The following is a 57,671-nucleotide window of genomic DNA, read 5'->3' as shown; positions in this document are numbered from 1 at the left end:
CCTCCGGCTCAGTGCGGCAGGCCGGCCGGGCACACGCCGCCGGGCCCTGGCGTCACCCCTCAACGCCAGGGCCCGGTCGAGTGTCCCGCCCCGGCCGGACGGCCGGACCTGTCGGCGCCGGTGTGCGGCGCCGGGCTGCGGCGCCGGGCTGCCGCGCCGGGGCCCTCAGGCGGGGTGCGGGCGTAGGGGCCAGGGAATGTGCTCCCGCACATCGGTGAGGTTCATACTGACTTCCAGGAACAGGTCGTCGAGCATGTATTCGTCCACCCCGAGGATGGTCAACGCGTGACCGCCGCCCTGCTGAGGCCCGTCCATTGCTACCGCGGAGACACAAACCCCGGTCCGCCAGTCGACCCGCACCTCGGTGCGGCCCGCGGGAAGCAGCGGATGGCCGGCGTCGTACGGTGCGTACGTTTGGTTGGGCGAAACGACCGCCTCCAGCGCCTGGCGGCCCTGGTGCTCGACCTCGCGCAGTTCATGGATCTCCACGGGGTTGGCGAAGGGCGCCTCATAGGCCACTGGCGCGCTGCCGGCCAGCTCAACCGGATCCAGCATTGCGGACCAGCGCCCGTTGCCGAAGACCGGCTCACCGTAGGCGGCCTCGGGCCGGCGGCGCACCAGGTGGATGTCGTTGAACACCGGCGTGACCAGATGCGGCGGCAACAGCCACGACTTGCGTGTCGCGCTGACGTAGAAACCATCCCGGGAGTCGTTGATGCCGGTGGTGCTGTACAGCAGCCGGCCGTCGGCCGTCTCGACCCGAAGCGCGCCGGGGCGCCGGGTCCACGCACGCAGCATGCCGCCGGAAGCGTCCGGCTCCGGTGCCTCGGCCTGGACGGCGCGGAGCTCGAACCGCAGCGATTCCCACTTCCAGGGAGAAGAGCGGCAGAGGCACCTGAAGATCTCCGCATTGCCGGCGGCGTCGCCGGTTTTGAGCACGCTCCCGCCGTTCATATCCACAGTGTAGCCGCCGGCTCCCGGGGATCAGGGGGGTGCAGTAGGTTGGGTCCATGGTCGAGCAACTGGCGCTGCTGTGGCCCGGCCGCGCATTCGCGTTCTGGATGCTTTTGGCCGCCGGCGGCTATCTGCTCGTGATCGGAGCCCGGCTGAGCTGGATCGACCTGCGCACGCACCGGCTGCCGAACCGCATCATTTTTCCGGCCTACGCGGTGTCCGGGGTGCTGCTGATTGCCGCCTCTCTGGGAGGCTACGACGCCGGCATGTTCTGGCATGTGCCGGCCGGCGGCGCACTGCTCTGGGTCTTCTATTTCGCCGTCCGGTTCATTTATCCAGCCGGCATGGGGTTCGGCGACGTGAAACTGGCCGGAGTGCTGGGGATGTACCTGGGGTATCTGGGGTTTGAGCAGGTGCTGTTCGGGACGTTCGCGGCATTCCTGCTGGGCGGGGCGTACGGTGTGCTGCTGGTGGTGCTGCGGCGCGAATCGCTGCGCAGCGACATTCCGTTCGGGCCGTTCATGATTGCCGGCACGTGGGTGGCGCTGCTGCTGCCGACGTAGCCTAGGGTCATGCCTACTCCCGATTTCATCCTCCGGTTGCGCGACAAAATCGGCCACGACCTGCTCTGGCTCCCCGGCGTCACTGCCGTAGTGCTGGATGAGCGGAACCGCGTCTTGCTGGGCCGCCGCGCCGACAACGGGCGGTGGACGCTGATCACCGGCATCCTGGACCCGGGGGAGCAGCCCGCCGAAGGCGTGGTGCGCGAGGTGTTGGAAGAAACAGGCGTCGTTGCCGAGGTCGAGCACCTGGCCGAGGTTTACGCGGGCGGTCCGACGGAGTTCGTCAATGGAGACCGGGCCCAGTTCCTGACGCTGAACTTCCGTTGTCGGCAGGTGGGCGGCGAAGCCCGGGTCAACGACGACGAGTCGTCCGAGGTCGGCTGGTTCGGACTGGACGAGCTGCCGGAACTGACCGACCATCATCGCGACCGCTGAAGGCGGCCCTGCGGGCCGGGGGAGTCCCGGAGTTTGTCCGCTGAGCCTATTGGATGTCCGAGTCGGGAGGCGGCAGGACGTACTGCCGGTCTTCGTCCACGGACTCGACGCCCTCGATTCCGGCAACTGCCGCACGCTGTCCCTCCGGCAGTGAACCGGTAATCATGCCCAAGGTGGACAGCACGTTCTCCACCTGCATGCCGCCGGCCGCCAACTGTTCGGCGATCCGCCCGGTATCGGAGAGGTAGTCGTGGCGCACCGTCACGGTGATCTGCATACCCCCATGATAGGTCCGCGGCACCCTCCCGGGGGAAGGCAGGTCACTGCGGGGAAAGCACCAGCCCTGCCCCGACATCGACGGAGGGCACGGGCAACCGCTCCGCCTCCTGGACCAGGGTGGCCCACAGCTCCAGGCCACGCCGGCCGGTGGCCTCTGCCCACAGGGCCGCCACGCCGGCGGCGTGGGGCGTCGCCATGCTGGTTCCGCTGATGGTGTTGTACCGCTTCGGCATCGGCCAGGACGAGTACACCTGGAATCCGGGGCCGGCGCAGTCCACCTGCCCGCCGCGCAGAGGAAGGCTCCGGGCGGAAAAGAACGCGACCTCCAGGGCCTGGTCCAGCGCGGCTACCCCCATGATGAACGGGCTGTTCGCCGGGGCGCCGACGAACCCGAACTCGCCCTTCCGGCGGTCGGCGTTGTTTCCCGCGGCGGCGATGATCAGGGAACCCTGTTCCAGCGCCCGGCTCCCGGCCGCCGTGTAGGGCGGGTGGATTTGTGCCACGTCGGCTCCCAACGACATGGAGATGACGGCACAACCGTTGCCCACGGCCCAGTCGATCCCGGCGAGGATGCCGGCGTCGGTCCCGGAACCGGCGTTGCTGAGCACCTTCCCGGCGAAGATTTCCGCTTCGTGGGCCACGCCGTAGCGCGGACCGGTGCCGGGGGCCTTGGGGCCGCACGCGGTCCCGATGCAGTGCGTGCCGTGGCCGTGTCCGTCGTGGGGCGGCTCGCCGGCAATGAAGGAGGCGCTGGTGATGCTGCGTCCGGCGAAATCGGGATGCGCTTCATCGAAGCCCGTGTCCAGCACGGCGACGCGCACCCCTTGCCCGGAATAGGGCGACGAGACGGCCCTGGTGGCCTGCTGCCCCCACGTGAAATTGGTGTTGTCGGCGAAACCCGCCGGCGCGGGACCCGCTTCGCGGCGTTCGTGCCGGCCCGCGGCGAGCCGGCCGGACAGGTCGGTCACGCCGTCGCGGTAGCCGGCAGCATAGTCCTCGACGCCCAGCACATCGTGGATGAGTTCCGGCGAGACCGAGAGGACACGGTGCCGGGCAGCGGAACTGACCTGGAGCGAACTGATCTGGTCCGGGCCGGCAGCGACGACGGCGATCCCCAGGTTTGCGAAGACCGTTGCGTCCGCGCCGGAGGCCGAGTCCGGATCCACTCCCCGGGTGCCGAAATCGCGGCTATCCGCGACATCCGACAGACCAGCGGCGTCGGCCAGGATCCCGGCACATTCATCGGCCGGGCCGTAGAAGACGACGATATAGCGTCCGGTGGTCTTCGGATGCCCGGGCAGGGAATAGTCGGCCGTCGCCAGGGACGGGGGCTGCGAATCGCCAATCACGGAGACCTCCTGGACGCTCTTCCGCTTAGGTCCCCGATGGGCCGGGCGGCGGCCCGGGAGGGGCCGTTCACCCGCAGTCCGCGGGGACGTGTGCGCATCATCCTAGCCCCGGCGGCCGACGGTTCAAGCTGTAGGCAATCGTTTCAGCCAGTCGGGGGCAAAAATAGCGGGCGGGCTCGGTCCTGCCGCACATCCGGCGCCGGTGCGACGGGCCGGCGGCGGGCCCGCCGCACACCGAAGGGCGCCCCCGCCGAAGCAGAAGCGCCCTACATGGTCCGCAGGGGGACGTGTCTGCTACTTGGCCTGCGGCGGCACGGTCATCGAGAGCACGTCGAGCGCAGAATCCAGCTGCTCTTCGGTCAGTTCGCCGCGCTCCAGGAAGCCAAGGGCGATGACGGACTCGCGCACGGTCAGGCCTTCCTGGACCGAATGCTTGGCGATCTTGGCGGCGTTTTCGTAGCCGATGTACTTGTTCAGCGGGGTCACGATCGAGGGGGAGGCCTCGGCCAGGAAGCGGGCGCGCTCCACGTTGGCGGTCAGCCCGTCGATCATCTTGTCCGCCATCACGCGCGAGGTGTTGGCCAGCAGGCGGATGGACTCGAGCAGGTTGGCGGCCATCACCGGAATGCCGACGTTCAGCTCAAAGGCACCGTTGGTGGAGGACAAGGCGATCGTGGTGTCGTTGCCGACGACCTGGGCTGCAACCATGATCGCTGCCTCGCAGATCACCGGGTTGACCTTGCCGGGCATGATCGAGGATCCCGGCTGCAGGTCGGGGATGGCGATTTCGCCCAGGCCCGTGTTCGGGCCCGAGCCCATCCAGCGTAGGTCGTTGTTGATCTTCATGAACGCGTACGCAATGTTGCGCAGCTGCCCGGAGGCCTCGATCAGGCCGTCGCGGTTGGCCTGGGCCTCGAAGTGGTTGCGGGCCTCCGTCAGCGGCAAGCCGGTGTCGGCGGCCAGCAGTTCGATGACGCGCTGCGGGAAGCCGGCCGGGGTGTTGATGCCGGTGCCGACGGCGGTGCCGCCCAGCGGAACCTCGGCCACGCGCGGCAGCGATGCTTCGATGCGTTCGATGCCGTAGCGCACCTGTGCGGCGTAGCCGCCGAACTCCTGTCCGAGGGTGACCGGCGTCGCGTCCATCAGGTGGGTGCGGCCGGACTTCACCACATCCTTGAACTCCTCGGCCTTGCGCTCCAGCGAAGCGGCCAGGTAGTCCAGCGCAGGGATCAGCTCGTTGATCAGGGCCGAGGTGGCGGCCACGTGCACCGACGTCGGGAAGACATCATTCGAGGACTGCGAGGCGTTGACATGGTCGTTCGGGTGGACCGTCTTGTCGCTGCCGGCGGCCTTCAGCGCGCGGCTGGCCAGCTCCGCCAGGACCTCATTGGTGTTCATGTTCGACGAGGTGCCGGAACCGGTCTGGAAGACGTCGATCGGGAAATCGCCGTCGTACTTGCCCGTGGCTACTTCGTCGGCTGCCGCGGCGATGGCCTTGGCCAGCTCGCCGTCCAGCACGCCCAGTTCGGCGTTGGCGGTGGCGGCAGCCTTCTTGATCCGGGCCAGGGCCTCAATGTGGGCGCGCTCCAGCGTCTTGCCGGAGATCGGGAAGTTCTCGACGGCGCGCTGGGTCTGGGCACGGTAGAGGGCGTTGACCGGAACGCGGACCTCGCCCATGGTGTCGTGTTCGATGCGGTATTCAGCAGAATCAGCAGAAGTCATGGCTCCAAGCTTATGCCTGCCGCGCACCGGTTCCGAATTGTGTTGCGGCCCGGCGGCGGCCTACCCGACGGTGCGGCGACGGCGCCTGCAGCCCCGGGCAGGACCTGTCCTGCCCGGGGCGCGGCTAGAGCGCTCCGTGCCCTGCAACGAGCTCGGCGCGGCCGTCCGCCAGCCGGTAGGCGACGCCGACGACGGCCGTGCGGCCGGCCTCGACCGCCTCCGAGATGGCCCGCGAACTGTCCAGCAGGCGTTCGGAGGATTGCCGCACGTTTTCGATCACCATGTCGTTGAGGTCGTCGAGGCCGGCACGCCGGGCAGCCAACACCGACGGCGTGATCCGCTCCACGAGGTCGCGCAGGCCGCCGCGCGGCATTTCGCCGGTGTCTATCGTGTTCTTTGCCGCGATCACGGCGCCGCAGCTGTCGTGGCCCAAGATGACAATCAGCGGAACGTTGAGCACGTCCACGCCGTACTCGAGCGAACCGATCACCGCGTCTCCGAGGACATGGCCGGCGGTGCGGACCACGAAGGCATCGCCCAGTCCCAGGTCGAAAATGATTTCGGCAGCCAGCCGCGAGTCGGAACAGCCGAAGATGATGGCGAACGGATGCTGTTCGTTGACCAGTGAACTGCGCCGCGCGGCGTCCTGGTTCGGGTGGACGGACTCGCCTGCCACGAAGCGGGCGTTGCCGTCGATGAGTTTTTGCCAGGCCTGGGCGGGAGTCAGTGAGGTGGGCACGAAGCAACCTTACTGCTTCGCGGGGCCTGTCCCGCGCACCCGTTGCCGTGTCGGGGCGGGGTTAGTTGCTGTCCAGTTCTTCGACGACGGCGGTGGCCAGGACATCGAATTCGTCCAGCTCCGCCGTGCCGGTGAGGATGACGGTGAAGCCGCCGTGCTCCAGCACGAGGCTGCGCTCGCCCGCGCCGGCATCGCGCAGTTCCCAGGTGGCACCCGCCTCGCGGTCCCCGGTGACCGGCGCGTTGTCGGTCGCCTGGCCAATCCAGGTGGGGTTGGCCTTGTCGGTCTGAATGAGTCCGATGTACTCCTCGCCGGGGGTGATGTAGCCGACTTCCCACGCTGCCACCTGGGCGGTGCCCCCGGTATTCCACCGGGCGTAGTTGGCCGTCCAGCCCTCCGGGAGGTCAACGGCGAGCGGCCGGTAACCCGCCGTGGATTCGGCCTGCAGGGCCACCCCAGGCACGTCAATATTACGTTCGTAGACTCCGGGCTTGCTGCCCGGGTTCAGGAACATCACCGGAAGCAGCACGGCCAGGGAGAGCCCCACGGCCATCAGCATGCCGACCACCGGCGCCTTCGCACGATTGGCCTGCTTCGCCGTCAACACCGGCTTGACAGGCAACTCGGACGATTCTTCGGGACGCGCTTCACTCACCGTCCCATGATCTCAGATCCCCGCCGTTGTGCGCACACGCCCTCGCGCGAGCGGGCGGGCGGAGCGGCCCGCACGCTGGCTCCCGGCGTGCTGACGACTATGATCGAAAGCAATGGAAGATGTTCGCACCGCGGATGCATCCGTCACGGCACCGCAGCCGGTGCTGTCTGAAGAGCTACTCGAAGATGAGGTCGAAGTGTCCCAAGAAGCCCAGGCTGACCCCTTTTCCAACTTCCCGCCGTCGATGCGCGTCGGCGACAACGAGCCGGACCGAAACCTGGCGCTGGAACTGGTGCGCGTCACCGAAGCCGCGGCCATCGCCGGCGGCCACTGGGTCGGCTACGGGGACAAGAACGCCGCCGACGGCGCGGCTGTGGACGCCATGCGCGCGTTCCTGTCCACCGTCAGCTTCAACGGGGTGGTCGTGATCGGCGAGGGCGAAAAGGACGAGGCCCCGATGCTGTTCAACGGCGAAAAGGTGGGCGACGGCACCGGCGCCGAGTGCGACGTCGCCGTGGACCCGATCGACGGCACCCGGCTGACGGCGCTGGGCATCAACAACGCGCTCTCCGTGCTGGCCGTCTCCGAGCGCGGCACCATGTTCGACCCCTCGGCCGTGTTCTACATGGAGAAGCTGGTCACCGGGCCCGAAGCCGCGGACCTGGTGGACCTGCGGCTGCCCATCAAGCAGAACCTGCACCTGATCGCGAAGGCCAAGAACAAGAAGATCAACCAGATCAACGTGATGATCCTGGACCGCGACCGGCACAAGCCGTACGTCGAGGAGATCCGCGCCGCCGGCGCGCGCACCAAGTTCATCATGGACGGCGACGTTGCCGGCGGTATCGCGGCCGCCCGCGAAGGCACCGACGTCGACGTCCTGATGGGCATCGGCGGCACCCCGGAGGGCATCGTGACGGCCTGCGCCATCAAGTCCCTGGGCGGCGTGATCCAGGGCCGGCTCTGGCCGACCACCGACGAGGAAAAGCAGAAGGCCATCGACGCCGGCCACGACCTGGACCGGGTGCTGACCACCGATGACCTGGTCACCAGCGACAACTGCTTCTTCGTGGCCACCGGCATCACTGACGGCGACCTGCTGCGCGGAGTCCGCTACAAAAACCACAAGGTGCTGACGCAGTCGATCGTGATGCGCTCCAAGTCCGGCACGATCCGCTTCGTCGAGGGCGAGCACCAGGAATACAAGTGGGACCGCTTCGAGCGGAAGCTCTAGCCACCCGCAAGGACAGGAAGACCCCGCACCGGCCTGCGCCGGTGCGGGGTTTTCGTTTCTTCGTTTTCGGCCGATCCGTGGGCGGTCAGCGGGGGAGCTTGCCGCGCAGTTTCCGCAAGGCCGGCCCGACGGCGTTGCGCGCCTTGCCGGCGGCGGGCAGCACCGAGGTGCGGACCTTGTGCACGGCGGGGGTGACCGCCTCGCGGGCCGAGCGCGAGAGCAGGTAAGCCCGGTACATGAGCTGGTTGACGGGCAGGTCCCAGCTGCCCGGATAGCTGACCTCGTAGCCGCCGAAGGAACGCTTGAACCGGGAGAAACCGGCCCACGGGTGGTCGGGCTCGTCCTCGGGACTGACGCCCCACATGTCGAAGTGGCGGATGCCGGCGGCGCGGGCGTCCATCATCATGGTCACCACGAGCGGAATCCCGGCGTTGAGCTTGCGGTGGGCGTCGTCCGCGGCGGCGTGCGCATACACCCGTGTGGTCTCCGTGTCGTAGGACAGCGCGGCCGCAATGGGCTGCCCGTCCAACCGGGCGATGAAGAGTTTGGCCGCGCCGGCCGGCACCAGGGTCCGGGCGGCGTGCCGCAGGTAGTCGTCGGACTGGGCCTTGAAATCCGCGCGCCCGGAGACGTCGTGCAGGAAACCCAGCAGGATGCCGATGTCGTCCGGGTCGGCGGAGACATCGAACGTGACGCCCTTCTTGTGGATATTGCGGTACAGGTTACGGCTGGTGCTGCGCATGCCGGCCAGCAGGTCCTCTTCCGGCTGGCTCAGGTCCAGCATCCAGGTCAGTTTCGGCTGGACGTCCACCGGTGCCTTGACCAGGCCCAGCGACTGCAGCGCCGCCTGCGGCCGCTGGCCGAGGTCAGTGCCGACGGGTTCGATCCGCACGTAGTGGGCGCGCTCTTCCGCGGCCAGGGAGCGCAGGGCGGCCAGCGCGCGGATCAGAGCGGCGTTGTCGTCCGCCGCCGGGCCGTACGGAACGTACAGGAACCGGCCCAACGGCGTCTTTTCCGCGATGGCCAGGAAGGCCCAGCCGTCACCGCTGCGTTCGAAAACCTGTTTGCCCAGGCTGCGTTGAAAGTCCGCCCACGGCGCGGACTGCAGGATCGAAGCGGTCAAAGTGTGGCTCCCGTTCGTTGTTGGTCGAATTCATGTGTGCTGCCCGAGGTGGTGACCGCGAACAACACGGCACCCGTTCCTGTGTCGCCGGCCGGATGAACGTTCACCGGTTGTTCGGTGTCCGGGATGAACGCCGCCTCGCCGCGGCCGAGGGTCAGGTCGGACTTCGGTGAGTCCAGCAGCACGCTCCCGGACACCGCCAGCACGATCGCGGGACCGTGCTGGGCCAGCGGTACCGGGCTGCCGCCGTCGGCCAGTTCGATGCGCTGGAGTTGGAACTCGGCAAAGGGCGGGCAGTAGAGTTCCTGGCCGGCATCCGTCATGGTCCGTTGCACCATGGGCGGGGCAATCGGCCGGAAGTCGGTAATCTTCACCAGTTCCGGCACGTTGATGTACTTCGGGGTGAGGCCGCCGCGCAGCACGTTGTCCGAGGTCGCCATGACCTCCACCCCGACGCCCTGCAGGTAAGCGTGGATGTTTCCGGCTGGCAGGCACAGTGCCTGGCCGGGGGAGAGGACCACCAGGTTCAGCAGCAGCGAGATCAATGCGCCGGGATCGCCCGGATAGAGTTCACCCAGGCGGGCGACTGCTGCGTATTCGCTGCCCAGGCTGCCGGCCGGCGCCGCCGCCAGCATGCGGGCCGTGTCCGCGGCTAGCCGGGTGGAGCGCTCTCCGCCGTCGAGCAGCGCCACGAAAGCACCGCGCAGGGCCGTTTCCTCGTCGCCGCCGTCCAGCAGTTCCAGCACCTCGTCCAAAAGGTCCACGGCCGCGCCGGCGTCTGCCAGCCGTGGTTTCAACCCGCCCAGCAGCCGCGCCGCATCGCGCGGGGGACGGAAGCCGCACAGCGCCTGGAAGTCGCTGAGCGCGAAGATCATCTCCGGCTTGTGGTTGTCATCCCGGTAGCTGCGCTGCGGGTCGTTGAAGGAGATGCCGGCGGCGTTCTCCGCGGCGAACCCCAAGCGCGCCTGCTCAAGCGTGGGATGGACCTGAAGCGACAACGCGGAATCGGCGGCCAGGACCTTGGTCAGGAACGGCAGCGTGGCACCGAACATGCCCAGGACCGTCTCGCCCAGGGCGGCGCCGGGATTCTCCCTGATGAACTCGTCGAGCGGCCGTTCACCGCTGGCCAGCTGCACCTTTGACGGGGAGTCGGGGTGCGCGCCGATCCAGAGTTCGGCTTCCGGCCCGCCGGACGGTTCCCGCCCGAACAGCTCGGCAATCGCCGTCGTCGAACCCCAGGCATAGGGACGCAGTACATTCGTCAACCGATACATGTGAAGCCTCTTCCTCGTCCTTGTTCCAAACGATCCTCTCAGACCCCGCGCCGAAGCAGCATGCCGCCCGTCCGCACCGGACCGGGCGGACGCCGCCGGACGAGCACAACATCAGGTCGGAGCGAAGTATCCGGGCGCAGGCGGAGCGGACCCGGCACCGGCACGACACCCGGGCGCTTGAGCCGCGGGACCGGGTCCGGCGGCACCCGTGAAACCCGGGTCCTCCCGCAGCGGGATCAGGGGACCGAGCACTTGCCGTTGTTGGCCACCAGGGCACCGAGCGTAGCCGTATCGCCAATCTCGGCCAGCTGCTGGAGGTACTCCGCGGTGATCTGTGGCTCCGCCGGCGCCTCCGGGGCGTCGGCCGGTTCCGGTGCCGGCTCGTCCGCCGGGCCGGCCCCGCCCTCGCCGGCGGTGGTTTCTCCGCCGCCGGCACCCGGGCCGCCGCCGTCGCCGTCGTCCTTGGGATCTTTCTGCCCAGTCTGCTCTTCCTGGGTGAACATCTCCTGAACACGGGGATGGATCACGGAGAAGTCCGGGTAGGTGACGAAGTTCTCCGCCGCGGTGCCGAAGTCCGGCGGTCCGATGGTCAGGCGCTTCACCTTTTGGTCTTTGGCCTTCAGCGCCAGCGAGACGAAGCTGCCCAGCTGGGAACTGGGAATGTCCGTTTCGACGACCTGTTCGCCGGCTTCGGCCAACTGCTGGAAGCGGGTCAGCACCGTTGCCGGGTCCAGCTGCTTGACCATCGCGGACATCACGCACTGCTGGCGCTGGACGCGGTCATAGTCGGTGGCGAATTCGCGGGAGCGGGCGTACCAGAGGGCGTGGTATCCGTCGAGCTCCTGGACGCCCGGGGCGATCCAGCCCTTCGGCGGGTAGTGCTGATTGGTGCCGGGGATGGTCCTGTTGGAAATGGGCACCCAGCCGCCGGCGTTCACCGTGATGCCGCCCATCGCGTCCACCAGGGCTTCGAAGCCGTCCATGTCCACGAGGGCATACGCCTGGATCTCGATGCCCAGGATCCCGCTCACGGCGTCCTTCATGGCTTCCGCGCCCGGGTTCTTGGCATCCGGGTAACGGTCGGCGTGGTTTTGCTCCACGTCGACGTACAGGGCGTTGATGATGCACTCGTCACCGCAGCTGAAGCCTTCCGGATAGACCTCGCGCATCGGAGAGTCTGCCGGGAACGGGGCGTTTTGGAAGTTGCGCGGGATGCCGAACATGACGGTCTGGCCGGTCTTCGCGTCGACGCTGACCACCTGGATGCTGTCCGGCCGCAGCCCGACCCGTCCGGCACCGGCGTCGCCGCCCATCAGCAGGAAATTGTAGCGGCCGTCCACCGGGTCGAACGCGGGCCGGGTTTCGAAGATGCTGCTGAAGACGTTGCGGCTCACGTTGAGCAGGTAGGCGGCGTAGCCCAGGCTGCCGCTGGTGAGCACCATCAGGGCAACCAGCGTCACCGCCACCGCCGGCTTGGCTCCCGGGGCCAGCAGGTTTGGCCTGATAATGCGCAGGGTGTTCAAAAACAGGAACGCCCAGAACAGCGCCAGCGCCGCCAGCACCACAATCAGCGCCAGCGAACCCCATCGGTCGGTCGCCAGGTTCACCAGCAGCGGCCAGTTCACCACGGCCATGACGGCCGCGGCCAGGATGGCGGCCCAGGCCAGCAGCGTCACCCCCAGGGCGCGCCGGCCCAGCCTGCGGTCCCCGGCCACGATTTGGGCGCTGCCCGGGACGAGCAGGGTCAGCAGCAGCAGGACGAAGGCGCGCTTGGTGCGCACCGGTGCCGGAGCGTGCTGGGGGTAGCGGACCGGATCGGTCACCCCGCGCGCCGAAGACCCCGACGCCCGCCTGGGCGGCTGGGGACCCACCTTCCTAGGCCTCGCCGGAGCCGGCTACGCGTTCACGCAGCGCGGCTCCTTTGTCGTAGGCGGCCTGGCGCAGGCCGGAAGCGAACTCCAGCAGGGCCGGCTGCAGCCGTGCGGCCAAGTCGTCGCCGCCGGCTGCCAGCATCCGCACGGCCAGCAGGCCGGCATTGCGGGCTCCGCCGATGGACACGGTGGCCACCGGTACGCCGGCGGGCATCTGCACGATGGAGAGCAGGGAGTCCATGCCGTCCAGGTACTTCAGGGGCACCGGCACCCCGATCACCGGCAGCGGGGTCACGGAGGCGAGCATGCCGGGCAGGTGCGCGGCACCGCCGGCGCCGGCGATGATGATCCGGAGCCCCCGGGAGTGCGCGTCACGGCCGTAACCGATCATGTCTTCCGGCATGCGGTGCGCGGAGACGACGTCGGCCTCGTAGGGGACGCCGAATTCCTCCAGCGCCTGTGCGGCGGCCTCCATGACGGGCCAGTCGGAATCCGACCCCATCACGACCCCGACTACCGGCTTGTTGTTCATGGTTTGCCTTCCTGGGGGTCCACGCCGTCACGGACAATCGCCGCCACACGGTTTGCGCGCCGCCGCAGTTCCTCGACCTGGGACGCATCGCGGCCCACCACATTGACATGGCCGATCTTCCGGCCGGGACGGACCGACTTGCCGTAGCCGTGCAGCTTGACGGACGGTTCGGCCGCCAGCGCGCGCGGGTAGGCCGAGAACAGATCCGTATTTGCGCCGCCCAGATAGTTCTTCATGACGACGACGCCACCGAGCAGGGACGTATCGCCCAGCGGCAGATCCAGGACCGCCCGCAGGTGCTGCTCGAACTGGCTGGTGACCGACCCGTCCTGGGTCCAATGGCCGGTGTTGTGCGGACGCATGGCCAGTTCGTTGATCACGAAGCCTGCTCCGCGTCCCGGGGTGGCGAACAACTCGGCGGCCATCACGCCGGTCACGCCCAGCTCGTCGGCCAGCCGAAGCGCCGCCTGCTTGGCAGCCTCGGCGACGTCCTCCGGCAGCTCCTGCGCCGGCGCGATCACTTCGTCACAGACGCCGTTGACCTGGATGGTGTGCACCACCGGCCAGGCCCGCGCTTCGCCGGAGGGAGTCCTGGCTACCAGCGCCGAGAGCTCCCGGCTGAACTCGACTTTTTCTTCCACCAGCAGCGCGCCGCCGGTGAACCAGTCGGCCGCTTCGACGGCTGCGGCCGCGTCGCGGATGATCCGCACTCCCTTGCCGTCGTAGCCTCCCCGCGGCGTTTTCAGCACCACCGGCCAGCCGATCTTGCCGCCGAAGGCAACCAGCTCGTCGACTCCGGAGACAGACGCCCATGCCGGGTTTGGCAGCCCCAGCTTGTCCACCACCGCCCGCATGACCAGCTTGTCCTGCGCATGGATCAGCGCATCCGGCTGCGGCTGCACGTTGACGCCTTCCGCAATCAAGGCCTGCAGATGTTCGGTGGGGACGTGCTCATGGTCGAAGGTCATCACGTCCAGGCCCTGCGCGAATTCGCGCAGCGCCTGCAGGTCGCGGTAGTCGCCCACCGGTGCCGTGGCCACCGCCGGGACCGCCGAAACATCGGCGGCCTCGGCCAGAACACGCAGTTCAAAGCCGAGCTCTACCGCACACGGTGCCATCATTCGGGCAAGCTGGCCGCCGCCCACTACGCCGATCACTGGAAAACTCACCTAGTCAGGGTACCGAACAGGCCCCGGACGAGCGGCATTGCGCTTCCCGCGGCGGGGACGTCCTAGGTAACGCCCAGACTGGAGCAATACAATAGTGCGTCGGCCGGCACTGCTCCGGCATCCGAGCGAAAGGGATCCACCTTCGATCATGAATCGAACTATTTCCGAGCGCCTGCGCGCCATCGTTTCCCTTTTTTGGCGGGAAGTGGCGAAGTTCGGCACGGTCGGCGGGATCGCCTTCATCGTGGACAACGGCGTGTACTGGTGGCTGATCAACGGGCCCATGGACGACAGCGTGGTGAAGGCGCGGTTCGTTTCCGCCTCCGTGGCGACACTGTTTTCCTGGGTAGCCAACCGCTATTGGACGTTCCGTCATCGCCGCCAGGCGAACGTGCTGCGCGAACTGGTGCTGTTCATCGTCATCAATGTGATCGGGATGGTGGTCTCCGCCGGCTGCGTGTGGATAGCCCGCTACCCGCTGGAGGTGACGGACCGGACCATGCTGCTGTTCGCGGGGATCGTCGGGACGGTCCTGGCCACTGTCATGCGCTTCTTCGCCTACCGGTTCCTGGTGTTCAACGTTGAGCTGGACGCCGAGCCGGAGTTCGCTGCCGACCGCAAGATCTTCGAACGCCACCACGAGGAGCAGGCCGCCCCCCAGCCTCCCGCGGACGCTGCACCGGAGGTCGACGGCCCCCAGTCGTCGGGCACTGCGCGCGGCTAGGCAGGGTCCGGGCCGGATCGTCGGGTCACAGTTGAACGGTGACCCGCTCGCTGTCCAACAACCGTTGGGTTACCCCTACCTCCGGGTGCACCAGCACGACCGTGCCGCCGCCCTGCCACGTTGCCAAGGCTTCGCGGAGCACATCCGGCCAGGGGGTTTGCGCCGGCACCAGCAGGGTCCTGCCGGCTGTCGGCCGGCCCAGAAGCTCGGCGAAGGTGAGGGACCCGCCGTCGTACTCCAGGGCCAAGCCGTTTGCCGCCAAGGAATCCATCCCCAGATAGTCGTCCGCGTAGGTCCGAACCTCCGCAGCGTAATCCAAGACGTCGTCGGGCAATTCCCCGGGCCAGCGCAGCTGGAGCGCCCCGAGGGCGACCACGACCTGATGCGGGCCGCTGTCCTGCCCCAGGAGGGTGGGATCCGCCGCCACCACCACATCGGCGGTCCGGGCGCCCTCGTCCAGCCGGACCGTGGCGCCCGCCTGCCACGCGGCCAGCGCCCAGACCAACGACCGCCAGTGCGGCTCCATCCGAAGACCCACGCTCGTTCCCTCTCCGGCGTCCAGCTCCTCGGCCAGCAGGTTCGCCGTCTTGGCCACCCAGTTGTCCAGCACCCGGCCGGACAGCTCGACGCGTTCTCCCTGCGGCCCGTACCAGACCAGGCAGGGGGAGGAGTCCGGGCGCAGCCGGGCAAGCAGATCGGTGATCGTGGCGGTAGTGCTCACGGTGCTCCTTAGGGTCGGGTTCCTGGCGCGGCCGGACGCGGGCTGACGCCGGCACGGGTTCGATTGTGACGCACATCACGGAGGCAAGTCCTCGCGTGGCGTACGCGGATTTGGCTGCCGGGTCTCTAAGATTCCCGCCGGCGCTTGACTTGAACGTATTACACCCATGTAATTAGTTATTAAACGTGTAACAGCATGCTTGTGTCCGGCGCTGAGATCCAGCGCTGGACATGAATCTAGCATCACGCTGGTACAGGAACTCCGGGAGGGCTGATGGGGCAGGCAGAACGTAGTGCGCACCGGCGGGAGCTTGAAGCGCAGGCTTCGGCACCGCACGGATCGCGCGGCGTACCGGCAGACTGGTATGTGGATCCGGCCGATCCGACGGCGGCAGAGCGCTTCCGCGAATCCAGCCAAGAGACGCTCGAGGACGCGGCCACCGCCTTCCTCGCGGCGCACGAAGCGTTGGCGGAGGGACCCGGTGCCGAGGTGCTGGAGCTGACTGCTCCCCGCCTGCTCCGGGAACCGGCCGAGGCCGATCCTGCACCGAAACCGCTGTGGATCGGGCTGCCGGGCTTCGGCGCCGGCTATGAGGACGAGGGTGAACTCGGCTGGCAGGCCGATGCCCTGTGCGCCCAAACGGACCCGGAAGCGTTCTTCCCGGAGAAGGGCGGCTCCACCCGCGACGCGAAAAAGGTCTGCGGTGCGTGCACGGTGCGCTCGCAGTGCCTGGAGTATGCGCTGGCCAATGACGAGCGTTTCGGCATTTGGGGAGGGCTGTCGGAGCGCGAGCGCCGCCGGCTACGGAAAAGAGCACTCTAATTCAGCAGCAAGTTCGCGTCACCGCCGTTGTGGTAGCCCATAACGGCGCTTCCTACCTGCCCCAAACCCTGGCCGCCCTGGCCCGGCAGACGAGACCCGCCGATGTCCACATCGGGGTGGATACCGGGTCGTCCGATGAGTCCGCTGACCTGCTGCGCGCGCAGCTGCCCGCCGGAAGCCCGGTGGCCGCGGCCTCCACCCGCGCCGGCTTCGGCGCCGCGGTGCGGGTGGGACTGGCCGAGCTGCCCAAGCAGGCCGTTGACGACGGTCCGGCACAGGAATGGCTGTGGCTGCTGCACGACGATGCCGCGCCGGACCCCGACGCGCTCGAGGAACTGCTGCTCGCCGTGGAAACGGCGCCGTCGGTGACCATCGCCGGCTGCAAACAGGTGGACTGGGACAACCCGCGCCGACTGGTCGACGTGGGCCTGACCGTGAGCCGCTGGGCCGAGCGGCTGACCATGATCGACGTAGATGAGATGGACCAGGGCCAGTACAACGGCCGGAGCGACTTCTTCGCGGTCAATTCCGCCGGCATGCTGGTGCGCCGCGACGTCTTCGACGAGCTGGGTGGGTTTGATCCTGCCCTGCCCGGTACCGGTGATGACGTGGACCTGTGCTGGCGGAACCGCCTGGCCGGCCACCGCGTGGTGGTTGTTCCTACCGCGAGGGTCCGCCATGCCACCCGCACCGGCGGCCAAGGCACCGCAAGGGAAGCCCGCAAGGCGCAGATCCACCTGCGGCTAAAGCATGCGGCGTGGTGGCAGGTACCGTTCCTGTGGATCGGAGCCCTGCTCGGCGGGGTGTACACCTTCCTGGCCTCGGTGGTGGCCAAAGACCCGATGCACGGCCTGCGGCAACTCGGTGCCACCCTGGCCGCCTTGTTCCGTCCCGCAGGCTTCTTCGCTTCCCGGCGGCAGGCGGCCAAGACCCGCAAGGCCTCGCGGGGGATAGTGCGCCCGCTGATGGTCCCGCGGCGCGAGGTCTGGGCCTACCGGCGCTCACTCGCCGAGTCGCTGCGGCCCGAGCTCGCCGTCGGCGTAGTGGGCGACGGCTCCGGCTCGGACGCCGGCAGCAGCGACCAGCCCACCGGCGGATCCGACGACTTCGCCGCCCTCGCCGCGCCCGCCCGGACCTGGGTCGGTACGGGACTGGTGGCCGCCGCCGTCGTGCTGGCCCTCGTGTCCACGGTGGGCATGTTTGACTTCTTCGGGGCACCGGCGCTGGTGGGCGGCGGACTGCTGCCGGTCTCGGCCACCGTGGCGGAAATCTGGCACAACGCGTCAAGCTGGTGGATCTCGCTTGGTTCCGGCGTCCCCGGGCACGGGGACCCCTTCGGCTACGTCCTGGCTGTCCTGGCCGTGCTGGGTCTGGGGAACGGCTCTGCCGCCGTCCTGACGCTGGTGCTGCTGGCCATGCCGTTGGCCGCCGCCGGCGCCTGGTTCGCCGCCGGGGCGCTCACGCAGCGGCGCGGCCTGCGCTTCTGGGCCGCCATGTTCTGGGCGAGCGTTCCGGCGTTCCAGGTCGCGTTGGGCACCGGCCGGCTGGGCGCGCTGATTGCCCACCTGCTGATCCCGTGGGCCGTTCTCGGCCTGCTGCGCGCCACCGGCTCCGCCGTGCAGCGCGCCGACGCCAACCGGCCGCTGCTGCCGCACGAAGCCGTGCACAAGCCCGGCATCAACGGCAATCCCTCATGGACCGCCGCGGCGGCGGCCGGACTCTGCCTGGCCGGCATCACGGCGTCGGCGCCGGCGCTGCTGCCGGTGGTTGTCGTCTTTATTGCCGTCCTGATGCTGGCCTTGCGCCGCCGGGCCAAAACCGTCTGGTGGGCGCTCATCCCGCCGCTGGCACTCGCCCTGCCGATGTTCGCGGCCGGGCTGGACGAGCCGCGCGCGCTCTTGGGTGATCCCGGCCTGCCGCTGGCCTTCCACGCCGCCCCGCTGTGGCAGCAGCTGATGGGCTTCCCGCTCGCCTTCGGCCCCGCCGACGGGCTGGCCGGAGCCGGGATGCTGGAGGAACTGGCCGAGGGGCCGTGGGCGCTCCTCTACGCGCTCGTCGTCGCCGTGCCGATGCTCGCGGTGGCCGTGGCCGGGGCGGTCATGGGCAAGGGGGCCGGCCGCGCTCGGCTGCTCTGGCTCGGCGCGTTCCTGACCCTCGCGGCCTCCCTCGGTTCGTCGATGGTGGCCACCGCCGTCGCACCGGGAGCCGTGGTCACCCCGTTCACCGGTCCCTTTGTGTCGCTGGCCCTGTTCCTGCTCCTGGGCGCGGCCCTCATCGCCGGAGACCGAATGCGGCACGACCTGGCCGCCTCGGGGCGCCCGGCGTCCGGCCTGCGGCGCAGCGTGGCGGTGGCCGCCGCCGTCCTCATGGCCTTGGGGCCGGTGGTGAGCCTGGCGCACTGGCTGGTGCCCCAGTTCACCGGCTACACATCGTCCAGCGAGACGCGGACGCTGACGGATTTCGGCACGCACCTGACGGTGGCGCCCGGGGCCGACCGGACGCTGCCGGCCACCTCCGCTGACAGCGGGACCGGGCCGGAGCAGGCGCGTGCGCTCGTGTTGACGGCGGGAACCGGCGGTGCGGTGACGGCGGCCGTGATGCACGGCAGCGGCACCACCCTGGACCAGCTGTCGGCGATCTATTCGGCGCGGGCCCTGGCCGGTCCGCTGACCGAAGCCCAGGTGCGCACCGACGACGACGCCGACTCCGAACTGCGGAACACGGTAGCTGTCATCGTGGCGGGCACCGGCGTGGATCCGCGGCCCTCCCTGGTGCGGCTCGGCGTGGACTTCGTGGTGCTGCAGGAATCCGACACGGCAGCCGAACTGCTGGCCGGCCGCATCGACGCCGTGCCGGGACTGACCTCGGTGGGACGCACCGACTCCGGTTGGCTGTGGCGGGTCGTCGGAACGACGGGCAAGGACGGCACCGCGGCGGGCCAACTGACCGCCAGGGTGCGCCTGGTCGACGCCAACGGCGACCTGCTGCAAACTGTGCCGTCCGGCTGGACAGCGGCGGGCGGCGAGATTCCCGCCGGCGAGCCCGGACGACGACTGATCCTGGCCGAGCGGACCGACCCGGGCTGGACGGCTACCTTGAACGGCCAGCGGCTGGAACCGTCGCAGGACGGCTGGGCCCAGGCGTTTGAAGTGCCGGCAGCAGCGGGTACCGTGAAGATCGGCTATTCGAGCCCCTGGTCGCCGTGGATCGGAATCCTCCAGGTGCTCGCCATCGGACTGACCGTCCTGCTCGCCATACCGATCCCGGCGCGCCGTCGGTTCGTGCCGCGCCGGGTCGACCACATCAAGACCACGGGGGCGGATGCCGGCACCGCTGAACTGCGCAGGGCAGCATTCGAGGACCCGGGCGACGGCGCGGCAGTTGCCTTGGCCGGAAAAGGACAGCAAGGATGACCGAGACGGGTGGCCGCGGCGAGGAGCCGCGGGCGACAGACGCAGGGACCGGTGCAACCGCCGCCGCCCAATCCGCACAGGACGGCGGCCAGCCGCAGCGCGAAAGCGTGGCCGAGCCTGCGCAGCCGGTCGACCGCAAGGCCGAGCCGGATCAGCCGGCCGACCGCAAGGCCGCCAAGCGGGCTGCGCGGCGGGACCGCACACGCGATGCCGCTGCCGGCAAGGCGGCCGCACGCTCCGGCAGTTCCACCGCAAGCGGCACGCCCAAGGGCGGCGGCGGGCGGCGGACGCTGGGCGCCGTCTCCGGAGCGGGCCTTCTGCTGCTGACCGGAGCGGCGGTAGCCGCCGGCAGCCTGGTGGACGTGCCGGGCGCGGCCGCCGAGCGCCCGCCCGTGTCCGCCGCCGTCCCGGCCGGGGACTACACCGCCGTCTGCCCGGAGCCTCTCCGGCTGCTCGACACTGCCGCCGAAGACACCGATCCCCAGTTCAGCCCGGTCTCTACCACGGCGCAGACCCGGGCCAGGGCCCTGGTGCTCAGCGACCTCGGCGGCAACGTCCCCGGCAGCGAGTTGACGGAACTGGGGGCGGGCACCCCGCTTGCGCGCATCGCCGAACCGACGGAAAAGTCATCCGGCGAGACCAAGATGGTGGCGTCCGTGGTGTCCGGACAGGATCTGTCCGCCCCCACCGTGCTGCGGGCGGCCCCGATGGGGGAGTCCACGGCGCTGGCCGGTGCGGCAATGACCTACCGTGCCTCCGACGGCGACCTGCGCGGACTGGCCGCGGCCAACTGCATGGCACCTGCCAATGATTTCTGGCTGCTCGGCGCCTCCACCACCGTGGGGACCACCTCCGTGTTGAAACTGCACAACGGTTCCCAGACCCCGTCCTCGGTTGACCTCGAACTGATCTCCTCCGAGGGGCAGATCCAGGCTCCGGGCACCCGCGGGCTGCTGGTCGCCCCGGGGGAGTCCCGTTCCATCGTGCTGGCGGGCGTGGCCGCGAACCAGGAATCGCTGGCCGTGCGCGTGCAGTCCTCCGGCGGCCCGGTGACCGGCTTCATCCAGCAGAGCATCCTGCGTCAGCTGACCCCCGGCGGCGTCGAGCTGCTGCAGGCGTCTGCCCCGGCCGGAACGCGCCAGGTGGTCACGGGAATCACCGTCCAGGACGAGAAACTGGCACGGGCGATCCGGGGCCAGGACGGCTACGGGAACGCCGCGCCGGCGCTGGAGGTGGCGGTGCCCGGCGTGACCGACGCGGTCCTGGAAGTGCGCGTGTTCGGTTCGGACGGGCCGGTCGGCCTCCCGGGCGGCGGCGTCATCACCGCGGCGGCCGGCAGCGTCACCAGGGTGCCGCTGGAGTCCCTGCCCGCCGGCACGTATTCCGTCGAAATCAGCGCCGACGTGTCCATCGCTGCCGCCGCACGGGTCAGCAGGGCAACCGAGACGGGCGAACCGGTGGACTTCGGGTGGTCACCTGCCGCCGGTCGCCTTGGCAGCAACCATCTGGCAGTCGTGCCGGGCGGTGTCAGCTCCAGGATGGCCTTCAGCGCGCCGTCCGGGGACGCCACGGTGGAAATCACCCCGGTGGATCTGAAAGGCAAGGTGGGCGAGAAGCAGGTGGTCAGCGTCCCCGCCGGAACCACCGTGACCCTGGATCCCAAGGCCGACGCCGCGGCCCTGTTGATCAGCGCCTCCGGCGAAGCCGTCTACGGTGCCCAGGTCCTGACCGACGGCGGTGCACCCGATGTTGCGGTCCTGCCGGTGCCCGCCGGGACGCAGGCGCAGAACGCCGTGCCGGTCGACATCGGGTATTAGGAAGACGGGGCGCCGGGACCGCAACGCCCGATCAGGGGCGGGTCCGGCCGTAACCGGGGTCAACCGCTTCCGGTGCCATGTTCAGCAGCTGCGCGGTCTGCTCCACCACCACATCGTGGATGAGCTCCGGAAGCTCGGCCCGCAGCCGGGCGGCCGTCTGGACCGGCTGCCGGAACACTGTCACCACCGCCGGGCGGCCCGGCGAGGCCGGAGTGAAGCTGCCCAGCGGCGCGGCCTGGCCGCTGGCCAGCAGCTCCTCGAGGCGGGGCGGAATGTCTTCGACCACGAATTGGGCTGCTTCGACCCGCTCCCCCCAGAAGTACGCCAGCCGCTCGGCGGACTCCGAGACCCACTGCTCGAACTGTTCCGACCTGGTCAGATGGCCGGGCAGGTTGGCGGGCAGCAGGTCGCCGCGCAGCCCGCGCCCGCGGCGGTTCCGGCGTCGTGCGGCAAACGGACGGCGCCAGCCACCGCCGTCGCTATCCAGCGAGAGGGTCAGTGATGGTCCGTTGTCCATATACCGACTTTAAGCCCGGGAACCGGAATAAGGCACCCGGCCCCCGCAGCCGGTGCGCCGGAGCGTCCGGGGGAGCGGCGTCCGGCGCGACCCGATTGTGACCTAATCTTTTCTTCACCGGCCCGCGCCGGTGGTCCGGAAGGAGGGAGGCCGGGAGTAGGATGCTCTCTCGTGGGATCCTTTCGTCAATGTTCACGCTCGGCCTGTCAACGGTCGGCCATCGCTACTTTGACATACGTGTATGCCGATTCCACTGCCGTCCTGGGCCCGCTGGCGACCTACGCGGAGCCGCACTGCTACGACCTGTGCGCCGAGCACGCCGAACGGCTGACCGTGCCCCGCGGCTGGGAAGTCATGCGGTTGGCCCTGCCGGAGCAGGCGCCGGTCCCCAACCCCGACGACCTGTTGGCCTTGGCCGACGCCGTGCGCGAGGCCGCCCGCACGCCGGACGCGCCCGACGAGGCGCCCCAGCCGCGCGGCCAGCGTGAGCCGTTGGAGCCTCCGGCAGGTGCTGCCGGCACCCGACGCGGACACCTGCGCATTCTGCGCGGACAACCGTAGGGCGATACGCTGGGACGCGGACAGCCCGCCGTGCCGGCAACTGCCGTCCGTTGCGAACCCCCGCACCGCCGCCCCGGAAGCGGACGCAGCCGAAGCTGCTGGAGATCAAAGGACACCATTGCATGGCACATCTGACCCCCGAACTGCTGGCGGTTTTGCGCTGCCCGGGCACCGGTTCATCACTCGCCCAGGAGGGCGACGAGCTGGTCTCGACCGGCCGCACCGCCGCCGGAGCCCGGCTGCGCTACCGGATCGAAGACGGCATCCCGGTGCTGCTGCCGCAAGCCGCCCCGGCCGCCGGCGCCATTGATTCAACCAACGACGGCGCCGCTGCTTCCCCCAACGACGGCCCCGCTGACGACGCTTAGGAGCATGACTGTGACGTTCGATTACAAGGTCAAGGACCTCTCGCTGGCAGCCGCCGGCCGCCACCAGATCCGCCTGGCGGAGCACGAGATGCCGGGATTGATGGCACTGCGCGCGGAGTTCGGCGAGGCCCAGCCGCTGGCCGGCGCCCGGATCGCCGGTTCCCTGCACATGACGGTGCAGACCGCGGTCCTGATCGAAACCCTGACTGCACTCGGAGCGGAGGTCCGCTGGGCCTCCTGCAACATCTTCTCCACCCAGGACGAGGCCGCCGCCGCCGTCGTGGTGGGCAAGGGCACGCCGGAAGAGCCGCAGGGCGTGCCGGTTTTCGCCTGGAAGGGTGAAACGCTCGAAGAATACTGGTGGACGGCGGAGCAGATCCTGACCTGGCCGGGTGCCGCCGAGAACCCCGAGCTGGGACCGAACATGATTCTGGACGACGGCGGCGATGCCACCCTGCTGCTGCACAAGGGCGCCGAATTCGAAGCCGCCGGTGCCGTCCCCTCGGCCACCGCCGACGACCCGCACGAGTACACGATCATCCTGGACGTGCTGCGCGCCTCGTTGGCCAAGGACCCGCAGAAGTTCACCCGGGTCGCCGCCGGCATCCGCGGCGTCACCGAGGAAACCACCACCGGCGTGCATCGGCTCTACCAGCTGGCGGAGCAGGGCCAGCTGCTGTTCCCGGCGATCAACGTCAACGATGCGGTGACCAAGTCCAAGTTCGACAACAAGTACGGCATCCGCCATTCGCTGCCGGACGGCATCAACCGGGCCACCGACGTTTTGATGGGCGGCAAGACCGCCGTGGTTTGCGGCTACGGCGATGTCGGCAAGGGCGCGGCGGAGGCGCTGCGCGGCCAGGGCGCCCGCGTCGTCGTCACCGAGATCGACCCGATTTGTGCCCTGCAGGCCGCCATGGACGGTTACCAGGTCACCGCCCTGGACAAGGTCGTCGGCGAGGGCCACATCTTCATCACCACGACCGGCAACAAGGACGTCATCATGGCGTCCGACATGGTGAAGATGCGCGACAAGGCCATCGTGGGCAACATCGGCCACTTCGACAACGAGATCGACATGGCAGGCCTGGCCAACGTCGAGGGTGTCCGGAAGGTGGAGATCAAGCCGCAGGTCCACGAATGGGTCTTCGATGCCGGCCTGGCGACCGAACGCTCCATCATCGTGCTCTCCGAGGGCCGCCTGCTGAACCTGGGCAACGCCACCGGGCATCCTTCGTTTGTCATGAGCAACTCCTTCGCCAACCAGACCATTGCGCAGATCGAGCTGTTCACCAAGCACGGCAAGCCGGCCGAGGGCTCGGCCACCGGCGAGCCCGAATACGCCAACCAGGTCTACGTGCTGCCGAAGGTGCTCGACGAGAAGGTCGCCCGGCTGCACCTGGGCGCACTCGGCGTCGAACTCACCGAACTGAACAAGGAACAGGCCGAGTACCTGGGCGTGGACGTCGCCGGCCCGTACAAGCCGGACCATTACCGCTACTGATCGGGACCGGACGGCTAACGGCGGAGCGCCCCGCCGTTGGCCGTCCGGCTAATGGTTACCGGATTGTTGGGCGGACCCGCCCGCAATGACGCGTCCTTCGGCTTCGCGCGCCCTACGATGGAAACAGGGTGCTGCTGTGCCCTTCAGCGGCGAGCACATGCCGCCGAGGTCTCGTGAGTTGGGTTGGGATGACTGAGGATAAAAAGAAGCGCAAGGGCCTCAAGATTGCCCTGCTGTGCATCATCGGAGTGCTGGTGGCCGCGGCCGCGGCCGTCACTGCGGCGGCCATGGCGTCGCCGACTTTCGCCTCCCAGCTGGGACGGGTGTTCGCCGCCGCGCCGGCCGAGCGGCCGGGCTTCTCGGAGCCGGTCGTCAAGGCGATGTCGGTCGGAGTCACCCCGGAAGACAAAGCCGTGGAAGTCAATCCGGCCACCGTGGCCACCATCACCGCCAAGAACGCCACGATCAAGAATGTGGTGTTAACGCCGGCGGGGGGCGGCGAACCGATCGCCGGCGAACTGTCCGCGGACGGCAGCCAATGGAAGGCAACGGAACGCCTGGAGTTCCTGACCGAATACGACTTCGGCTACACGCTCGTGGACCGCGCCGGCACCGAGACCGCCAAGCAGCAGAGCTTCACCACCGTGCTGGCACCGAACCAGGCCGACGGCTGGATGTATCCGCTGGACGGACAGAGCGTGGGCATCGCCCAGCCGCTGGAGTTCAATTTCAGTGAACCCGTGCTGAACAAGGAAGCGGTGGAGAAGGCCATTTCCATCACCAGCTCCGCCGGGCAGAAGGGCGAGTTCTACTGGTACTCGGACACGAAGGCCCGCTTCCGTGCGGAAAGATACTGGGAACCGAACAGCACCGTGACCGTGGACATGAAACTGTTCGGCGTGGAGTTCGGCAACAACATGGTCGGGATGAACGACGAGAAGATTACCGTCAACATCCTCGATGACCGCAGGGCGATCGTGGACAACAAGACCAAGACCATGAAGATCTACGTGGGCGGTGAGCTGGCCAAGACCTTCCCGGTTACCCTGGGCGACCCGAACTGGCCGTCCAGCAAGGGCATCCACCCGATCATGGACATGCATGCGTCGCTTCCGTTCAACCCGCGCAGCATCGGGCTCAAACCGGGAGACCCGGACTGGTACGAGCCGTTTGACGCCAAGTACGCCAGCCGGTTGAGCAACAGCGGCGAATTCGTCCACACGACCCTTGACCCCTCGGCCTTGGGCGTGCGCAACATTTCGCACGGCTGCGTGGGCATGTCCGAAGCCGGCGCCCGGTACTTCTACGAGACCATGCGGACCGGGGACATCGTGGATATCCGCAACACCGACGGCGGGTTCCTGGATCCGACGGACGGTTTCGGGGACTGGAACGTGGATTGGAAGACCTGGACGTCGCAGGACAAGAGCTAGCCGTTTCGCGGTCCGCCCGGCCGGGCGGACCGCGCGGCCGCCCCTAGTCCCGGCGGCCGCCCCTAGTCCCGGCGGCCGCTCCTAGTCCCGGAAGGGCAGGGAATGCAGCCGGGCGCCGCGCTCGGCGGCGCGTTGCTGCTGCCGGGCCAGCCGGGCAAAGTCGCGTTCGCGCCGTTCGGCCATCACTGCCAGCAGGTACATTTCCGGCGGCGTCCCAGCCGGCGGCGGGGGAGAGACATAGCCGGCGGCCTCGTTGGCCAGGGCCGTGGCCAACCGCGCGCGGGACGCCGGAATCATCTTGGGCGCCTGGGAGAGAAACTGGACAATCCGCCGGGCCAGTGGTTCCGGCAGCCGCCCCATGTCCGCGAGCTTCACCCACGGGGCCAGCTGCGGGGGAATTTCCGGCAGGACCTTCGGCATGACCGCGACGCGTTCCCGCATGCTGTAGGTGCCCGCCAACAGGTCGCCAAGGCGCTTGGACCTGTCGTTGAACAGGGCCACCATGAAGGCCACCGAACCGAGCAGGATATACAGTTCGAAGACAGCCACGAGGCCGCGGATGAGCGCATGCCGGAAGCGGATGGCACCGCCGTCGTCACGCACGATCCGCAGCCCCATGATCCAGCGTCCCAGCGACTTGCCGCGCGTGAGCGTTTCCACGGCGATGGGCACGCCGACCAGGAAGAACAGCACCACCGCGATGACCAGCGCCCGGGCGGCCGCGGCGTCGAACCCGACCTCCAGGGTTTCCGCCAGCAGCACGAAGGCGGCGATCAGCAGGATCACGTTGGCCACCACGTCGATGATCGAGCTCAGCGCCCGGACGCCGAACGACGCCGGCCGCAGTTCCAGCACTACCGCCTCGCCGGTGATGACGTTGCTCATCGGATCCCTTTCCCGGGCGGTCTGTGCCGCGCCCGGTTCCACTCTATCGACCGAGGTGTCCGGCCGGGCGCCGCCGGGAGCCTGGACGGGCGACGGATAGGCTAGGGGCGTGGATATCGATGCCTTCGCCGCGGTGCATGAGCACGATTGGCAGCGGCTGGACGAACTGAGCGCCAAACGAAAGCTCACCGGCGCCGAGGCGGATGAACTGCTCGTGCTCTACCGGCGCACGTCGACCCATTTGTCGATGATCCGCTCGGTCGCCGCCGAGGGCCAACTGTCGGCGGCCCTCTCCACCCGACTGTCGCGGGCCCGGACGCGGTTCACGGGGGCGCGCTCCAACTTCGCCCGGGACGTGGCGGAGTTCTTCGTGTTGTCCCTGCCGGCCGCGTTCTACCGCCTGCGCTGGCTGACCGTGATCATCGGCGCCCTGTTCATCCTGGTCGCCTGGCTGTTCGGCGCCTGGGTGGCGGGAAACCCCGACGTGATCAAGGCGATGGGCTCCAACGAGGAGATCCGGCAGTACGTGGAAGAGGACTTCGTCAATTACTACTCGGAGAATCCCAACGCCTCGTTCGCCGGCATGGTGTGGACCAACAACGCCTGGATCGCCGCGCAGGCGGTGGCCTTCGGAGTGACCGGACTATGGGTGCCGTACATCCTGTTCATGAACGCCCAAGGCGTGGGCATGGCCGGCGGGATGATGGCCGCCTACGACCGGCTGGACGTCTTCTTCATCTACATTTTGCCGCACGGGCTGATGGAAATGACCGCAATCTTCATTGCCGGAGCCGCCGGACTGCGGATCTTCTGGTCCTGGGTCTCGCCCGGCCGGCTCACCCGCGCTGCATCACTGGCCAGGGAAGGCCGGTCGCTGATCACCGTAGCCCTGGGGCTGGTCCTGGTCCTCCTGATCTCCGGCCTCGTCGAGGGCTTCGTGACCCCCAGCGCGCTGCCGGACTGGCTGCGGCTGGGCATCGGTGTACTGGTGCTGGCCGCCTACTGGATCTACACCCTTGTCGTGGGCCGGCGGGCCTACCTGGCGGGGGAGCGCGGCGACCTGGGCCGATTCGACGCCGGCGAGGCCGCAGCCACCGGGTAGCCGCGGTCGAGTCGGCAGGGGCTGAACCGGCGATGGCCGGGTGGGCCGCCCCGGGGTGGCAACCGTGAAGCGTCGCCGGCCGGCGGTAGTCTCATAGGCAGAGAGGCCAGCGGTACAGAAAGAGGCGACGGACGTGGCAGTCGAAGAGGTGAACCCCGGCGGAGACGACCGCAGGGCACGGACAGGGCCGGGAGAAGGCCCTGGCATCGAACCCGAGCGCGCTCCGGCGCCTCCGGTCCCCGCGGTCAACGGCCGGTTTCGGGACGGCGCCAACCCGCTTCCCATGCGGCGGCCCAGCAGGCTGCCGGATCTGAGTGCCGTGTCGAACGGCCAGGGCACCGCGCGCAACGGCGGTGCTTTGGACGGCGCCGGAACGAAACCCCGGAGCAACGCGTCCACACAGCTAGACGCCGACGCGCCGGCCGCAGGGGAAGATGCTGCCGCCGCAGAGGCACCCCGGTCCGGAGCCCCGGCGGCGGCCGGGGGTGCCGCCGGCAGTTCCGCGGCCGGACGGCCGGATCCCGCCGGAGCAGCGGCTGCCGCTCCGGGCGGAGGGCCCCGGCGGACCGGCACAGCCGCCGCCGTCGACCAGGGCCCGGCCGCCCCGAGACCGCTGCCGGCGCGGCCACCAGCGCCGCCCGCCGGCACCGCCGCAACCGCCGGCGGCAGTGACGCGAACCCGGCGACCGGCGCGCTCTCGGTACGCCCGCCGCGCTCGGAGGTTGTCCGGCGCACCACCGAACGCGACGAGGGGATGAACGCCAAACCGCTGGCCGGACGCATACTGCAGGTGGTGCTGGCGGTGCTGTTCCCGCCGCTCCTGATCATCGGGGCCATCCGGCTGGTGGCCACGCCGCTGTTCCTCTGGATCGAGTACCACCGTCCCGGGTTCCCGGCAGACAGCTTTGGCTTCAGCACCGAGGAGCGGATGACCTACGGCTCCTATGCGGTGGACTACTTGCTGAATTTCGCCGGCCCGCGGTACCTGGGAGACCTCTCCGGCCCCAACGGCGGAAGCCTGTTTTTGGACTCCGAGGTCAGCCACATGGCCGACGTGAAGGGCGTGTTCCTCGCGGCCATGATTGCCGGGGCGGTCCTGCTGCTCCTGGCCGTCGTCGCGGCGGTCTACCTGGCCCGTCGCTACCACGGAGGCATCCGGCGCGGCCTGTTCGCCGGTTCCGCCGCGACGCTGATCCTGGTCCTGCTGCTGGGCGTCCTGGGGGCGCTCAACTGGCAGCAGTTCTTCACCGAGTTCCACCGGATCTTCTTCGCCGACGGCACCTGGACCTTCTTCGTGGACGACACCTTGATCCGCCTCTTCCCCGCACAGTTCTGGATGGACGCCGGAATCGTCATTGCCCTGCTGGTTCTGATGGTCTCCTCGCTGGTGCTCGCCCTGACCTGGCCGACCCGCGGGCGCCGTAACCGGAGCGCCGCGGCTGCCGAAGAACGGCGCCGCCGACACGAACTGCTTCTCGCCCGCGAGCAGGACTGAGCTGCAGGGCCTAGCGGTACAGTGATTCGATCTCGTCGGCGAAGTCTTCCAGCACCGTGACGCGCTTGAGCTTCAGTGACGGCGTCAGGTGCCCGGAGGCCTCGGTGAGATCCTGTCCCAGGACCGTGAACTTCCGGATCTGCTCGGCCCGCGAGACCAATTGGTTGGCCTGGTCCACGGCTTGCTGCAGCTCGGCCAGTACCGCCGGGTCTTCCGCGGCATCGGCCACGCTGACCGGGCCGCGTCCGGCCGAGGCAAGCCAGCCCGCCAAGCCCTCTTCATCCAGCCAGACCAGGGCCCCGACGAACGGGCGTCCCTCGCCGACCACTACCGCCTGGGAGACGAGCCGGTGTTCGCGCAGCGCGTCCTCCAGCGGGCCCGGAGCCACATTCTTGCCGCCTGCCGTTACCAGCAGCTCCTTTTTCCTGCCGGTGATGGTGAGGTAGCCGTCGTCGTCCAACGTGCCGACGTCCCCCGTGCACAAGAAGCCGTCCCGGAAGTACTCGGCATTGGCCTCGTTGTTATTGTGGTAGCCGGGGGTGATCCCGATTCCCTTGATCAGGACCTCGCCGTCGTCGGCGATTCTGACGGTGGTGCCGGGCAACGGCAGTCCCACGGTGCCGATCCGGTTGGCCCGGGGCAGGTTCACCGCCGCAGGGGCGGTGGATTCGGTCAGCCCGTACCCTTCCAGCACCGGCACTCCGATGCCGGTGAAGAAATGCGCGAGCTTCGGATTCAGGGCGGAAGCGCCGGAGACGGTGTACTCCACGTGCCCGCCGAACGCCGCGCGCAGCTTTCCGTAGACGAGCCTGTCGAACACGGCGTGCCGGGCCTTGAGCGCCAGGCCGGGCCCGGCGCCGGTGCCGCGTGCCTGCGCATCCCGTGCCCGTGAATAGGCGACCGCCGTCTGCGCCGCCGTGTCGAAGATCCTGCCTTTGCCGCCGTCGTGCGCTTTCTGCCGGGCGGTGGCGTAAACCTTTTCGAACACGCGCGGAACCACCAGCAGGAACGTGGGCTGGTAGGTGCCCAGGTCCTCGATCAACTCGGCCATGCTCGAGGTGTGGCCCATCTTCACTCCGGCGGTCAGGCAGATCACCTGCACGGCCCGGGCCAACACGTGGGCCAGCGGCAGGAACATCAGCGATTTTGCGTCCGGACGCCTGAGGATGTCCGCCAGGAACTCCACGGTGTTGACCGCCAGTTCCGCGAAGTTGCCGTGGGTGATGATGCAGCCGCGCGGCCGCCCGGTGGTGCCCGAGGTATAGACCAGCGAGGCCGCGTCGTGCATGCCCCGGGAGGTCCGGCGCAGTTCCAGTTCCTCGTCGGTGACGGCGGTTCCGCGGGCCTCGAGCTCAGCCAGCCCCTCGGCCTCCCCGTCCAACCGCCACACCGGGAGCCCGGCCGGCAGCCCGGACATGGCCTGGCGCACCACCGCGGCCTTGGCGGCGTCCTCGGCGAACACCAGTTTCGCCGCCGAGTCCTGCAGGATCCACTGCACCTGGTGCGGGGATGACGTCTCGTAGATCGGAACCACCACCGCGCCCGCGAACCAGCCGGCCAAGTCCACCACCGTCCACTCGAACCGGGTCTTGGACATCACGGCAATGGTGTCTCCGGCTTCGATGCCCGAGGCCATCAGGCCCTTGGCCACGGCGCTGACCTGCGCCAGGAGCTCGGCGGCCGGAACATCCGACCAGGCCCCGTTGCGCTTGACCGCGTAGAGGGCCCGCTGCGGGTCGCGCTGATGCTGGGCCACCAGGATGTCGGTGATGTTCGACCCGGCCGGCATCGCTGCCAGGACTTCGGTTACTGCTTCGCGCACTTCGTGCCCACTTTCTGAATCCGGTAAAAGTCGTGTTGTCCTGCCTGCATCAAATCCAACTTGGCATCCACATCCGCCAGCGCCACTGGTCGTAGCCGATCATCTCTGCGGTCCAGACCGGCAGGAAGAACGCCGACACCAGCAGCGCCGCCGCCACGAAGAGCCCGACCACCAGCACGCCTTGGCGCCGGCGCCACGGCGGATCCGTCGGCCGGCCCAACGCCAGCCCGAGCACGTAGGTCAGGGCCAGTATTAGGAACGGCTGGAAGGAGATCGCGTAGAAGAAGAAAGTGGTCCGGTCGGGGTAAAGGAACCACGGCAGGTAGCCGGCCGCGACCCCCGCCAGCACCGCACCCGCACGCCAGTCCCGCCGCCCGGCCCAGTAGAAGAGCAGCACCAGCAGCGAGGCAGCGGCAGCCCACCAGACAAGCGGGTTGCCGACCACCGTGACCGCCTCGGAGCAGCGTGTGGCCGCCCGGCAGGCGCCCTGGCCGGCCTCTTCGGCATGGTAGTAGAACGACGTCGGGCGGCCCATGAACAACCAGGTCCAGGCGTTGGATTCGTACGGGTGTTCGGAATCCAGCCCACTGTGGAAGGTGTAGGCGCTGCGGTGGTACTCGGCCAGCGAGCGCAGCCAGTCCGGCAGCCAGCCCCAGGTCGCGGACGGGTTCGACGCCGCCCAGTGTCGGTCGTAGGCACCGTCCGAGCGCAGCCAGCCGGTCCAGGTCGCCAGATAGGTCAGCGCCGCAGCCGGAATCATGGTGAAGAAGGCCGGCACCCCGTCACGGATCACGCCGGCGGAGAACCACTCCCTGATCCCCGCGGTACGCCGGGCGCCAAGGTCCCAGAACACACACATCAGGCCAAACACCGCGACGAACGCCAGCGCCGACCACTTGGTGCCCACGGCCAGCCCGAGGCAGACGCCTGCGGCCAGCCGCCACGGCCGCCAGAGTACCCACGGGCCGTACAGCAGCCGCGCAGGGTGCGGTATCCCGGAGGGGCCGGCCTGCCGGGCGATCGTCGCGGCCAGCCGGCGCCGTCCGTCCGCGCGGTCCAGCAGCAGCGCGCCGAACGCGGCGACCACCCAGAACATGAGGAACACGTCCAGCAAAGCCGTCCGGGAGTGGACCAGATGGTGCCCGTCGATGGCCGTCAGTAAACCGGCGACCCCGCCCAGTGCCGGCGACTTGAACAATGCCTGCGCGATCAAGGCGATCATCAGGATGGACAGCGTGCCGGTGAACGCGGCGCCGAAACGCCAGCCGAAGCCGTTGTCGGATCCGAAAAGCCACATGCCGGCGGCGATCATCCACTTGCCGACGGGCGGGTGCACCACATATTCGGGGGTATCGAGGAGGACATCCGGGTTGCCCGCGTTGAAGGAGTCGTTGGCGTCTTTGGGCCATTCGCGTTCGTAGCCGGACTGCAGGTAGGAGTAGGCATCCTTGACGTAGTAGGTTTCGTCGAATACCAGCGAACCCGGTTCGCCCAAGCGGTAGAAGCGCAAGACTCCGCCGAGGACGGCCGTGAGCACGGGGAGCAGCCAGGCCCAGAGGCCGAAGCGGCCCGGAACTCCGAGCAGTCGCCGGCGCAGCGCCGCCTCGCTGAACGCCCATCCCGGGGATTCCAGCCAGCCGCCGCGCCGGGCCGCAGCCGGCCTGGATGCGGTTCGGGTCACGGCCATCATGTTACCGACCGGTAGGTGCGGGGGTGTGCGGGGCCACGAGCCGGGACGTCGGCTGCCGAAGGGCGGTCCTCGCTGCAGTGGGGCACATACCGACTCTATATAAGGCGCCGGTGAAAGAGGCGAACGCCGCAGGTAGGGTTGTCCATGTGAATGAGCAGGAACGGGGCGCCCCGGCAGCGCGGCAGGCAGGGCAGATTGTGTTGGCCGGGACGCCGATCGGAAACGTTGGGGACGCGTCGCCACGGCTGGTCGAGTTGCTCCAAACCGCCGATGTAGTCGCGGCCGAAGACACCCGCCGGCTGCACAAGCTGCTGCAACTGCTGGGCATCACGGCCGTCGGCCGGATCATTAGCTACCACGAACACAACGAGGCGGCCCGTACCTCCGACCTGCTGGACCTGGTCCGTGCCGGCAGCACCCTGGTGATGGTGACCGACGCCGGCATGCCGGCGGTCTCGGATCCCGGTTTCCGGTTGGTGGAGGCGGCCGTGGCGGAAGGTCTGGTGGTAACCGCCGTGCCCGGGCCGTCGGCCGTGCTTACGGCGCTGGCGCTGTCCGGCCTGCCCACCGACCGCTTCACCTTCGAGGGCTTCCTGCCCCGCAAGCAGGGGGAGCGCGCCGCGCGGCTTGCGGAGCTCGCCGCCGAGCGGCGGACCATGGTCTTCTTCGAGGCGCCGCACCGGTTGGCGGCCATGCTGCGGGCTCTCGATGCCGGGTTCGGCCCGGACCGCCGCGCCTCCGTATGCCGGGAGCTGACCAAGCTGCATGAAGAAGTGTTGCGCGGTCCGGTCCGCGAACTGCTGGAGTGGGCAGAGACCCATGAGGTGCGCGGCGAGATCGCCGTGGTGGTTGCTGGGGCGCCGGAAGCGGCACCTGAACAGCCCGAAGACCACGTGGAAGGGGTCAACGCGCTGGTTTCGCAGGGTGCCCGGCTCAAGGACGCGGTGGCCGCCGTCGCGGCGGATGCCCGGGTGAGCAAGCGCGAGCTCTACGCCGCGGTCCTGGCCACCCGGACCGGCGGCGGGCGCTGATCCCTGAGCGATGCAGGCGCCGCAGCCGGGGGATGTCGTCATCTGCGCGCTCTGTGACCTGACCCCGGCCATCGGATTGGTATTGTCGATCTGCACAGTAGGGACCGTGGAACGTAGTGCACCCTCGCATTTACACCCGTGAAGCGGAACACCTACCGTGAAGGAAACCGGGCAACTGTGCCCACGGACTCAACCCCGAACACTTGGAGGCACCGCCATGGCTGAAACCGCAGCCCGCGAAGCAGAACTGCTCGCCAAAGTACCCACCGGCCTGCTGATCAACGGCGAATGGCGCGACGCCTCCGACGGCGGGACCTTCGACGTCCACGACCCCGCCACCGGCAAGGTGCTGGCCACCCTGGCCTCGGCCACCAGCGAGGACGCGCTCGCGGCCCTCGACGCCGCAGACAGTGCGCAGGCAGCCTGGGCCCGCACGGCTCCGCGCCAGCGCGCCGAGATTCTCCGCCGCGCCTTCGATCTGGTGACCGAGCGCTCCGAGGATTTCGCCCTGCTGATGACCATGGAAATGGGCAAGCCGCTGGCCGAATCCCGCGGTGAGGTGGCCTATGGCGCCGAATTCCTGCGCTGGTTCTCGGAGGAGGCGGTCCGCGACTATGGCCGCTACCTGACCACGCCGGAGGGCAAGAACAAGATCCTGGTCCAGCGCAAGCCGGTCGGCCCCTGCCTGCTGATCACCCCGTGGAACTTCCCGCTCGCCATGGCTACCCGCAAGGTAGGCCCGGCCGTAGCCGCCGGCTGCACCATGGTGCTCAAGCCCGCCAAGCTCACCCCGCTGACCAGCCAGCTCTTCGCCCAGACCATGATGGAGGCCGGCCTCCCCGCCGGAGTGCTGAACGTGGTCTCCTCCAAGAGCGCTTCCGGCATCTCCGGGCCGCTGATGCAGGACTCCCGCCTGCGCAAGGTTTCCTTCACCGGCTCCACGCCGGTGGGCAAGCAGCTGCTCAAGGACGCCGCGGACAATGTCCTGCGGACCTCGATGGAGCTCGGCGGCAACGCCCCGTTCATCGTGTTCGAAGACGCCGACCTGGACAAGGCCGTCGAGGGAGCCATGGCCGCCAAGATGCGCAACATGGGCGAGGCCTGCACGGCCGCCAACCGCTTCCTGGTCCAGGCCTCCGTGGCCGAGGAATTTACCACCAAGTTCGCCAACGCCATGAAGGCCCTCAAGCCCGGCCGCGGCACCGAAGCGGACACCACGGTGGGCCCGCTGATCGATGGTGGCGCCCGCGAGGACGTGCATGCCCTGGTGACCGCCGCCGTGGAAGCGGGTGCAACGGTCAGCACCGGCGGCGGGCCCGTGGAAGGCGACGGCTACTTCTACCAGCCAACCGTGCTGTCCAACGTTCCGAACGACGCCGATATCCTGCAGAGCGAAATCTTCGGCCCGGTGGCTCCGGTGACCACGTTCGAAACCGAAGAGCAGGCCATCGCGTTGGCCAACGCCACCGAGTACGGCCTCGCCTCCTACATCTACTCGCGCGACGTGAACCGCATGTTCCGCGTCTCCGAGCAGATCGAGTTCGGCCTGGTGGGCTACAACGCCGGCGTGATCTCGAACGCCGCCGCCCCGTTCGGCGGAGTGAAGCAGTCCGGAATGGGCCGCGAGGGCGGCGCGGAAGGCCTGGACGAGTACACCAGCGTCCAGTACATCGGCATCGCGGACCCCTACGCCCGGTAGTTCCGATCCGTCGACCGGCCGTCCCCAGCGGGCGGCCGGCGGCGGAACAGCGACGCCGGCCAAAACAGCCCGGCAAGGCGTCGCCGCCATCCGGCCCGCTCCACGAGCCGGTCCTTGACGGTTTCCACATCGGACCACCGGGCGGTTTCGGCGCCGCCCGGTGCCGATGCCTCCGGAGCCGCATAGGCGGCCCGCTCGTAGCCGGCCCGCAGCCGCGCCAAGGCGGCAGAAGATTTCCCGGTGACCACGCCGGCGTCGTCGAGGCGCTGCTGGAAGGCCCTGGGTGTTTCCGTTGCCGCGGCCGCCCAGCCGAGGTCTTCGGCGGTATCCACGGCTTCCGCCCACGTGGCCACGGCGGCCCTGCCGCCTCCTCCGGCCAGCGCTGCCCTGCGCCAGCCGGTACGCCGGCGGCGCAGCACCAGCGGCGTCAACAGGACGGCCAGCACCAAGGCCGCGGCTGCCGCCGACCACAGCCGTTGCGAGAGCATGTCTTCGCCCGCCGGACCGGCGGAACCCGAGGCGGCCGGATTTCCGGGGTCGTCGGTGGCGGCCGGAGGCGGCCCCGCCGGCCTGAGCGGGTCGTCGTTGGGAAGCACCGGGCCGCCGGCGCCTTCGGGCCGGGCGTAGGCCGGCAGCACCCCCCGTGACGGCGTGGGCTCGAAGGTGACCCAGCCAATTCCGCTGAAGTAGAGTTCCGGCCACGAATGGGCGTCCCGGGAATCAATCTCGAATTCCTCCAGTTCCCCGCCGGCACCGTCGTCGATGACCGCGCCGGTGGGGCGGCCCGGAGCATAGCCGACCGCCATCCGGCTGGGGATTCCTGCGATCCGGGCCATGATTGCCATCGTCGCGGCGTAGTGGATGCAGTAGCCGGACTTTTCCTCCAAGAACGCTGCCACGACCTCGAAACCGCTCTGGTCGTAGCCGCCGTCGACCGGCGCCTGTTCCGAGTACACGAATCCGGATGTCCGAAGGTACGTCTGGATGGCCATGGCCTGCTCGTACGGGTTCTCCAGACCCTCCAGCACGGTCGCTGTGGTGTCTGCAATGATGCCGGGCATGCTGTCCGGGAGCTCGGAGAAGACGGGATCGACGATGGGATTGTTCGACGGCTCCGAACCCCGCAGCGCTTCCCTCGTCAGCGCCGGCCTGACGCTGCGGACTTCGTACTCCTGGTTGGCGGTGGTGGTACCGGACTCGCCGCGGATGTTGAGGGTGCGGGGATCCCAGCTCCACTTGCCGCGGACGCCCGAGATCCGCGCCGGAGCGTAAGGGGCCAACAGCCAGGGGCTGGTGAAGGATGCCGTACTGATCCGCGTGGTGGTCACCTCTCCGTCGGACAGCAGGTTCCGCACGCTCGGCACCTCGAGTTCGTCGATGCCGGTGCGGCGGTGGCCGTCGAAGTCGCTCGGGCTCCAGCGCGCGCCGGTGAGGTTCTCCAGCGTGACCGAGCGCAGGTAGAGCGGTTCCTCTGCATCAGTGGCATAGGTCATCCTCCCGAAGGCGCCGGGCCGCCGGAGGTTGTCGCCCAGGCTCACCACGGGATTGAGGCCCGTCGGCGCACCCCAATTCAGCCGTGAACCCTCCGGGAACAATCCGGACGTGAAGCCCGGGATGGCCAGCGGGAGCACCAGCGAGACCGCGAGGCCGGCCGCCGCTATGCCGGAGGCGCGGCGGAACTGCTCGACGGAGGCCAGCCGGCCCCTGCCGCTGCCGTCGGCGGCCAGCCATTGGGCGCAGCCCAGCAGCAGCAGGTAGCCCGCCTCGGCGGCCAGGAAACCCGCCGCCCCGATACTGTTCGGTTTGATGATGGCCGGAACGATGGCCAGGCCCAGCAGGCCCAGGCCGCTGATGGCAGGCATCTGCAGCGGAACCGCCAGCGTATCCACCAGCAGGGCGATCAGCCCCACTCCCACGCACGCCGCCAGCGCGATGCCGTCGTTGACCAGCACCGGAGCGACCTGCGAGACAACGGTGTCCCGGGCTTCCTCCATCAGGGGATCCAGGGCAGCGAACGTGTCGGGTCCCGGGATCACGCCCAGGAAGCCGGTCGGCGCCAGGAACATCGCCGTGACCGACATCACCAGGCCGGCCAGTCCCAGCAGGGCCCCGGCCAGCGCCGACCAATCCAGCCGGCGGGCCAGCCCGGTGCCCGCCTCGGTGCAACAGACCGTCACGGCGGCTTGGAACAGCCAACTCCAGCCCTCGAGGACCCCGTGCAGGCTGGCGGCCGTGAGCAGGACGGCAAGTGCGACGGCGGCGCTCATCAACCACGGTGCGACGCCGGGGGAGGGCGGCCGCCCGCCGCTCGGACCGGGTGTTTCGGGGCCGCGGAGTTCTGCCTGTTTGTCCACCATGAGGGTCACGGGGCCGCTCCTGTTCCCACCGGTTCGATCCGGTCGACCAAGTCGAAGTGCGCCCAGGCGGCCGGCAGCGAGGCCTTGGGGCTGACCGCCACGGTCCGCCAGCCGCCGGCGCGCAGCACGTCCATGACGGGCCGGGCCTGTTGCGGTCGGTCGGTGACGATCAGGGCGAAGGCATGGGAGCCGAACGCGGCGGCAGGGGCCAGCAGGCGCGCTTCGCCGCTGCTGATCTGGCCCAGTACCGCGACCAGCGGCCCCTTGTACTTGTGTGCCGCAAGTTTGTCCATCAGCCGGTCCCCGAAGGCGGGCTCTCCCGGGTGCCGGTCGGACTTCTTGTGGTCTTCGGCCAGCCCCAGCGCGGCCAGCCCCTCGGCGAGGTCCTGGTAGCCCGCCGGCCCGTCGAAATCCTCCTGGCCGGGCGACGGGGCCGACGGGGACCCCAGTACTGCTGCCCGGGCATGGACGTCGAGGAACCGGACGGTGTAGTTGCGCTGCAGGAAGTCATTGGCAGCGGAGGCCACAGCAGTGACGGCCCACTCGAAGGAGGGCGAAGTGTGCAGCAGGTCCCCGTGCTGGCCGGACCCATCACCGAAGGAGGGCAGCAGGCCGGTGCCGTAGGCCGAGGCCCGGCGGTCCAGCACGATGGTCGCCTGCGGCGTGGTCACCGATTCTTCCTGGCGGACCATGAGCTCGCCGTGACGGGCAGTCGCCGCCCAGTGGACCCGGCGCATCGGATCGCCGTACCGGTATTCGCGGGTCATCACGTCATCGTCGCTGGGGTTGGCTTGTCGCCGGGTGCTGGCCGTGCCGTCCGAACCCCGTGCGCCGGTCAGCGACGTGGCGGGCAGTTCCACCGGGGACGGCGTCACCACCAGCGGGCTGGTTTCCCCCAGCTGGTGCCGGTGGTTGGCCAGCCCAAAGGGGTCGGAGAAATCCGCCGTCACCGGCCCGATGGCGAACAGCCCGCGCTTGCTGGAACGGAGCTTGTATTCGTACACGCTGGCCCCGGAACGGGACGGGTGCCGCGCCGGGAACCGGAAGGACGGCGCCTTGCCGAAGCGCAGCGGCAGCTGCTCTTCCATGTACACCAGTCCCGCCAGGCCCCCGCTGCGGCGCACCGACAACCGGACCTGGACCACGAGGCCGGTTTCGACGGCGGCGGGCCGGAACTTCCGCTCCACGGTAAATTGCGGCTTGAGGAGCACCATCGCCGCGGCGGCCAGCAGCGGCAGGCCGATCAGGAACACCCCCAGGGTGAGCAGGTCCCGGCGGCCCAGGATCTGCGCCAGCAGCAGTGCCAGAACGCCTGCCGCCAGCAGGCCCCACCCGCGCAGCGTGACATACCGGGTGGGCAGCCAGCCGAACGCGTCCATGGCCGTCAGGAGGAAGCGCGGCGGGATTCGCCGCCCACCGGAACCTTGGCCAACACGGAGGCCACCACGCTGGAGGCGTCTTCGCCGGCCGTCATGGCCTTGCGGTCAAGGATCAACCGATGGGCCAGCACGGCCTCGGCAACGGCGGCTACATCGTCGGGGAGGACGAAGTCGCGGCCGCTCAGCGCCGCCGTCGCCTTGGCCGCACGCAGCAGCTGGAGCATGGCCCGCGGGCTCGCTCCCAGCCGCAGGTGCGGATGTTCGCGGGTGGCCCGGCCGATGTTGACCGTGTATTCCTTCACCGCGGGCGAGACATAGACATCGCGGACCGTGGCCACCATGCTGCGCACCTCGCCCACCGTGACCACCGGGCGGACTCCCTCCAGCGGCGAAACGGACTGGTGGGTCTCCAGCATTTCCATTTCCGCGCGGGGATCCGGATAGCCCATCGAGATCCGGGCCATGAAACGGTCGCGCTGGGCCTCCGGCAGCGGGTAGGTGCCCTCCATCTCGATCGGATTCTGGGTGGCGATCACCATGAAGGGCGTGTCCAGCGGGTAGGTGTTGCCGTCCACCGTGACCTGGTGTTCCTCCATGCATTCGAGCAGCGCCGACTGCGTCTTGGCCGAGGCGCGGTTGATTTCGTCGCCGATGACGATGTTCGCGAACACCGGCCCGGGGCGGAATTCGAACCGGTGCATGTCCTGGTTGTAGATGGAAACACCGGTGACGTCGGAGGGCAGCAGGTCCGGCGTGAACTGGATCCGGTGCACGCTGCAGTCGATAGTTCTGGCCAGCGTCTTCGCCAGCATGGTCTTGCCGACGCCGGGCACGTCCTCCAACAGCAGGTGCCCTTGGGCCAACAGCACCGTCAGCGCCAGCCGTGCCGCCTCGGACTTGCCGTCGATGACGGTCTCGATCGCCGCCCTGATCCGGCCGCAGGCGTCGTGGAACTCCGTCAGCGCGAGGCCCTCGCCAGGCCCCAGGCCTGCTTGATCGGAGTGGACGGTCCCGGCCTCTGCCATGTGCTGCTGCGTATCCATGAAGTACCTTCCGGTGTGCCTTCCCCGAGGGCCGGTTGTTCCAACCCTACTTGTTGGCTGTGTGATGCGGTAGACACTCGCACGCCGCTTTGGCACGCCCGCTTCCCATCACGCCGGTACCGCACCCGGCGCTTCAGTAGGCTGGAATAATGTCCCATGCTCCAGCCGCCGTTGCCGGCGAAACTCCTCCCGCCTACACAGTTGACAGCACCGCAGCCCGCACGACGGCGGTGCGGAGCCCCACCGAGGGGGACGGCCGGCGTCGTGATCTCAGCTATCCGCCGGCCCCCGAAGCGCTGCCCGTGCCGGTGATGGACAACCACACGCACCTGGATTTCCGCGACGGACTGGTGGCGGTCACGGTCCGGCAGGCGATGGACGCTGCCGAGGCGGTCGGCGTTGCCGGCGCCGTCCAGGTGGGCTGCGACCTGGAATCCGCCCGCTTCACGCTCCAGGCTGTCGAGGCCGAGCCGAGGCTGCTGGGCGCGGTGGCCATCCACCCCAATGACGCACCCCCGCTGGCCGATGCGGGGACGCTGGAGGAGGCCTTGGCGGAGATCGAGTCGATAGCGTCGCACCCGAGGATCCGGGCCATTGGGGAGACCGGACTGGACTACCACCGGACCGGAAGCGGAGGCAGGGGCGCCCAGCAGGAATCGTTCCGCCGCCACATCGACATGGCCAAGCGGCTGGGCCTGGCCCTGCAGATCCATGACCGGGACGCGCATGACGACGTGGTGCGCGTGCTGCTCGAGGAGGGCGCTCCCGAGAAAGTTGTCTTCCACTGCTTTTCCGGTGACGCAACGCTGGCCAAGACCTGCAACGACAACGGCTGGCACATGTCCTTCGCGGGAACCGTCACCTTCAGGAATGCCGACGGCCTGCGTGAGGCCCTGTCGACCGCGGAACCGGCCCTGGTGCTCGCCGAGACCGACGCGCCGTTCCTGACCCCGCATCCCTACCGGGGACGGCCGAACGCCAGCTACCTGGTGCCCTACACCATGCGCTCGATGGCCGAGGTCCTCGGGAAGGACCTGGCGCAGTTATGCACAGAGGTGGCCGACAACACGCAGCGTGTCTACGGCTCCTGGCAGCAGGAATAACACGCGGGTATTTTTCCCGGCCGGACCGGAAATGGGCACGTCCGCGCGCCCGAACGAGGGGAGGCAATCCCATCGGCCGGTGCTGCCGGCCGATGGCCGCGCTTGTCGCCATGTCACGTTTCGATTACGGTAGGTACCTAATGGCCGGGGTCGGGGAAGGCAACCGGACATTGTGACACCCGTGGCGGTAGCCGTTGGACGTTCCGTTCGTACGCCCAAACGTCCGCTGCGGGTGCAGCCTGCACTCGCACCGTGCCGTCAAGAGCGGCACGTCCCACGCGCGTGTCTTTATGTCCCCGTGCCCGGAAACTGCAACAGATTCGGGAACCGTGACAAACGCGCTGAAGAACCGCTGGGTGAAGATCGCCGGCCAGGTCGTCGTCATGACCGCCCTGGTCCTGGGACTGGTGGCCTTTGTGGGCAATAACAAGTCGGTCACCCTGACCGTGGACGGGCAGGCCAGCACCGTCTCCACGTTCGGTTCCACCGTTGCAGACGTGCTGGCCGAATCCGAGGTGCACGTCGGCGAGCTCGACGACGTCACCCCGGCGGTGGGCGAAGAAATCACCGACGGTGCCAGCATCGAAGTGGTTACCGCCAAACCCGTGGACGTGAACGTGGACGGCGAGGCCTCCACCGTGCACACCACCGCCGCCACCGTCGAGGAACTGCTGGACGAATTGGAAGTCAACGAAAAGTCGGCCCTGTCCGCCCCGCTGACGGCCGAACTGGCCTCGGTGGGCGCGGTGACCATCTCGACGCCGAAGAACGTTACCATTGCGGTCGACGGCGAGACCCGCAAGGAAGTCACCACCGCGACCACCATCGGCGACCTGCTGAAGGAACAGAAGATCAAGCTGGGCAAGGAAGACAAGCTCTCCGTTGCCGCCGCCGAGCCGATTGCCGAAGGCACCAAGGTCAAAGTGACCCGGATCGACCGGGAGCGTGTGGAGGAGGCCGAGCCCGTCCCGTTCGAGACGGCCACCACGACGAACTCCGCCATGTACGAGGACGAAGAGAAGGTCACCCGCGCCGGGGAGGCCGGCGAACGCGTCAAGGTCTACGAAGTCGTCCTGACCGACGGCAAGGAAACCGACCGGAAGCTGGTCAGCGAAAAGGTCACCCGCGAACCGGTCAGCCAGAAGGTCACGGTCGGCACCAAGAAACGCCCGGCCAAGGTCAACAACGCCAACGTCGGCGGGACCTGGCAGGCGCTCGCCGAGTGCGAGTCCGGCGGCAACTGGTCCATCAACACCGGCAACGGCTACTCCGGGGGACTGCAGTTCAGCGCAAGCTCCTGGCTCGGCGCCGGCGGCGGCAAGTACGCGCCCTACGCCTACATGGCCACGCCCTCGGAGCAGATCGCCACCGCCGAAGTGCTGCGCAGCAACGGCGGCTGGGGCCACTGGCCCGCCTGTGCCGCCAAGCTGGGACTGTTGTAGGCATCCGCCAGAGATCCACGGCCTCGGGCCCGGGCCTTGCCTCCCGGGCCCGGGGTCCGTTAACCGGTCGGGGCCGCCGCGGCAGCGGGCCGCGGCCCGATACGATGGCACAGTGACAGAACCCCACTCCGCATCCGGCACCGACTCCCGGCACGACGCCGGGGAAGCCGCGCCCGCCCCCACCCGGCCCTTGCTCGGAGCCGCCGACGTCCGGCGGCTCGCGGCCGAACTGGACGTGCGTCCCACCAAGACCCTCGGGCAAAACTTCGTGATCGATGGCAACACCATCCGCCGGATCGTGGGTGCCGCCAATGTTGTCCCCGGCGAAACCGTCCTGGAGGTCGGTCCCGGTTTGGGGTCGCTCACGCTCGGGCTGCTGGATGCGGCCGGGCATGTGGTCGCCGTCGAAATCGATCCCAAACTCGCCGCCCGGCTGGAACGCACAACGGCCGAATGGCGTCCCGACGCCGCCGGGCGCCTGGACGTGGTGCTGGCGGACGCGCTGCGGGTCACCGAACTGCCCAAGGCCCCGGATGCGCTGGTCGCCAACCTGCCCTACAACGTGGCCGTACCGGTGGTGCTGCACCTGCTGGAGCATTTCCCGTCGCTGCGGCACGGGCTGGTCATGGTGCAGGACGAGGTGGCCGACCGGCTCGCGGCCAAGCCCGGCTCCAAGATCTACGGCGTGCCCAGCGTCAAGGCCGCGTGGTACGGCACCATGCGCAAGGCAGGCGTGATCGGCATGAACGTGTTCTGGCCCGCCCCCAAGATCGCTTCCGGGCTGGTGGAGTTCACCCGCGGGCAACCGCCGGTGACCCGCGCCCCGCGCCGCGAAGTGTTTGCCGTCATCGATGCGGCGTTCGCGCAACGCCGCAAGACCCTGCGCGCCGCACTGGCCGGCTGGGCCGGCAGCGCCGCCCGGGCGGAGGAAGCGCTGCGGCTGGCCAACGTGGACCCAAGCGCCCGCGGAGAGGTGCTGGACATTGCCGCCTTCGCCCGCATCGCCGAGTTCAACCATCCGCTTGTCGGCTAGGAAGGTGGCGGCACCGATATGACCAGAACACGTCCCGTCCGCGTCATGGCACCCGGAAAGATCAACGTCTCCTTCCGGGTCGGCGGCCCCCGTGCGGACGGCTACCACTCGGTGGCCAGCGTTTATCTGGCGCTCTCGTTGTACGAGGAGGTCACCGCTACCGCGCGTGAGGATGATGCCATCACGGTCAGCGTGCGCAACGGGCCCGGAGCGGAGTTTGACCTGGCCGGCATTCCGCTGGACGCTTCCAACCTGGCGGTGCAGGCCGCCGACCTGATCCGCGAAACCTCCGGACACCGGCAGGGCGTGCACCTGGAGATCACCAAGCGGGTGCCAATTGCCGGCGGCATGGGCGGCGGCTCCGCCGACGCGGCCGCGGCCCTGGTGGCCTGCAGCGCACTCTGGAACACCGGCTACTCCCGGGATGAGTTGATCGGCCTGGCCGCCGGGCTCGGCGCGGACGTGCCGTTCGCGCTGCACGGCGGAGTGGCCGTCGGGCTGGGGGTCGGGGACCGGCTGACGCCGGCGCTGGCGCGCAGCGAAATGCACTGGGTACTGGTACCTGCCTCGTTCGGTTTGTCGACGCCCAAGGTCTACGCCGTGGCCGACGACCTGCGCGCCCGCCGCGGCCACGTCCCGGACGAGCCCGAGCAGGTGGACCCTGCGATCCTGCAGGCAATGCAGTCCGGCGACGTCCATCAGCTGGCGGGGTGCCTGCACAACGACCTGCAGGAGGCCGCCATCGAACTGGCCCCCGAACTGGCCGATATTCTTGAACTGGGCAAGGCCGAAGGCGCGCTTGCGGGCCTGGTCTCCGGTTCCGGCCCGACGGTAGCCTTCCTGACCGCCGGACGGCGCGAGGCGGCAGAGCTGGGGCAGCGGCTCTCGGATGTCGCCGGTGTGGTTGCCCTGCCGGTCCGCGGACCGGTGCACGGCGCCCGCATCATGGCCTGACCGCCCGGCCCTGCCCCTGCATGCCAGCGGCGGGCACCCTCCGCATCCACCAAACGCAACAGAAAGCAGCATCCTTGGTCCACCTGCTCGGCGCAGAAAACGTCAGCGTCGCCTTTGCCACCCGCACCATCCTTGACTCGGTGTCCCTCGGCCTGAATGAAGGAGACCGGATCGGCATGGTCGGGCGCAATGGCGACGGCAAGTCCACCCTGATGCGGCTGTTGGCGCATCGCGCCACGCCCGACGACGGCCGGGTCACCAAGCGCGGCGATGTCAACGTGGGCTACCTGGACCAGCAGGACGTGCTGGACGGAGACCTGCCGGTCGGTGTGGCCATCGTCGGCGAAGCAGCCGAGCACGAGTGGGCCTCCAACCCGCCGATCCGCGAAATCATGAACGGCCTGGTTGGCGATGTCGACTGGCACGCCACGGTGTCGTCCTTGTCCGGCGGGCAGCGCCGCCGGGTCGCCCTCGCCAAGCTGCTGATCGAGCCCCACGACGTGATCATGCTCGACGAGCCGACCAACCACCTCGACGTCGAGGGGGTCGCCTGGCTGGCCAGGCATCTGCAGACGCGGTGGCGCCCCACCGAGGGAGCTTTCCTGGTGGTCACCCACGACCGCTGGTTCCTGGATGAAGTGTGTACGCGGACCTGGGAGGTCCACGACGGTACCGTGGACCCGTTCGACGGCGGATACGCGGCATACGTGCTGGCCCGTGCGGAACGGGACCGGACGGCCGCCGTCGTCGAAGGCAAGCGGCAGCAGCTGGTGAAAAAGGAGCTCGCCTGGCTGCGCCGCGGTGCTCCCGCCAGGACCGCGAAACCGAAGTTTCGGATCGAAGCGGCCAACGAGCTGATCGCCGATGTGCCCGAGCCCCGCGACGCGGTGGCCCTGAACAAGATGGCCACCGCCCGGCTCGGCAAGGACGTGCTGGACCTCGAGCAGGTTTCGTACACGCCGCCGCCCCGGCCCACGGACGGCGACGACGGACCCGCCGCGCTCTTCGACAACATCACGCTGCGGCTGGCACCGGGAGAACGGCTCGGCCTGGTGGGCGTCAACGGGGCGGGCAAGACCACCCTGCTGCGGCTGCTGAACGGCGAGATCCACCCCACCGCCGGCAAGGTCAAGCGCGGCAAGACGGTGCAGTCGGCCATGCTCACCCAGGAAGTCCGTGAACTCGATGACGTCTCGGACCTGCGCGTGGTGGAGGTGATCCAGCGCGAACGCCAGGTCTTCAACATCGGCGGACGCGAGGTCTCCGCCAGCCAGCTGGTGGAACAGCTCGGCTTTTCCAAGGAGAAGCAGTGGACGCCGGTGCGGGACCTGTCCGGCGGGGAACGGCGGCGGCTGCAGCTGCTGCGGCTGCTGGTCGGCGAGCCAAACGTGCTGATGCTGGACGAGCCAACCAACGACCTGGATACGGACACGCTGGCGGCCGTGGAGGACGTGCTCGACGGCTGGCCGGGCACGCTCGTGGTCGTCTCGCACGACCGCTACCTGCTGGAACGGGTGACCGACCACCAGGTGGCACTGCTGGGCGACGGCAAGCTCCGCGGGCTGCCCGGGGGAGTGGACCAGTACCTTGAGCTGCGCGAAGCGGCGCTCGCCGGCAGGTCCTCGACGTCACCGGGCACCGGAGGCGCCGCCGCCGAAACGTCCTCCGGCGCCGTACACAGCGAAGCCGACAAGCGCCAGGCCAAGAAGGACCTCAACCGGATCGAGCGCCAACTGGGCAAACTGGGCCAGCAGGAGGACAAACTCAAGGAGCAGATGCACGCGGCAGGCGCCAAGGCCGACGTCGACTTCGCCGGGCTGGCGGAGATGAACCGCAAGCTTCAGGAAATCGCCGAGGAGAAGGAGGGCCTGGAGATGGAGTGGCTGGAGGTCTCCGAAATCCTGGAGTAACCCCTTGGCTCAGGACGACTTGCCGGTGTTACCCCAGAGGCCCGCGTCGCGGATGGACTGCTGGATCTTGGTGGTTGCCGAAAGCAGCGCCTCGCGTTCGGCAGCCGAGAGCGGATCGAACACGTTTTCCCGCACGAAGCGGACGTGGCCGGGGGCGGCCTGCCGGATGGCATCCCAACCCGCGTCGGTCATCGAGATGTTGAAACCCCGGGCATCGGTGGCACAAGCCACCCGCTCCACCAGTCCGCGCGCTTCCATCCGCTTGAGCAGGTGGGACAGCCGGCTGCGCTCCCAGTCCAGCTGCTGCGCGATGTCCCGTGCCCGCATGACGCCCTCGTCCGCCTCCGACAGGGAGGCCAGGACCGAATACTCCACGCCGGACAGATCGGAGTCGCGCAGCAACTGGCGGTCCATGGCGGACTCGAAGCCCCACAGCAATTCCCGGAAGGCACGCCAGATCTCTTGCTCGTGGTCGTTCAGCCAGCGGGTGTCGGAGTTCACGACTGTCCCTTCCTCGTCTTTGGTTGACAATTCAAGTTTCGGCCCTGCATAATTGACGTGTCAACAAAACCATGACGTGTCAACATTGTTGGCGCGTCGGGACCAGACCTCGAAGGGGTTATTTATGACCAAGATCGCTATCGTTACCGGCAGCACCCGTCCGGGTCGTGTCAACAAGCAGGTTGCCGATTGGGTTCTCGCCCAGACAGCCGGCCGCACCGAGGCCGAGTTCGAGGTCGTCGACATCGCCGACTTCAACCTGCCCCTGCTGGACGAAGCTTACCCGGCTGCCTACCAGAACTACCAGAACGACCACACCAAGGCGTGGTCGGCCAAGATCAGCGAGTTCGACGGCTTCATCTTCGTCACCGGCGAGTACAACCACACCGTCACGCCGGCCCTGACCAACGCCCTGTCCTACCTGAACGTCGAGTTCAACAACAAGGCCGCCGGCATCGTTTCCTACGGTTCCATGGGTGGCGCCCGTGCCGCCGAGCACCTGCGCAACATCCTGTCCGAACTGCAGATCGCCCACGTGCGCAACCAGGTCATGTTCTCGCTGTTCACCGATTTCGAGAACTTCGCCGACTTCAAGCCGACCGAGCAGAACGCCGGCACCCTGGCGCCGATGATCGACCAGCTCATCCCGTGGACCAAGGCCATGGAGTCTGTCCGCGCCGCCGCGGTCGCCGCCAACTAGCCTGCGGTCCCAGCGGTACTGCGCCGCTTGACGCTCCGCACGGCAGGGCGCTCCGTGCTTCCCCTCAGGGAAGCCGGGGCGCCCTGCCCCGTTAAGGCGGGACGGCCGAAACAGCGTCGACGGAGGGTAGGGTTTCGGGGGAATCGGAAGAGGGAGGGACGCGTCGTGGACGCAGGAAACATTGCGGCCGGCCGGTGGACTACCGCACGCCGCCAGCAGATGCTCGATCGTCTCGAGCAGGCCGCGTCGGCAGCAGGCTTCCGCCTCGATGACGACCAGCACAAGGCCGCCCGTCTGCTGGCCGATGCTGCCGCGAGACTCCGCGCAGGAATGCCCGCTCCGCAGGGCGGGCACCGCGGGCTGTACCTGTGGGGTCCGGTCGGGCGGGGCAAGAGCTGGCTGGCCCGTACCTTCTTCGAGGCCGTGGACGTGCCGGACAAGCAGCGCTGGCACTTCCACGACCTGTTCCGCGAACTGCACGCCCGCCGCCGCGATGCGCAGGACCCTGCGGCGAGGCCGCCGGGCACGAGCGCCATCGAGGTGGCCATCGACGGCTTGCTGCGCGACTGCGCCCTGCTGGTGTTGGATGAATTCCACGTCCACGATCCGGGGGACGGCCAGTTGCTGGCCCGGCTGCTGCGCGAAATCCACCGCCGAGGCATAGTGCTGGTCACCACCTCGAACTATCCGCCCGACCAGTTGATGCCCGGCGAGGCGTTCCATGGCCTGTTCGAGCCCACCATCGCCCTGATCCGCCGCACCATGCACGTTGCGCCCATCGCCGGGCCGGTGGACTACCGCACGCAGCCTGCCGGGCGTTCCGGCGGACGGGACGACGACGGCGCCGCCCGCCTCGCGCGGTTCGGCGACGGTGCGATGATCATTGCCCCGGATGGTCCCGAGGACCCGAAGGTCGCCGAGGCAGGCCTTGAGTGGCCGTCCCCGGCAGAGGCGCGCGACCTGCGGCCGGGGAGCAGGCCGCTGCCGGTCCTCCGGAGCACTCCGGCGGAATTGTGGTTCGATTTCCGCGACCTGTGCGAAGGCCCCACCGCCACCTCCGACTATCTGGGCCTGCTGGCGCATGCCGCGCACTGGATTGTTTCCGGTGTGCCGGCCCGTGAAGGGATCAGCATGAACGGTTGGCAGCGCTTCAGCAACTTAGTGGACATCCTCTATGACGCCGACGTGCCGCTGACGGTCATCAGCGCGGAGCCGCTTGACCTGGGCCCGTCAGCCAGCCCGTCCGCCGTCGACATCTCCCGCATTGCCAGCCGGTTGGGCACCCTCGGCCGGGTGGGCGCCGGGCGCTGACTGCCGTTCCCGCCGGTCGCGCCGGCGGGACAGCGCCACGCCCAGCAGGCACACGGCGCCGCCGACGATGGCCAGCAGGGTGGGCGTCTCGCTCAGGAACAGCCATCCCAACACGATGGTGACCGGAGGAACCAAGTAGGACGAAACGCTCAGTTGCCCGGCCGGCATCCGGGCCAGGGCATAGGCCCACGTGCTGAAGGCCAGCGCCGTGGGCACCAAACCCAGATACACCGCCGCCAGGGTCGCTTCGGTCGGGGCGCTGCGCAGGTCCGACATGAGCTCGCCGGCAAACGGCAGCGACGAGACGGCACCGATGCTGCAGGCCAACCAGGTGACCTGCCCGCCGGGCACGCTGCCCAGGGCCGGCTTCTGGAGCAGCACCCCGGCGGAGTATGTCAGCGCCGCGGCCAGCGCCCACAGCAGCCCGAGGCCGCCGGCGGCACCGCCACCGGTGCCGAAGCCGATCATGACGACTCCCAGGAAGGCGACGCCGGCGCCGATCGCCAGCCACCGGGGGATCCCTTCGCCCAGGAACAGTCCGGCGCCCAAGGCCGTGAGCACGGGCGCGAAATTGACGATCATGGCGGTGGTGCCGCCATCGAGCGTTTGCTCCGCGGTGTTGAGGGCAAAGTTGTAGACGCCGAACCACAGCAGGCCGCAGCCGGTGATCAGCAACCAGGCCCGGCGGCCCGGCTTGACCCACGGCCGCCCGACCAGCAGCAGCGCCAGTGCAGCGGAGCCGATGGCAAGCCGCAACAGACTGAGCGGTCCGGGCCCGAAATGCGGCAGCACACCGCGAATCACGACGAAGGCGCTGGCCCATGCCAGGACCGTTACCGCTACGGCCGCAAGGACCGTAGGCGGAACGGCGGCGATCCGCCGGACGGGGGTGGAACTGCTCATGGTCGCTACGCTAGCCCAAGCGGTAGTGCACCGGACGGCGCCGGGGCTGAACGGCTGCTTCCTGCCTCGGGTGTCCGGGGTCCGCACCGGATGGGTGTTGCGGCCAGACGGGTGCGTCTCACAGCGTCTGCCGTTTGGTGGTCCGCACGCCGACGACCAGCCCAACGGCCGCGGTGAGCACCGCCGCCACCAGCCCCCACAGCGTGTCCGAGCCGATGGCGCCGGCGAACAGTTCCCGCTCGGCATTGACCAGATAGGTGATCGGATTGAAGCGGCTGAGCACCTGCATCCAGCCGGGTCCGGCCTCCACGGGCAGCATGATGCCGGAGAGGATCATCAGCGGGAACAGCAGGGTCTGCTGCACGCCCCAGAACACCCATTCCGTCCCCTGGGTGACCAAGGCCAGCGTGTAGGAGAGCGCGCCGATGCCGATGCCGAAGATCCCCAGAATCAGCAGGCCCAGCAGGACCTGCAGCGGATGGAAAACAAACCCGAACGGGATGCAGACCACGGCGATGAGCAAACCCTGTGCCACCAGGGGCGCCCACTCCTTCAGCGCCCGCCCGATCATGAGCGAGGAGCGGGACAGCGGTGTCGCCAAGACCCGCTCATAGGAGCCGGTCATCAGTTCGTACTGCAGATTGGAGCCGGTCATGGTCGTGCCGAACAGGGAGATCATGACGACGACGCCCGGCAGGAACCACTGCAGCGAGCTCTCCCCGCCAAACGCTTCGGCCCCGACGGCCGCGCCGAGCAGGGGGCCGAACAGGGCCAGGAAAATCAGCGGCTGCAACAGCGAGAAGATCAGGGAGAACGGATCCCGGAGCACCAGGAGCAGCTCGCGCCAAAAAACAAACTTGGTGTCCTGGACGATCTTGCCCAGGCCGGGTGTGGTGACCGGGGCGCTCCCGCGGAGGTGTGCCGGGTCTGTCCGCTGTTGTTGCATCAGACCTCGGATCCTTCCCGCAGGCTGCGCCCGGTCAGTTCCAGGAACACATCGTCCAGGGTCGGAGGGTTGAGCTGGAGCGACATGACCGGGGCGCCGGCATCGTCGAGTGCCTTGAGCAGCCCGGGAGCCAGCCGTGCGCCATCCGTGAGGCGCACGCGGAAGCGGGCGGCGCCGTCGTTCCTGCTTTCTTCCAGGTCCCCATCCGAGGCAGCGCGGCCGAGGACGGCACGGGCGGCCGGGACCGAGTCCAGGGAAACCTCCACGGCCAGCAGGTCCCCGGCCAGATTGGACTTCAGCCGTGCCGCCGTATCGTCGGCAATGATCCGGCCGTGGTCAGTCACGATCACCCGCTCGGACATGGAGTCCGCCTCGTCCAGGTAATGGGTGGTCAACACGATGGTGGTTTCGTGCTCGGCCCGCATCCTCATAATGTGCTCCCACAGGTTCGCCCGGTTCTGCGGATCCATGCCCGTCGAAGGTTCGTCGAGGAACAGCAGCCGGGGCGAATGCATGAGCCCCAGGGCCACATCCATGCGGCGGCGCTGGCCGCCGGAGAGCTTGATGACCGTCCGCTTTTCCAAGTCCTGCAGGTCGAGCGTCCTCAACAGTTCGCGGGCACGCGACTGGGCATCGGCGGCGTTCATCCCGTAGAAACGGCCCTGCATGACCAGTTCGTCGATGACCCGAAAGCTGTGGCCGCCGCCGTTGCCCTGCCCGATGTAGCCGATGCGCGAACGTACCCCTGCGGGGTCGGCCATCACGTCCACGCCGGCGACGGTGGCGCTGCCCGAGGTGGGCCAGAGCAAGGTGGTCAACATCCGCAGCGTGGTGGACTTGCCGGCTCCGTTGGGGCCCAGGAAGGCCACCAGCTCGCCGGGTGAAACGTCGATGTCGACGCCCTTGACCGCCTCCACCGTTTCCTTTTTGTTCTTGAACTGCTTGGTGAGTTTGTCCGTATGGATCACCGGGGCTCCCAGTCTCTGCGATGGCAAAACGCTACGCCCGCCGGGAGCCTGGCGTCTACGGACACGAAGTCATCGCGGACAGCAACGGTCCTGGAAGCGCGGCAACGGCATGTCGGCCCGCTGGTGGGGAGGGGTTTCGTGCCGGCAGACAGGACTGAAACCTCCCGTCGTACCGGTGGGAGCACTGCTACTCTTCATTCATAACGTCGGGGGGCCGGGACGACGCCGGGCCGCGTTCAATGCAGGAGGAATGCAGTGCGGACCGTTGCAGGTGAGCCCGGGGCGGCAGTTCGCCCAACCGTACTGGTCGGCGCGCTGGACCCTGCGACCCGCGAGTTCCTCCGCAGCGTCCTGAACGATGCCGGCATATCGGTCGCTGCGTTGACTTCCGCCGCCGAGGTGTTGGCCGAGATGCAGCGCAACCCGCCCGACATCCTCTTGGTGGACGCCGCCGATATGTCCCTGGCGGGGATGGAAGCCGTGCGACGGTTGTCGGACAGCCAGCCGGGCGCGCAGTGGCGCGTGATGCTCATGGCCACCCAGGACGAACTGCCCTTGGTGGAGCGCGGTTATGAGCTGGGCGTCTCCGACTACCTGATCAAGCCGCTGACGGCATCCAGTGTGGTAAACCGTGTCCGCGTGACCCTCGCGAGGTCGGAACACCGGCGCCGGGAGCGCAACGGCGTGGCCGTCCTGCGGGAGCAGATCCGGAACGTGTCCGATGGCATTCGCAGCACGAATGACCCGAACGAAATGATCAACCTCGCCCTGAGCGGCATCGGCGAGGCGTTCAAAGCCGACCACGTCTGGGTGCGTACCCTGGCTGACGAACGCGTGCCGCACACCGCCGCTCAATGGACCGGCGATTCCCCCCGCGAAGCCATGGTTATGCCCCACCGCACCGAGGAACAGGTGCTGGAGCTGTCCTCGGCGCTCTGGGCCGGGCACAGTGTGCTTACGTCGGCCGACGACGGCGGTGTCGACCTCGCCACACATTCGCATGTTGCCGAATGGCTCGCCACCGCGCAGGGCAAGGCATCCCTGCTGGCGCCCCTGGGGCAGGGCCCCAAGGCTTTCGGCTTGCTTTGCCTGACCCGCACGGGACGGCCGCGTCCATGGTCACCGGCCGAGATTTCCCTGCTCCAGCACGTGGCCGGCAACCTGGCGCACGGTCTGATCCAGGGGCACCTGATCACGGCGCAACAACAAGTCGTGGAAAAGCTCCGCGAGCTGGACCAGGCCAAGTCGAACTTCGTGGCAACGGTCAACCACGAGCTCCGTACTCCGCTGACCTCCATCGCCGGATACCTGGAGCTGGTGCTCGACGGAGACGCCGGTGAGGTCTCGGAGTCGGTGGCCAGGATGCTGAAAATCGTGGGCCGCAACGCCGCGCGGCTCCGCGAGTTGATCGAAGACATGCTCACCCTGTCCAGAATGGACTTCCAGGGCAGCGGCCTGAAGACGGAACCGGTGGACCTGCCGCGCCTCCTGCGCACGGTTTCCACCGCGCTGGAACCAGCTGCGCAGGCCAAGAACGTGAAGCTGGTCGGCGAGGGGCTGGACACCCGGCTCGCCGCTGACGGCGATATCAAGATGTTGGAGCAAGTCTTCACCAACATCATGTCCAACGCCGTCAAGTTCACGCCGCAGGACGGAGAGGTGCGGGTCACCGTTGGTGGCGGAAACGACGACGACGGCGTCCCGTGCGCCGTCGTCAAGGTCGCCGACAGCGGGATCGGCATCCCGGAAGAGGACCTGCCGCAGCTCTTCGCCCGTTTCTATCGGGCATCCAACGCCCACGCCATCCAAGGCACCGGCCTGGGCCTGGCCATCGTCAAGGGGATGGTCGACCAGCACCGCGGCAGTATTTCCGTGGAGTCCAGCGTCGGCGTGGGCACTACCTTCACCATCACTCTGCCGCTGCAATCCAACCCGACGCAGGAGCCCGCCGAGTCCTCGGACACGGTTGCGGTCTCTTAAACCACAAAGGCCGTGGCGCGCCTCCGAAGATGCATGCCACGGCCTCAGCCGAAGAGCGGAATCCCGCTCTATTTACTTACTTAGTGAGGCCAGTTGCCACTCTGAATCGAGTAGCTGCCAGCGACCAGCGAAGGCTTGCTATCGGCGGCTGAGGCAGCCGTGGCGCCGGTAACAGCCAAAACTGCTGCTAAAAGTACTGATGCCGTGATCTTTCTCATCGGGGCTCCCTCTTGGTTTATGCACAGTTTTGCAAATCTATGCAGCGGTGGTGACACGGACAAGTGTACATTCAGCGTACCTGTTCAGCTAGAGGTTAAACGACACACACAATGCCCCTTCACGCTCGTCGCACGGCAACAGAATATGATCGGATGCGGGTGGGAGTACGAGCTTCGCCCGCCGTTAGCGTTTGGAGGATTCGCACATGGTGTCGGTCGATCCTGAGGGAAACGGAGTTTTTGCTGAACTGCGGGCTCGTGAGGCTTTCGGCCGCAGAGAATATCCGCAGGCGCTGAACCTTGCGAAGCAAGTATCTTCAAGGGCATTGGGTGCCGGCGATGATTCAACGTGGTGGCAGATGACAATGTTTCAAGCTGATTGTCAGCGCGCAATGGGTCTCAACCGGGACTGCATTGATACAGCTACGCTTTTGCTGGAACATCCACTAACGGTCGGGTCCGCCGAGCTTCAGTGCCGGGCATTGAACCTGTTGTCCGACGTTAGCCAGGCGGCAGGTGAACTTGAACAAGCGGTTGGATACGGTGTTAGAGCCGTCAGCGTTGCTCGCGGCGGTGAGGTGCCGCAGGATCTGCGTATTGGTTCCTTGCTTGCGCTCATTGCAGCGCTGGCAGAGAGCGACCAACTGGAGCGCGCCTGGCAGGAAAGTCAACAACTCATCCAGCTGATTGACATCAACATTGATACTCAAACGGCAGGAAAGTGCTACTGGGTCGCGGGGAACGTCGCTTTCCTAAGACAACAGGCCAGCGACGGGGTCAAGTACCACAAGTTGGCGGCTGAGCATTTGTCGCCGTCGAATGATCTCGCTCTTTGGGCATGGTTCAACCGAGCCTCGGCGGCAATGAGGTTAACAGCCGGTATCGCCGACACCGAAACGGCCGATTGCATGGAGCGTGCCGAACTCGCAGCGACCATTATCGGTACGGATGATGGAGACCTCTTTAAAAACATGCTCAATCGTGCGCATTGGCACTTTCTGAACGGTGAAGCGAGCAGTGCGATCGAGCTGCTCACGTCGATCTGCGCGGAGTCCTCAGCGATGGCACACCACACCGCGGGTGAAGCACATATGTTGCTTGCCAAAGCCCTGCGGGAACAAGGCGATTGTGCATCGGCCCTACGCCATCTAAAGGACAGCCAAGCGTACTTCAGCCAAGCCGGTGCCAAGGATCGGGCGGCGCAGGTTGCCGCCACAATAGCCGAGTTTCCGCGCGCTTCGTAAAACGAATTCTTCGTGTCATTGGGCGTGTCGTGAACTCCGTTCGTTTACGCTGTGAACAATTGGCAGTTCCGAAGCAGTAAGTTCTGGATTTATTGGACGGGAGCGAAAGCTTCCATCGAATCGTTGGGGAGCGGATGCACGTGCTTGGTCATGGTTGGCCCGAGAGGGTCGTAGGAGCGGTACCCAACGACGACGCTGCCGCATGAGGCCCGCGGTTGACGCGGCCTATGCCGTTGCTGCCGATGTGATCAGTGCCGGCGACCGCATCATCAGCGTCGATCTGCCGCGGGGAGCAGCCTTCACCGACGAAGTGGCGGCCCATACCTCAACACAGCTTCGTGTGCTTTCCGGCGGACACCCTTGCCGCGTGCTGATGCGTATGAAAGGAGTAACCTCGATTTCCCGCATGGCACGGTCGATGCTCGGGCGGCACACAAACGCTTCCGCCATCGCCCTCGTGGGCGAGTCGCCGGTGGACCGGGTGATCGCCAACTTCGTGCTGGGAGCCGAACCGTGTCAATGCCCGGTCCGCTACTTTGACTCCGAACCACAGGCCCTTGCGTGGCTGGAACGGGACAATGCCGCATAATCCCGACCCTCGGCTCCAGCAGCTGGTCGACGGAATGGTCCGCCTGGCCGGGGGCGATCTGGCAACCAGGATCCAGCCCTCCCCGGCACGCGACGATATTGACGCCGTCATCACGGGCGTCAACCTCTTAGCCGAGGAACTGCAGCTCAGCTACATGGAATTGGAACAGCGCGTCGAGCAACGGACGGCTGAACTGCGCCAAGCCCATCGGGACATGAGCCGAATGGCCCATATGGATGCCTTGACCGGGCTGGCGAACCGCACGGCCTTGGCCCAGGAAATGGACGCCGCGCTCGATGATGCGCGGTCCGGCCAGCGGGCCCCGGCATTGCTCCTGCTGGACATGGATTCCTTCAAGCAGGTCAACGACAGTTTTGGCCACGACGCCGGCGACCGCGTACTCACGGTCGTGGCGAACAGGTTGAGGTCCGTCGTGCGCGACGGCGACACGGTGGCACGGCTGGGCGGCGACGAATTTGCGGTCCTTCTTCCGCGCGCAACGACGGATCTCGCGCTTCAGGTGGCCCAGCGCGTACTAAACGTGCTTAATGACGAGATCCAACTGGACGAAGTCACTGTATGGCCGCAGGCCAGTATCGGCGTGCGCGTGGCAGATGCAGGACAGAGCGCGCAGAGCCTGTTGCTGGACGCGGACACGGCCATGTACGAGGCGAAAAAAGACCCTCAAAACCGCACCAAAATTTTCCAGTCCCATATGCTCCAAACACGCCAACTGCACAACCAGATGGCGTCCGAACTCCGCGGAGCCATCGCGACCGGCGGCTTCGAACTCGAGTACCAACCGGTAGTGGATCTGTGCACAGGCCTGCCAATCGGGGTGGAAGCGTTGGTCCGCTGGAATCACCCGGTGCGCGGACGTGTGTTGCCGAGCGATTTCATTCCCATGGCGGAACAAACCGGCCTGATAGTTGATCTCGGCCGGTGGACCCTGTCCGCGGCCGCACACCAGTTTGCCCAGTGGTCCGCCGAACTGACGCTGGATCCGGGGTTTCAGATCCGTGTAAACCTCTCGGTGGCCGAGCTTCAGCGCATCGACTTGGTGGAGCATGTTCGCGGGGTCCTGAGGGACTCCGGAATGCCGGCCGAGTCGCTGGTCTTGGAAATCACAGAGACCGGCCTGGTCACCGGGGGCGAAGTCGAAACCTACTCCTTGCTGGCCCTGCGCAAGCTCGGGATTGGCATTGAAATCGACGACTTCGGTACCGGCTACTCATCGATCAGTTACCTGCGCCGGTTGCCGGTCGATTTGGTCAAGGTGGACCGGTCCATCATTGCTACCCATTCGGCCGACGGTTCACAGCAGGATTTCATCGGCGCCGTACTCCAGCTCATTCGTGCTGCGGGGCTGGACGCGATCTTCGAGGGCATCGAGACGCGGGAGCAAGCCGAACAATTGCGTGATCTTGGCTGTACCGGTGGCCAAGGGTTCTACTTCAGCAAGCCGGTGTCGGCATCTCGCATCGCCCAGCTGTTGCGCAGCGGTGCCTGCCTGCCGGCGGCCGCCGAACCGTCTTGCGAGGACGAACTGAGCCTGGCGACCCCGGCCGAGTGACCGGCACGGATGCC

Annotated in this window: 49 protein-coding genes; 26 read left to right on the top strand and 23 right to left on the bottom strand. The window is 68.2% G+C overall.

The genetic code is table 11. The annotated features are described in order from the left end of the window. Positions 1-165: 165 nt before the first annotated feature. Positions 166-954: a hypothetical protein gene (locus tag AC5RV3_RS14115; protein ID WP_494122683.1), complete on the bottom strand. Its 789-nt coding sequence runs from the start codon at positions 952-954 to the stop codon at positions 166-168. A gap of 56 nt (positions 955-1,010) precedes the next feature. Here AC5RV3_RS14115 and AC5RV3_RS14110 point away from each other — a divergent pair, with 56 nt between their 5' ends. Together AC5RV3_RS14110 and AC5RV3_RS14105 are read left to right on the top strand one after the other, a co-directional pair. Further along, positions 1,011-1,517, top strand: a complete 507-nt coding sequence (locus tag AC5RV3_RS14110; protein ID WP_494122682.1) for a prepilin peptidase — start codon at positions 1,011-1,013, stop codon at positions 1,515-1,517. A gap of 9 nt (positions 1,518-1,526) precedes the next feature. After that, positions 1,527-1,952: an NUDIX hydrolase gene (locus AC5RV3_RS14105; protein WP_494122681.1), complete on the top strand. Its 426-nt coding sequence runs from the start codon at positions 1,527-1,529 to the stop codon at positions 1,950-1,952. A gap of 46 nt (positions 1,953-1,998) precedes the next feature. Here the strand turns inward: AC5RV3_RS14105 and AC5RV3_RS14100 are convergent, their stop codons facing one another. The 5 genes from AC5RV3_RS14100 to AC5RV3_RS14080 form a co-directional block, all read right to left on the bottom strand. Next, positions 1,999-2,229, bottom strand: a complete 231-nt coding sequence (locus AC5RV3_RS14100; protein WP_494113257.1) for a hypothetical protein — start codon at positions 2,227-2,229, stop codon at positions 1,999-2,001. A gap of 43 nt (positions 2,230-2,272) precedes the next feature. Further along, positions 2,273-3,580, bottom strand: coding sequence for a S8 family serine peptidase (locus AC5RV3_RS14095; protein ID WP_494122680.1), 1,308 nt, complete (start codon positions 3,578-3,580; stop codon positions 2,273-2,275). 294 nt (positions 3,581-3,874) lie between these two features. Beyond that, the gene (locus AC5RV3_RS14090; protein WP_494122679.1) at positions 3,875-5,302 is read right to left on the bottom strand and encodes a class II fumarate hydratase; all 1,428 of its coding nucleotides are present in this window, start codon (positions 5,300-5,302) and stop codon (positions 3,875-3,877) included. Between the two features lie 124 nt (positions 5,303-5,426). After that, positions 5,427-6,041: a carbonic anhydrase gene (locus AC5RV3_RS14085; RefSeq protein ID WP_494122678.1), complete on the bottom strand. Its 615-nt coding sequence runs from the start codon at positions 6,039-6,041 to the stop codon at positions 5,427-5,429. A gap of 61 nt (positions 6,042-6,102) precedes the next feature. Next, a complete protein-coding gene (locus AC5RV3_RS14080; protein ID WP_494122677.1) occupies positions 6,103-6,696 on the bottom strand; it encodes a DUF4245 domain-containing protein in 594 nt (197 codons plus the stop codon). A gap of 244 nt (positions 6,697-6,940) precedes the next feature. On the opposite strand from AC5RV3_RS14080, the gene glpX reads away from it, so the two are divergent. Further along, positions 6,941-7,930: a class II fructose-bisphosphatase gene (gene glpX / locus AC5RV3_RS14075; protein ID WP_493988242.1), complete on the top strand. Its 990-nt coding sequence runs from the start codon at positions 6,941-6,943 to the stop codon at positions 7,928-7,930. Between the two features lie 85 nt (positions 7,931-8,015). On the opposite strand, the gene AC5RV3_RS14070 is transcribed toward glpX, so the two are convergent. The 5 genes from AC5RV3_RS14070 to AC5RV3_RS14050 form a co-directional block, all read right to left on the bottom strand. Next, positions 8,016-9,053 (bottom strand): lipid II:glycine glycyltransferase FemX, encoded by a 1,038-nt coding sequence (locus AC5RV3_RS14070; RefSeq protein WP_494122676.1) that lies wholly within the window; start codon positions 9,051-9,053, stop codon positions 8,016-8,018. Beyond that, complete coding sequence (gene manA / locus AC5RV3_RS14065) at positions 9,050-10,327, bottom strand: mannose-6-phosphate isomerase, class I (protein WP_494122675.1); 1,278 nt, start codon at positions 10,325-10,327, stop codon at positions 9,050-9,052. The genes AC5RV3_RS14070 and manA overlap by 4 nt, the downstream gene beginning before the upstream one ends. Positions 10,328-10,563: 236 nt before the next feature. Further along, on the bottom strand, positions 10,564-12,150 hold the full coding sequence (locus AC5RV3_RS14060; protein WP_494122674.1) for an LCP family protein: 1,587 nt from the start codon (positions 12,148-12,150) through the stop codon (positions 10,564-10,566). Between the two features lie 52 nt (positions 12,151-12,202). Continuing rightward, the gene (gene purE / locus AC5RV3_RS14055) at positions 12,203-12,730 is read right to left on the bottom strand and encodes a 5-(carboxyamino)imidazole ribonucleotide mutase (RefSeq protein ID WP_494122673.1); all 528 of its coding nucleotides are present in this window, start codon (positions 12,728-12,730) and stop codon (positions 12,203-12,205) included. Further along, a complete protein-coding gene (locus AC5RV3_RS14050; protein WP_494122672.1) occupies positions 12,727-13,899 on the bottom strand; it encodes a 5-(carboxyamino)imidazole ribonucleotide synthase in 1,173 nt (390 codons plus the stop codon). The genes purE and AC5RV3_RS14050 overlap by 4 nt, the downstream gene beginning before the upstream one ends. A 148-nt stretch (positions 13,900-14,047) precedes the next feature. Here AC5RV3_RS14050 and AC5RV3_RS14045 point away from each other — a divergent pair, with 148 nt between their 5' ends. Beyond that, positions 14,048-14,623, top strand: a complete 576-nt coding sequence (locus tag AC5RV3_RS14045; RefSeq protein WP_494113247.1) for a GtrA family protein — start codon at positions 14,048-14,050, stop codon at positions 14,621-14,623. Between the two features lie 25 nt (positions 14,624-14,648). On the opposite strand, the gene AC5RV3_RS14040 is transcribed toward AC5RV3_RS14045, so the two are convergent. Next, positions 14,649-15,344, bottom strand: coding sequence for a TIGR03089 family protein (locus tag AC5RV3_RS14040; protein ID WP_494122671.1), 696 nt, complete (start codon positions 15,342-15,344; stop codon positions 14,649-14,651). A gap of 273 nt (positions 15,345-15,617) precedes the next feature. Between AC5RV3_RS14040 and AC5RV3_RS14035 the strand changes: the two genes are divergently transcribed. The 3 genes from AC5RV3_RS14035 to AC5RV3_RS14025 are packed head-to-tail and all read left to right on the top strand — an operon-like array spanning position 15,618 to position 21,396. Then, the gene (locus tag AC5RV3_RS14035) at positions 15,618-16,166 is read left to right on the top strand and encodes a WhiB family transcriptional regulator (protein ID WP_494113245.1); all 549 of its coding nucleotides are present in this window, start codon (positions 15,618-15,620) and stop codon (positions 16,164-16,166) included. Then, positions 16,112-19,579, top strand: coding sequence for a glycosyltransferase (locus AC5RV3_RS14030; protein ID WP_494122670.1), 3,468 nt, complete (start codon positions 16,112-16,114; stop codon positions 19,577-19,579). Before AC5RV3_RS14035 ends, AC5RV3_RS14030 begins: the two co-directional genes overlap by 55 nt. Further along, positions 19,576-21,396, top strand: a complete 1,821-nt coding sequence (locus AC5RV3_RS14025) for a DUF5719 family protein (protein ID WP_494122669.1) — start codon at positions 19,576-19,578, stop codon at positions 21,394-21,396. Before AC5RV3_RS14030 ends, AC5RV3_RS14025 begins: the two co-directional genes overlap by 4 nt. Before the next feature lie 31 nt (positions 21,397-21,427). Here AC5RV3_RS14025 and AC5RV3_RS14020 read toward each other — a convergent pair whose 3' ends face one another. Beyond that, positions 21,428-21,913, bottom strand: coding sequence for a metallopeptidase family protein (locus tag AC5RV3_RS14020; protein WP_494122668.1), 486 nt, complete (start codon positions 21,911-21,913; stop codon positions 21,428-21,430). Between the two features lie 171 nt (positions 21,914-22,084). Here AC5RV3_RS14020 and AC5RV3_RS14015 point away from each other — a divergent pair, with 171 nt between their 5' ends. The 4 genes from AC5RV3_RS14015 (at position 22,085) to AC5RV3_RS14000 (ending at position 25,779) form a co-directional block, all read left to right on the top strand. Continuing rightward, positions 22,085-22,474 (top strand): DUF3499 domain-containing protein, encoded by a 390-nt coding sequence (locus tag AC5RV3_RS14015; RefSeq protein ID WP_494122667.1) that lies wholly within the window; start codon positions 22,085-22,087, stop codon positions 22,472-22,474. Between the two features lie 122 nt (positions 22,475-22,596). Continuing rightward, positions 22,597-22,842, top strand: a complete 246-nt coding sequence (locus AC5RV3_RS14010; RefSeq protein WP_494113241.1) for a Trm112 family protein — start codon at positions 22,597-22,599, stop codon at positions 22,840-22,842. A 10-nt stretch (positions 22,843-22,852) separates the two neighbouring features. Further along, complete coding sequence (gene ahcY, locus AC5RV3_RS14005; RefSeq protein ID WP_494122748.1) at positions 22,853-24,346, top strand: adenosylhomocysteinase; 1,494 nt, start codon at positions 22,853-22,855, stop codon at positions 24,344-24,346. Between the two features lie 188 nt (positions 24,347-24,534). Further along, the gene (locus AC5RV3_RS14000) at positions 24,535-25,779 is read left to right on the top strand and encodes a L,D-transpeptidase (protein WP_494122666.1); all 1,245 of its coding nucleotides are present in this window, start codon (positions 24,535-24,537) and stop codon (positions 25,777-25,779) included. Positions 25,780-25,860: 81 nt separating this feature from the next. Here the strand turns inward: AC5RV3_RS14000 and AC5RV3_RS13995 are convergent, their stop codons facing one another. Then, the gene (locus AC5RV3_RS13995; protein WP_494122665.1) at positions 25,861-26,664 is read right to left on the bottom strand and encodes an RDD family protein; all 804 of its coding nucleotides are present in this window, start codon (positions 26,662-26,664) and stop codon (positions 25,861-25,863) included. Positions 26,665-26,773: 109 nt separating this feature from the next. Here AC5RV3_RS13995 and AC5RV3_RS13990 point away from each other — a divergent pair, with 109 nt between their 5' ends. Then, positions 26,774-27,766, top strand: coding sequence for a stage II sporulation protein M (locus AC5RV3_RS13990; RefSeq protein ID WP_494113238.1), 993 nt, complete (start codon positions 26,774-26,776; stop codon positions 27,764-27,766). A 133-nt stretch (positions 27,767-27,899) separates the two neighbouring features. Further along, entirely contained in the window at positions 27,900-29,261 is a 1,362-nt protein-coding gene (locus AC5RV3_RS13985) for a TIGR01906 family membrane protein (RefSeq protein ID WP_494122664.1), read from the top strand. A 10-nt stretch (positions 29,262-29,271) separates the two neighbouring features. On the opposite strand, the gene AC5RV3_RS13980 is transcribed toward AC5RV3_RS13985, so the two are convergent. Together AC5RV3_RS13980 and AC5RV3_RS13975 are read right to left on the bottom strand one after the other, a co-directional pair. After that, the gene (locus AC5RV3_RS13980) at positions 29,272-31,083 is read right to left on the bottom strand and encodes an AMP-dependent synthetase/ligase (RefSeq protein ID WP_494122663.1); all 1,812 of its coding nucleotides are present in this window, start codon (positions 31,081-31,083) and stop codon (positions 29,272-29,274) included. 49 nt (positions 31,084-31,132) lie between these two features. Continuing rightward, positions 31,133-32,770 carry a dolichyl-phosphate-mannose--protein mannosyltransferase gene (locus tag AC5RV3_RS13975; RefSeq protein ID WP_494122747.1) on the bottom strand — a complete coding sequence of 546 codons (1,638 nt, stop codon included), beginning with the start codon at positions 32,768-32,770 and terminating at the stop codon, positions 31,133-31,135. A gap of 149 nt (positions 32,771-32,919) precedes the next feature. Here AC5RV3_RS13975 and rsmI point away from each other — a divergent pair, with 149 nt between their 5' ends. Continuing rightward, complete coding sequence (gene rsmI, locus AC5RV3_RS13970; protein ID WP_494111550.1) at positions 32,920-33,804, top strand: 16S rRNA (cytidine(1402)-2'-O)-methyltransferase; 885 nt, start codon at positions 32,920-32,922, stop codon at positions 33,802-33,804. A 217-nt stretch (positions 33,805-34,021) separates the two neighbouring features. Continuing rightward, positions 34,022-35,503 carry an NAD-dependent succinate-semialdehyde dehydrogenase gene (locus AC5RV3_RS13965; RefSeq protein ID WP_494108070.1) on the top strand — a complete coding sequence of 494 codons (1,482 nt, stop codon included), beginning with the start codon at positions 34,022-34,024 and terminating at the stop codon, positions 35,501-35,503. On the opposite strand, the gene AC5RV3_RS13960 is transcribed toward AC5RV3_RS13965, so the two are convergent. The 3 genes from AC5RV3_RS13960 to AC5RV3_RS13950 are packed head-to-tail and all read right to left on the bottom strand — an operon-like array spanning position 35,491 to position 40,282. Next, entirely contained in the window at positions 35,491-37,860 is a 2,370-nt protein-coding gene (locus AC5RV3_RS13960) for a transglutaminase TgpA family protein (protein WP_494122746.1), read from the bottom strand. The genes AC5RV3_RS13965 and AC5RV3_RS13960 overlap by 13 nt on opposite strands. 5 nt (positions 37,861-37,865) lie before the next feature. After that, complete coding sequence (locus tag AC5RV3_RS13955) at positions 37,866-39,239, bottom strand: DUF58 domain-containing protein (protein ID WP_494122662.1); 1,374 nt, start codon at positions 39,237-39,239, stop codon at positions 37,866-37,868. A 5-nt stretch (positions 39,240-39,244) separates the two neighbouring features. Further along, entirely contained in the window at positions 39,245-40,282 is a 1,038-nt protein-coding gene (locus AC5RV3_RS13950; RefSeq protein ID WP_494122661.1) for an AAA family ATPase, read from the bottom strand. Between the two features lie 149 nt (positions 40,283-40,431). On the opposite strand from AC5RV3_RS13950, the gene AC5RV3_RS13945 reads away from it, so the two are divergent. The 5 genes from AC5RV3_RS13945 to AC5RV3_RS13925 all read left to right on the top strand — a co-directional run bounded on the left by AC5RV3_RS13945 (position 40,432) and on the right by AC5RV3_RS13925 (position 46,724). Next, positions 40,432-41,385, top strand: coding sequence for a TatD family hydrolase (locus AC5RV3_RS13945; protein ID WP_494122660.1), 954 nt, complete (start codon positions 40,432-40,434; stop codon positions 41,383-41,385). Between the two features lie 329 nt (positions 41,386-41,714). Beyond that, complete coding sequence (locus AC5RV3_RS13940; RefSeq protein ID WP_494122659.1) at positions 41,715-42,827, top strand: resuscitation-promoting factor; 1,113 nt, start codon at positions 41,715-41,717, stop codon at positions 42,825-42,827. A 112-nt stretch (positions 42,828-42,939) separates the two neighbouring features. After that, a complete protein-coding gene (gene rsmA, locus AC5RV3_RS13935) occupies positions 42,940-43,860 on the top strand; it encodes a 16S rRNA (adenine(1518)-N(6)/adenine(1519)-N(6))-dimethyltransferase RsmA (protein ID WP_494122658.1) in 921 nt (306 codons plus the stop codon). A gap of 18 nt (positions 43,861-43,878) precedes the next feature. Further along, complete coding sequence (locus AC5RV3_RS13930) at positions 43,879-44,814, top strand: 4-(cytidine 5'-diphospho)-2-C-methyl-D-erythritol kinase (protein WP_494122657.1); 936 nt, start codon at positions 43,879-43,881, stop codon at positions 44,812-44,814. A 74-nt stretch (positions 44,815-44,888) separates the two neighbouring features. Beyond that, complete coding sequence (locus tag AC5RV3_RS13925) at positions 44,889-46,724, top strand: ABC-F family ATP-binding cassette domain-containing protein (protein WP_494122656.1); 1,836 nt, start codon at positions 44,889-44,891, stop codon at positions 46,722-46,724. Positions 46,725-46,733: 9 nt separating this feature from the next. On the opposite strand, the gene AC5RV3_RS13920 is transcribed toward AC5RV3_RS13925, so the two are convergent. Further along, entirely contained in the window at positions 46,734-47,225 is a 492-nt protein-coding gene (locus tag AC5RV3_RS13920) for a MarR family winged helix-turn-helix transcriptional regulator (protein WP_494122655.1), read from the bottom strand. 124 nt (positions 47,226-47,349) lie between these two features. Between AC5RV3_RS13920 and AC5RV3_RS13915 the strand changes: the two genes are divergently transcribed. Beyond that, entirely contained in the window at positions 47,350-47,925 is a 576-nt protein-coding gene (locus AC5RV3_RS13915; protein ID WP_494122654.1) for an NADPH-dependent FMN reductase, read from the top strand. A gap of 165 nt (positions 47,926-48,090) precedes the next feature. Next, entirely contained in the window at positions 48,091-49,236 is a 1,146-nt protein-coding gene (gene zapE, locus AC5RV3_RS13910) for a cell division protein ZapE (protein ID WP_494122653.1), read from the top strand. On the opposite strand, the gene AC5RV3_RS13905 is transcribed toward zapE, so the two are convergent. From AC5RV3_RS13905 to AC5RV3_RS13895, 3 genes are all read right to left on the bottom strand, one after another. After that, on the bottom strand, positions 49,156-50,139 hold the full coding sequence (locus tag AC5RV3_RS13905; RefSeq protein WP_494122652.1) for a DMT family transporter: 984 nt from the start codon (positions 50,137-50,139) through the stop codon (positions 49,156-49,158). The genes zapE and AC5RV3_RS13905 overlap by 81 nt on opposite strands. A 118-nt stretch (positions 50,140-50,257) precedes the next feature. Continuing rightward, positions 50,258-51,085, bottom strand: a complete 828-nt coding sequence (locus tag AC5RV3_RS13900; RefSeq protein WP_494122651.1) for an ABC transporter permease — start codon at positions 51,083-51,085, stop codon at positions 50,258-50,260. After that, positions 51,085-52,053 (bottom strand): ATP-binding cassette domain-containing protein, encoded by a 969-nt coding sequence (locus AC5RV3_RS13895; RefSeq protein ID WP_494122650.1) that lies wholly within the window; start codon positions 52,051-52,053, stop codon positions 51,085-51,087. The genes AC5RV3_RS13900 and AC5RV3_RS13895 overlap by 1 nt, the downstream gene beginning before the upstream one ends. A 255-nt stretch (positions 52,054-52,308) precedes the next feature. On the opposite strand from AC5RV3_RS13895, the gene AC5RV3_RS13890 reads away from it, so the two are divergent. The 4 genes from AC5RV3_RS13890 to AC5RV3_RS13875 all read left to right on the top strand — a co-directional run bounded on the left by AC5RV3_RS13890 (position 52,309) and on the right by AC5RV3_RS13875 (position 57,657). After that, on the top strand, positions 52,309-54,033 hold the full coding sequence (locus AC5RV3_RS13890) for an ATP-binding protein (RefSeq protein ID WP_494122649.1): 1,725 nt from the start codon (positions 52,309-52,311) through the stop codon (positions 54,031-54,033). A 424-nt stretch (positions 54,034-54,457) separates the two neighbouring features. Next, positions 54,458-55,495, top strand: a complete 1,038-nt coding sequence (locus AC5RV3_RS13885) for a hypothetical protein (protein WP_494122648.1) — start codon at positions 54,458-54,460, stop codon at positions 55,493-55,495. A 202-nt stretch (positions 55,496-55,697) separates the two neighbouring features. After that, on the top strand, positions 55,698-56,084 hold the full coding sequence (locus AC5RV3_RS13880; RefSeq protein ID WP_494122647.1) for a SpoIIAA family protein: 387 nt from the start codon (positions 55,698-55,700) through the stop codon (positions 56,082-56,084). Then, on the top strand, positions 56,074-57,657 hold the full coding sequence (locus AC5RV3_RS13875) for a putative bifunctional diguanylate cyclase/phosphodiesterase (protein WP_494122646.1): 1,584 nt from the start codon (positions 56,074-56,076) through the stop codon (positions 57,655-57,657). The genes AC5RV3_RS13880 and AC5RV3_RS13875 overlap by 11 nt, the downstream gene beginning before the upstream one ends. Positions 57,658-57,671 lie beyond the last annotated feature (14 nt).

The organism is Arthrobacter sp. Y3221114 (assembly GCF_059092625.1).
This window is presented reverse-complemented; position numbering and strand designations above follow the sequence as displayed.

Coding starts and splice junctions, on each gene's coding strand:
- AC5RV3_RS14115 (WP_494122683.1), bottom strand. CDS start 954: ATGAACGGCGGGAGCGTGCTCAAAACCGGCGACGCCGCCGGCAATGCG.
- AC5RV3_RS14110 (WP_494122682.1), top strand. CDS start 1,011: ATGGTCGAGCAACTGGCGCTGCTGTGGCCCGGCCGCGCATTCGCGTTC.
- AC5RV3_RS14105 (WP_494122681.1), top strand. CDS start 1,527: ATGCCTACTCCCGATTTCATCCTCCGGTTGCGCGACAAAATCGGCCAC.
- AC5RV3_RS14100 (WP_494113257.1), bottom strand. CDS start 2,229: ATGCAGATCACCGTGACGGTGCGCCACGACTACCTCTCCGATACCGGG.
- AC5RV3_RS14090 (WP_494122679.1), bottom strand. CDS start 5,302: ATGACTTCTGCTGATTCTGCTGAATACCGCATCGAACACGACACCATG.
- glpX (WP_493988242.1), top strand. CDS start 6,941: ATGCGCGTCGGCGACAACGAGCCGGACCGAAACCTGGCGCTGGAACTG.
- manA (WP_494122675.1), bottom strand. CDS start 10,327: ATGTATCGGTTGACGAATGTACTGCGTCCCTATGCCTGGGGTTCGACG.
- purE (WP_494122673.1), bottom strand. CDS start 12,730: ATGAACAACAAGCCGGTAGTCGGGGTCGTGATGGGGTCGGATTCCGAC.
- AC5RV3_RS14045 (WP_494113247.1), top strand. CDS start 14,048: ATGAATCGAACTATTTCCGAGCGCCTGCGCGCCATCGTTTCCCTTTTT.
- AC5RV3_RS14035 (WP_494113245.1), top strand. CDS start 15,618: ATGGGGCAGGCAGAACGTAGTGCGCACCGGCGGGAGCTTGAAGCGCAG.
- AC5RV3_RS14025 (WP_494122669.1), top strand. CDS start 19,576: ATGACCGAGACGGGTGGCCGCGGCGAGGAGCCGCGGGCGACAGACGCA.
- AC5RV3_RS14020 (WP_494122668.1), bottom strand. CDS start 21,913: ATGGACAACGGACCATCACTGACCCTCTCGCTGGATAGCGACGGCGGT.
- AC5RV3_RS14010 (WP_494113241.1), top strand. CDS start 22,597: ATGGCACATCTGACCCCCGAACTGCTGGCGGTTTTGCGCTGCCCGGGC.
- AC5RV3_RS14000 (WP_494122666.1), top strand. CDS start 24,535: ATGACTGAGGATAAAAAGAAGCGCAAGGGCCTCAAGATTGCCCTGCTG.
- AC5RV3_RS13995 (WP_494122665.1), bottom strand. CDS start 26,664: ATGAGCAACGTCATCACCGGCGAGGCGGTAGTGCTGGAACTGCGGCCG.
- AC5RV3_RS13975 (WP_494122747.1), bottom strand. CDS start 32,770: ATGGCCGTGACCCGAACCGCATCCAGGCCGGCTGCGGCCCGGCGCGGC.
- AC5RV3_RS13965 (WP_494108070.1), top strand. CDS start 34,022: ATGGCTGAAACCGCAGCCCGCGAAGCAGAACTGCTCGCCAAAGTACCC.
- AC5RV3_RS13960 (WP_494122746.1), bottom strand. CDS start 37,860: ATGGTGGACAAACAGGCAGAACTCCGCGGCCCCGAAACACCCGGTCCG.
- AC5RV3_RS13955 (WP_494122662.1), bottom strand. CDS start 39,239: ATGGACGCGTTCGGCTGGCTGCCCACCCGGTATGTCACGCTGCGCGGG.
- AC5RV3_RS13950 (WP_494122661.1), bottom strand. CDS start 40,282: ATGGATACGCAGCAGCACATGGCAGAGGCCGGGACCGTCCACTCCGAT.
- AC5RV3_RS13945 (WP_494122660.1), top strand. CDS start 40,432: ATGTCCCATGCTCCAGCCGCCGTTGCCGGCGAAACTCCTCCCGCCTAC.
- AC5RV3_RS13930 (WP_494122657.1), top strand. CDS start 43,879: ATGACCAGAACACGTCCCGTCCGCGTCATGGCACCCGGAAAGATCAAC.
- AC5RV3_RS13915 (WP_494122654.1), top strand. CDS start 47,350: ATGACCAAGATCGCTATCGTTACCGGCAGCACCCGTCCGGGTCGTGTC.
- AC5RV3_RS13905 (WP_494122652.1), bottom strand. CDS start 50,139: ATGAGCAGTTCCACCCCCGTCCGGCGGATCGCCGCCGTTCCGCCTACG.
- AC5RV3_RS13900 (WP_494122651.1), bottom strand. CDS start 51,085: ATGCAACAACAGCGGACAGACCCGGCACACCTCCGCGGGAGCGCCCCG.
- AC5RV3_RS13885 (WP_494122648.1), top strand. CDS start 54,458: ATGGTGTCGGTCGATCCTGAGGGAAACGGAGTTTTTGCTGAACTGCGG.
- AC5RV3_RS13880 (WP_494122647.1), top strand. CDS start 55,698: ATGAGGCCCGCGGTTGACGCGGCCTATGCCGTTGCTGCCGATGTGATC.
- AC5RV3_RS13875 (WP_494122646.1), top strand. CDS start 56,074: ATGCCGCATAATCCCGACCCTCGGCTCCAGCAGCTGGTCGACGGAATG.